The organism is Candidatus Accumulibacter cognatus (genome assembly GCF_000584975.1).
Taxonomy (GTDB): domain Bacteria; phylum Pseudomonadota; class Gammaproteobacteria; order Burkholderiales; family Rhodocyclaceae; genus Accumulibacter; species Accumulibacter cognatus.
In genome coordinates, this window is record NZ_JDST02000078.1 from 1 (window position 1) to 50,539 (window position 50,539).

General features: G+C 61.4%; 48 protein-coding genes. 24 read left to right on the forward strand and 24 right to left on the reverse strand.

The window, feature by feature from the left end:
- Positions 1–388: 388 nt before the first annotated feature.
- Both AW06_RS20800 and AW06_RS20805 read right to left on the reverse strand, forming a co-directional pair.
- Positions 389–730, reverse strand: a complete 342-nt coding sequence (locus AW06_RS20800; protein WP_273704746.1) for a hypothetical protein — start codon at positions 728–730, stop codon at positions 389–391.
- 54 nt (positions 731–784) lie between these two features.
- Entirely contained in the window at positions 785–1,471 is a 687-nt protein-coding gene (locus AW06_RS20805) for a transposase (protein ID WP_273704732.1), read from the reverse strand.
- A gap of 35 nt (positions 1,472–1,506) precedes the next feature.
- Between AW06_RS20805 and AW06_RS14530 the strand changes: the two genes are divergently transcribed.
- Positions 1,507–1,824, forward strand: coding sequence for a hypothetical protein (locus AW06_RS14530; RefSeq protein ID WP_034951501.1), 318 nt, complete (start codon positions 1,507–1,509; stop codon positions 1,822–1,824).
- A gap of 388 nt (positions 1,825–2,212) precedes the next feature.
- Here the strand turns inward: AW06_RS14530 and AW06_RS14535 are convergent, their stop codons facing one another.
- Complete coding sequence (locus tag AW06_RS14535; protein ID WP_273704733.1) at positions 2,213–3,304, reverse strand: ABC transporter substrate-binding protein; 1,092 nt, start codon at positions 3,302–3,304, stop codon at positions 2,213–2,215.
- Positions 3,305–3,667: 363 nt separating this feature from the next.
- Between AW06_RS14535 and AW06_RS14540 the strand changes: the two genes are divergently transcribed.
- Genes AW06_RS14540 through AW06_RS14550 form a run of 3 tightly spaced genes read left to right on the forward strand, consistent with a single transcriptional unit; the run spans position 3,668 to position 10,071 of the window.
- Entirely contained in the window at positions 3,668–4,777 is a 1,110-nt protein-coding gene (locus AW06_RS14540) for an ABC transporter substrate-binding protein (RefSeq protein WP_273704734.1), read from the forward strand.
- Between the two features lie 12 nt (positions 4,778–4,789).
- Positions 4,790–7,792 carry a PAS domain S-box protein gene (locus AW06_RS20810; protein WP_273704735.1) on the forward strand — a complete coding sequence of 1,001 codons (3,003 nt, stop codon included), beginning with the start codon at positions 4,790–4,792 and terminating at the stop codon, positions 7,790–7,792.
- A gap of 23 nt (positions 7,793–7,815) precedes the next feature.
- Positions 7,816–10,071 carry an EAL domain-containing protein gene (locus AW06_RS14550; RefSeq protein WP_273704736.1) on the forward strand — a complete coding sequence of 752 codons (2,256 nt, stop codon included), beginning with the start codon at positions 7,816–7,818 and terminating at the stop codon, positions 10,069–10,071.
- A 438-nt stretch (positions 10,072–10,509) separates the two neighbouring features.
- Here the strand turns inward: AW06_RS14550 and AW06_RS20815 are convergent, their stop codons facing one another.
- The 4 genes from AW06_RS20815 to AW06_RS20830 form a co-directional block, all read right to left on the reverse strand.
- Entirely contained in the window at positions 10,510–11,121 is a 612-nt protein-coding gene (locus AW06_RS20815; protein WP_273704737.1) for a hypothetical protein, read from the reverse strand.
- Positions 11,111–11,344, reverse strand: coding sequence for a hypothetical protein (locus AW06_RS20820; RefSeq protein ID WP_273704738.1), 234 nt, complete (start codon positions 11,342–11,344; stop codon positions 11,111–11,113). The genes AW06_RS20815 and AW06_RS20820 overlap by 11 nt, the downstream gene beginning before the upstream one ends.
- Positions 11,328–11,915, reverse strand: a complete 588-nt coding sequence (locus tag AW06_RS20825; RefSeq protein ID WP_273704739.1) for a hypothetical protein — start codon at positions 11,913–11,915, stop codon at positions 11,328–11,330. The genes AW06_RS20820 and AW06_RS20825 overlap by 17 nt, the downstream gene beginning before the upstream one ends.
- Before the next feature lie 69 nt (positions 11,916–11,984).
- Entirely contained in the window at positions 11,985–12,110 is a 126-nt protein-coding gene (locus tag AW06_RS20830) for a hypothetical protein (RefSeq protein ID WP_273704740.1), read from the reverse strand.
- Positions 12,111–12,365: 255 nt separating this feature from the next.
- Here AW06_RS20830 and AW06_RS20835 point away from each other — a divergent pair, with 255 nt between their 5' ends.
- On the forward strand, positions 12,366–12,815 hold the full coding sequence (locus AW06_RS20835) for a hypothetical protein (protein ID WP_273704741.1): 450 nt from the start codon (positions 12,366–12,368) through the stop codon (positions 12,813–12,815).
- Between the two features lie 27 nt (positions 12,816–12,842).
- A complete protein-coding gene (locus AW06_RS14565) occupies positions 12,843–13,922 on the forward strand; it encodes a DUF2914 domain-containing protein (protein ID WP_273704742.1) in 1,080 nt (359 codons plus the stop codon).
- 21 nt (positions 13,923–13,943) lie between these two features.
- Here AW06_RS14565 and AW06_RS20840 read toward each other — a convergent pair whose 3' ends face one another.
- The 10 genes from AW06_RS20840 to glnA form a co-directional block, all read right to left on the reverse strand.
- Entirely contained in the window at positions 13,944–14,087 is a 144-nt protein-coding gene (locus tag AW06_RS20840) for a hypothetical protein (RefSeq protein ID WP_273704743.1), read from the reverse strand.
- Between the two features lie 12 nt (positions 14,088–14,099).
- A complete protein-coding gene (locus tag AW06_RS14570) occupies positions 14,100–16,004 on the reverse strand; it encodes a DUF4178 domain-containing protein (protein ID WP_034951502.1) in 1,905 nt (634 codons plus the stop codon).
- Positions 16,005–16,043: 39 nt separating this feature from the next.
- Positions 16,044–17,072 carry an SPFH domain-containing protein gene (locus AW06_RS14575; protein ID WP_034951503.1) on the reverse strand — a complete coding sequence of 343 codons (1,029 nt, stop codon included), beginning with the start codon at positions 17,070–17,072 and terminating at the stop codon, positions 16,044–16,046.
- Positions 17,073–17,138: 66 nt separating this feature from the next.
- Positions 17,139–17,543, reverse strand: coding sequence for a DUF350 domain-containing protein (locus AW06_RS14580; protein ID WP_034951504.1), 405 nt, complete (start codon positions 17,541–17,543; stop codon positions 17,139–17,141).
- A gap of 30 nt (positions 17,544–17,573) precedes the next feature.
- The gene (locus AW06_RS14585; protein ID WP_034951505.1) at positions 17,574–18,293 is read right to left on the reverse strand and encodes a type III pantothenate kinase; all 720 of its coding nucleotides are present in this window, start codon (positions 18,291–18,293) and stop codon (positions 17,574–17,576) included.
- Entirely contained in the window at positions 18,290–19,105 is an 816-nt protein-coding gene (locus AW06_RS14590; RefSeq protein ID WP_034951506.1) for a biotin--[acetyl-CoA-carboxylase] ligase, read from the reverse strand. The genes AW06_RS14585 and AW06_RS14590 overlap by 4 nt, the downstream gene beginning before the upstream one ends.
- Positions 19,106–19,143: 38 nt before the next feature.
- A complete protein-coding gene (ntrC, locus tag AW06_RS14595; protein ID WP_034951507.1) occupies positions 19,144–20,574 on the reverse strand; it encodes a nitrogen regulation protein NR(I) in 1,431 nt (476 codons plus the stop codon).
- Between the two features lie 60 nt (positions 20,575–20,634).
- Positions 20,635–21,708 carry a nitrogen regulation protein NR(II) gene (glnL, locus tag AW06_RS14600; RefSeq protein ID WP_034951508.1) on the reverse strand — a complete coding sequence of 358 codons (1,074 nt, stop codon included), beginning with the start codon at positions 21,706–21,708 and terminating at the stop codon, positions 20,635–20,637.
- A 38-nt stretch (positions 21,709–21,746) separates the two neighbouring features.
- Positions 21,747–22,232: a DUF4124 domain-containing protein gene (locus AW06_RS14605; protein WP_034951509.1), complete on the reverse strand. Its 486-nt coding sequence runs from the start codon at positions 22,230–22,232 to the stop codon at positions 21,747–21,749.
- Between the two features lie 178 nt (positions 22,233–22,410).
- Entirely contained in the window at positions 22,411–23,826 is a 1,416-nt protein-coding gene (gene glnA, locus AW06_RS14610; protein WP_034951510.1) for a type I glutamate--ammonia ligase, read from the reverse strand.
- Positions 23,827–24,128: 302 nt separating this feature from the next.
- Here glnA and AW06_RS14615 point away from each other — a divergent pair, with 302 nt between their 5' ends.
- The 3 genes from AW06_RS14615 to AW06_RS14625 are packed head-to-tail and all read left to right on the forward strand — an operon-like array spanning position 24,129 to position 26,633.
- Complete coding sequence (locus AW06_RS14615) at positions 24,129–24,578, forward strand: rhodanese-like domain-containing protein (protein ID WP_034951511.1); 450 nt, start codon at positions 24,129–24,131, stop codon at positions 24,576–24,578.
- Positions 24,579–24,629: 51 nt separating this feature from the next.
- A complete protein-coding gene (gene nadA / locus AW06_RS14620; RefSeq protein WP_034951512.1) occupies positions 24,630–25,727 on the forward strand; it encodes a quinolinate synthase NadA in 1,098 nt (365 codons plus the stop codon).
- A 36-nt stretch (positions 25,728–25,763) separates the two neighbouring features.
- A complete protein-coding gene (locus tag AW06_RS14625; RefSeq protein WP_034951513.1) occupies positions 25,764–26,633 on the forward strand; it encodes an Hsp33 family molecular chaperone HslO in 870 nt (289 codons plus the stop codon).
- Positions 26,634–26,643: 10 nt separating this feature from the next.
- On the opposite strand, the gene AW06_RS14630 is transcribed toward AW06_RS14625, so the two are convergent.
- Complete coding sequence (locus tag AW06_RS14630) at positions 26,644–28,053, reverse strand: FAD-binding oxidoreductase (protein ID WP_034951514.1); 1,410 nt, start codon at positions 28,051–28,053, stop codon at positions 26,644–26,646.
- A gap of 408 nt (positions 28,054–28,461) precedes the next feature.
- Here AW06_RS14630 and glk point away from each other — a divergent pair, with 408 nt between their 5' ends.
- The 4 genes from glk (at position 28,462) to glgX (ending at position 36,269) form a co-directional block, all read left to right on the forward strand.
- Positions 28,462–29,427 carry a glucokinase gene (gene glk, locus AW06_RS14635; protein ID WP_034951515.1) on the forward strand — a complete coding sequence of 322 codons (966 nt, stop codon included), beginning with the start codon at positions 28,462–28,464 and terminating at the stop codon, positions 29,425–29,427.
- A 22-nt stretch (positions 29,428–29,449) separates the two neighbouring features.
- Positions 29,450–31,897 (forward strand): glycogen/starch/alpha-glucan phosphorylase, encoded by a 2,448-nt coding sequence (locus AW06_RS14640; RefSeq protein ID WP_034951516.1) that lies wholly within the window; start codon positions 29,450–29,452, stop codon positions 31,895–31,897.
- Positions 31,898–32,049: 152 nt separating this feature from the next.
- On the forward strand, positions 32,050–34,233 hold the full coding sequence (gene glgB / locus AW06_RS14645; protein ID WP_034951517.1) for a 1,4-alpha-glucan branching protein GlgB: 2,184 nt from the start codon (positions 32,050–32,052) through the stop codon (positions 34,231–34,233).
- Positions 34,221–36,269, forward strand: a complete 2,049-nt coding sequence (gene glgX / locus AW06_RS14650; protein WP_034951518.1) for a glycogen debranching protein GlgX — start codon at positions 34,221–34,223, stop codon at positions 36,267–36,269. The genes glgB and glgX overlap by 13 nt, the downstream gene beginning before the upstream one ends.
- A 35-nt stretch (positions 36,270–36,304) precedes the next feature.
- Here glgX and AW06_RS14655 read toward each other — a convergent pair whose 3' ends face one another.
- Complete coding sequence (locus AW06_RS14655) at positions 36,305–37,252, reverse strand: Nudix family hydrolase (protein WP_034951519.1); 948 nt, start codon at positions 37,250–37,252, stop codon at positions 36,305–36,307.
- Positions 37,253–37,279: 27 nt separating this feature from the next.
- Positions 37,280–38,236 (reverse strand): ATP-binding protein, encoded by a 957-nt coding sequence (locus AW06_RS14660; protein WP_034951537.1) that lies wholly within the window; start codon positions 38,234–38,236, stop codon positions 37,280–37,282.
- A 55-nt stretch (positions 38,237–38,291) separates the two neighbouring features.
- Between AW06_RS14660 and AW06_RS14665 the strand changes: the two genes are divergently transcribed.
- The 7 genes from AW06_RS14665 (at position 38,292) to AW06_RS14695 (ending at position 44,940) form a co-directional block, all read left to right on the forward strand.
- Positions 38,292–39,521, forward strand: coding sequence for a murein transglycosylase A (locus tag AW06_RS14665; RefSeq protein ID WP_034951520.1), 1,230 nt, complete (start codon positions 38,292–38,294; stop codon positions 39,519–39,521).
- A 178-nt stretch (positions 39,522–39,699) separates the two neighbouring features.
- Positions 39,700–40,902 (forward strand): ammonium transporter, encoded by a 1,203-nt coding sequence (locus AW06_RS14670; RefSeq protein ID WP_034951521.1) that lies wholly within the window; start codon positions 39,700–39,702, stop codon positions 40,900–40,902.
- Between the two features lie 194 nt (positions 40,903–41,096).
- The gene (locus AW06_RS14675; protein WP_034951522.1) at positions 41,097–41,657 is read left to right on the forward strand and encodes a YqgE/AlgH family protein; all 561 of its coding nucleotides are present in this window, start codon (positions 41,097–41,099) and stop codon (positions 41,655–41,657) included.
- Positions 41,650–42,102, forward strand: coding sequence for a Holliday junction resolvase RuvX (gene ruvX, locus AW06_RS14680; protein ID WP_034951538.1), 453 nt, complete (start codon positions 41,650–41,652; stop codon positions 42,100–42,102). The genes AW06_RS14675 and ruvX overlap by 8 nt, the downstream gene beginning before the upstream one ends.
- A 98-nt stretch (positions 42,103–42,200) precedes the next feature.
- Complete coding sequence (pyrR, locus tag AW06_RS14685) at positions 42,201–42,728, forward strand: bifunctional pyr operon transcriptional regulator/uracil phosphoribosyltransferase PyrR (protein WP_246149032.1); 528 nt, start codon at positions 42,201–42,203, stop codon at positions 42,726–42,728.
- A complete protein-coding gene (locus tag AW06_RS14690) occupies positions 42,721–43,680 on the forward strand; it encodes an aspartate carbamoyltransferase catalytic subunit (protein ID WP_034951541.1) in 960 nt (319 codons plus the stop codon). The genes pyrR and AW06_RS14690 overlap by 8 nt, the downstream gene beginning before the upstream one ends.
- A gap of 3 nt (positions 43,681–43,683) precedes the next feature.
- Positions 43,684–44,940, forward strand: coding sequence for a dihydroorotase (locus AW06_RS14695; protein WP_034951523.1), 1,257 nt, complete (start codon positions 43,684–43,686; stop codon positions 44,938–44,940).
- Between the two features lie 148 nt (positions 44,941–45,088).
- Here the strand turns inward: AW06_RS14695 and AW06_RS14700 are convergent, their stop codons facing one another.
- Genes AW06_RS14700 through AW06_RS14715 form a run of 4 tightly spaced genes read right to left on the reverse strand, consistent with a single transcriptional unit; the run spans position 45,089 to position 47,426 of the window.
- The gene (locus AW06_RS14700; protein ID WP_034951524.1) at positions 45,089–45,382 is read right to left on the reverse strand and encodes a DUF167 domain-containing protein; all 294 of its coding nucleotides are present in this window, start codon (positions 45,380–45,382) and stop codon (positions 45,089–45,091) included.
- A gap of 3 nt (positions 45,383–45,385) precedes the next feature.
- Entirely contained in the window at positions 45,386–45,925 is a 540-nt protein-coding gene (locus AW06_RS14705) for a YggT family protein (protein ID WP_034951525.1), read from the reverse strand.
- Complete coding sequence (gene proC, locus AW06_RS14710) at positions 45,925–46,740, reverse strand: pyrroline-5-carboxylate reductase (protein WP_034951526.1); 816 nt, start codon at positions 46,738–46,740, stop codon at positions 45,925–45,927. The genes AW06_RS14705 and proC overlap by 1 nt, the downstream gene beginning before the upstream one ends.
- Positions 46,737–47,426, reverse strand: a complete 690-nt coding sequence (locus AW06_RS14715) for a YggS family pyridoxal phosphate-dependent enzyme (RefSeq protein ID WP_034951527.1) — start codon at positions 47,424–47,426, stop codon at positions 46,737–46,739. Before AW06_RS14715 ends, proC begins: the two co-directional genes overlap by 4 nt.
- Before the next feature lie 69 nt (positions 47,427–47,495).
- Here AW06_RS14715 and AW06_RS14720 point away from each other — a divergent pair, with 69 nt between their 5' ends.
- The 4 genes from AW06_RS14720 (at position 47,496) to AW06_RS20845 (ending at position 50,475) form a co-directional block, all read left to right on the forward strand.
- Positions 47,496–48,542, forward strand: a complete 1,047-nt coding sequence (locus AW06_RS14720; RefSeq protein ID WP_034951528.1) for a type IV pilus twitching motility protein PilT — start codon at positions 47,496–47,498, stop codon at positions 48,540–48,542.
- Positions 48,543–48,569: 27 nt separating this feature from the next.
- Positions 48,570–49,706, forward strand: coding sequence for a PilT/PilU family type 4a pilus ATPase (locus AW06_RS14725; protein WP_034951529.1), 1,137 nt, complete (start codon positions 48,570–48,572; stop codon positions 49,704–49,706).
- Between the two features lie 206 nt (positions 49,707–49,912).
- Complete coding sequence (locus AW06_RS14730) at positions 49,913–50,182, forward strand: YiaA/YiaB family inner membrane protein (protein WP_273704744.1); 270 nt, start codon at positions 49,913–49,915, stop codon at positions 50,180–50,182.
- A gap of 38 nt (positions 50,183–50,220) precedes the next feature.
- The gene (locus tag AW06_RS20845) at positions 50,221–50,475 is read left to right on the forward strand and encodes a hypothetical protein (protein ID WP_273704745.1); all 255 of its coding nucleotides are present in this window, start codon (positions 50,221–50,223) and stop codon (positions 50,473–50,475) included.
- Positions 50,476–50,539 lie beyond the last annotated feature (64 nt).

Sequence of the window (50,539 nt, forward strand, 5' to 3'; positions counted from 1 at the left end):
CCTATGCAATTAAACACTAGCGCTATTTCTCCAACCGACTCGACAAGTTGGACTACCCCCGCGCACTTGCGCTGAATCCACCCGTCGGTTCTGGCGAGGTCGAGAGTCCTCATCGCGACCTCGTGCAGACCCACCTCAAGCGCCCAGGGGCTTGGTGGCGTGCGGACAGGACTCAAGCCATGATCATCCTGCGGGTCATGTGACATAACCCGCTGTGGGAAACCTATTGGGAAAAGCGCTGGGCGGAGCCTCTACGCAGAGCGGCTTAAAAACAAGACTCCCCGTCCAACACTTTCGTTCGCACCCATGTCGCTAACGGTCATTGCAGGACTGGTAGCCACCCCGTATCATGAAACATTCAAAGGCACGGTCTGCTCGCCAGCCAAAGTTAGAGGCACCTGGGGTGGTGCTTGACCGAGGCGCCTGGGGTGGTGCTTGACCGAGGCATCTGAGCGATCCTGCCATGCTCTTTTCTTGGCATCGCGACGTCATTATCGGCGATGCTTTTTTGCGCCCGAAAGCCGGGTTGTTTCACATTAACATAGGCAGCGGCCTGCGCATCGAGGCTGATGAAGTAGCTGAAAATTCCTTGCCGGTCGAGTTCGCCGACTGCTTGATGCGCGTCGGTGATCGGCAGGCGCTCGTCCGATACGTCGATGTCCGACGGCTGGCCGTCGGTCAGGACCAGCGACAGTGAATGCCGACGTCGAGTCGGCCGCGAGCGCTGCAAGGCGGTCCTTGGCGGGAGTTATCGCGGTCACGCGGGCCGTTCATCGGCTGATCCTCATCCGGCGTATTCATGGTGGGCCAATTTCTCGAGGTTGTGGGTCCGGCAATAGAGCTTCCAGTGCCCATCCACCTTCTTTCGCCCCCCGCAGGGTGAAGCGGTCCAGCCGCTGTTTGCCCAAAGATTGCCGAACACCGGTTCCACCCTGGCAAAACGCCGGTCGTCACAGCGCCGGCCCTCTTCGCGATCGATGGCGCGCTTCCTCCGGTCGGTGTGGCTTTCCTCGGCAGCTGGGTACTTGCCCCGGAAGTAAACCTGTCGGACCCGTGTCTTCTCCGGGGTTCTCAGGCATCGAGCCCGCAGCCCACAGGGCACGCCATCCCGCTGGCTGCCGGTGAATCTGGTGGCCAGGTGGCCGTTGTGGAGACCGTTCGACCCTTTCTGGTACAGGGCCTTGCCGGCCGGACCGATGCAGGTGCCGGCTTCACGATCGTCGTCGAAGTCGGCCGGCCGGAAGCGCCTGGCTTCTTTCGGGGGCTTGCCCTTGTCGTCGAGCAGGTCCGGCTTCGCCTGGTGGCGGCCCTGGTCCTGGAAGCGTTCGTCATGTCCTCGCATGGCGGTATCGGCAATGAGTGCGGGGATCGCGGCCGACGCCAGGGCCTTCAGGTTGGCTTCTCGGTAGTCGCCGGCATCGGCCGTGATGAGCGTTTCGTGGCGGCGCAAGAGTGCGATGGCCTCGACCACCAGCGCAGGAGCACTTCCTGTTCGGAACCCATGCCGTGGGCCTAGGCCGTGACGATGGCCTGGGCTTGGTGAGCGACGGCGGCTACCCTGGTGTCGCCCGGGATGACTCCCTTGCCGGTAGCCATGCTGGCCTAGTCGTTGTCGGTACGGTTGGAGAGCCCGACGCCGCCCCGGGCGCCGGCCCGATCCTGCGAATGCTTCTCCAGCCAAGTCCGCAGTGGCCTCGCTGCGAACTGCGGGCGCCCTTGTGGGAATGTTCGACCGTCAATCGCGACGACATCGATCCGCAATTTCAACCGATTCCGGAAGTCGAGTCCGATCCGCGGATCGCGTGTTACCCGGACGCAAACTGACCGGTGCAAATCACCCGCCTCAGGCACGATAAAGCAAGTTCCCGGACACAGAGCTCAGTAGTCGCGCTTGATAACTCGGCGGATGTCCAAGATCCCATGTCCTCCGATTGTTGCCAAAAGGGGTATAAGACTCCTATTCTTAGTCAGAATGCGCACGCTACGCGATTCGTGCACGAGCATAGTCCTTTGTGATCACCGGCGACGCCTCGGCGGCATGAGGCACAGCGCTGCTGCTCCGCACACCTAGTCACGGACGCTTCGACGGAAGCCACAGCCCCGGCGCGCTCGCACTTTTCCCACGCGAACTCGGTCGTAACCGGACCCTTCCCGTAGACGATGACGTCGACCTTGCCGGCGGCTTCCTTGAGCGACCCCCGCTATGGCGCCGTCAGTCCACCGGCATTTCGTAGTCGAACGTGTCGATCCGGTAGCGCTTACGGTTGGAGAGCACCTCGCTCATGACGCCAAAATCGAAGCTCTGATGTACGGAATTCCACTCCGCGCTCGCCGGCAGGCGCCCGTGCTCCTTCAAGAAACGAAAGTTGCGCGCGATCAAGGAATTGCTCTCGGCATCGGGGCGTGCCATTTGCGGCACTTCGCGCAACTCAAGCAAGCTGCTCCGGGTCATCTGCATGATCTCCTTGACCGTCAGTTGCGGTCCCTTGAACGTTGCTATCGCCTGCGCTGCCCACTCGCTCGCCCGCTGTAGATTGTTTCGGTCGCGCCGCAACCAGTTCACTGCACGTGCCAACGCCGCCGCAAGCTGCGTCACGGCCTCGGGATTTTCCTTTCGGATCTTGCGGGTGACGATCAGATACCCCGGTGAGCGGTGACGGTAGATTGCCGCGTATCGATCGCCGTGTTTGAGCAGAACGGTGCTTGGCGCCGGCTCGAACGCTGAGAATGCGTCGATCCGACCCGCGAGCAGCGCCGCCGGCATGTCGCGAACCTCCATGCGCACAGGCACGATGTCGGCATCGCGCAAGCCGGCTTGGTCGAGCGCCTGCAACAGCGTGAAATGACCTGCACCGCCGCCCGGCGTGCCGACTCGCTTGCCGCGCAATTCGGCGATTGCCTGTCCTTTGCGTGCGACCACCACGCCGAAATTTTCCTTGAACAGCGCAACATTGGTAATCTCCATCGCCGCCGCCAGTTCCAGCATCGTGATGTCGGATTGCAAGGTTGCGTCGAGTTTGCCATCCAGCATCAGGGCAACCGCGTCGGGGCCTTTATCGAGCGGATGGTAACGCAGCGTGTTGCGTCCCAGTCCCTCGCGGAGGATGCGGTCCCGGCGGATGACCTCGGCGACGACCGCATTCGGCACGGCAGTAATCACCGGGCCGAAATCGATTTCCGCTGCGGAACTGCCGTACTTATATTTCGCGTAATACGGTGAATCTTCGGCGCCGGCCCGAACAGCACCAAGCACAAGGACGAGCAGCAGAAAACGACCCGAGATAGAACGACCCAAGATAGTCATCGGCTCGTGCTCTGACGAGGCGGTGAGAATAGGAATCCCTCCGTGCGCGCAAAGAATAGCGCAACCCGAAACCCCGACCGTATGCTATCCCAAGTAGTCCGATCGCACCGGCGGCGGGTCCAAACTTTGCAACGCGGCCACTGCCGGGTTAGGGTCGACGGGAGGCCCGTCGATCGCCGGGTCCACGGTCTCGACATTGTCTTCACTCCAGTACGATGGCTCATGGAAAAGCGGAACACGCAACTTCGATGAAGGCGATTCTACGATCTCTGCAATATTACTTTATGATCCAGTATACTATTACTAACTAGATAATAGCCAGCACTGAAGAATTCGCTTTGGCGACTCAGGATAACAACCGTATTGGAAGGCAATAATCCTTTGACGAAACGTCCGGCAAGACTTGCATTGGCGGTAAGAACGATGCTCGTCGCGGCTGGTATCGTGCTGTCGGCGAATCATGCGTCGGCAGCGCCGAACTACGAGTTCGGCACCCACGAGAGGATTATCGACATCGGCTATGGAGTCTTCGCAACGCCGATGTCGGTGCTTGGCGAAGTCATGCGCCGTGACAGGATCCTGCAGCAACAGGCAGAAAGTGCCGGCCTGGAGTTCCGCTGGCATCCGTATGAAAAAGGTGTCGATTCGCTGAAGGACATAGTTGCTGGAAAACTTGACGCCAGCATGCCCACAGATGTCGTCGCGATTAGTGCCGTAGCCCAGACTGATGTCATGTTGGTCGGGTATGTCCGACAATCTTTTGCTACCGTCGTCGGACCGAAAAGCTGGCGCATGGTGGACCTTAGAGGCAAACGGATCGGCAATGCCGCTGGAACCTCAGGACATAACGCTTTGCTGCACGGCCTTGACAGCGCCGGTTTGACCGAGAGCGATGTCACGCTCGTGCAGATGAACGTCAGCGACATGCCTTCCGCGTTACTCGCCGGCCGCATCGACGCCTTTTCGGCGTTCGAACCGACGCCGTCGAGCGTCCTCCGGCAACATCCCATCCGCTTCGGTGCCCTGCATAAGCAAATCAGCCCAGCGTATTTCATCCTCCAACGCTCGCTTTCCATTCGAAACCCGGAAGGCGCCCGTCTGCTGGTCGCCAGCCTGCATCGGGCAGTGCGCTGGCTCGGCCGGGGACGTGACAACCTGACCCACGCCAGCCAGTGGACCTTGACTGCGATGCGCGAGTTCTCAGGTCGTGAACCGACGATTAGTGAAGGCGAGATCATCCGTTTCACACGCCAGGATCTGCTCGAGATTGCCGGCGCGCCAAGAATTCCGGCCAACGAGTCGGAAAGCGGATCGGCTCTGTCACGCAACTTCGAATTCTTCAAGAAATCTGGGATGCTTCCGGCCCAATTAAGCTGGGCAAAAATACAGTCATCTATCGACCGTAATATCGCCGGGCAGGTGCTCAAAGACTCCCGCCGCTACCGTCTCGACGAGTTCGATTACCGTCCCTAGAACCTCCGGCCCATGGACCCCCTCCGGCCAAATCCGTTTCGCGCGAAGGACAAGACGGCGTGGTGGCGAACGATCTCGGCGCGAATCGTACTGCTGTTCGCCAGCCTGTTTCTCATCGTAATGATCCTGATCCAGAGCGTAGGGCTCTACGGCTTGCAACCGGCGGGTGTCCACGGGTGGATCCACCAGCTCACCGAGGAAGAACTTCATAAATTGTCGGCGGCCGCCGACGCGAGCAAGGCTGGGATCGAGACCTGGATCCGCGAGCGGCGTAATGATCTCCTTGTCTTCGCCAAACAGCCGGGGATCGTCGAGCACCTCCGGCAGTTCCGGACTCGCGACCGAACTCCCGCTACTCTTCGAAAAGCCAACGAAGACGACTCGGTCGCCGAGTATCTGGCACTGATCCATGACACCTTCGGCGGATACGAATCGATCCTACTGATCGATGCGCGCTCGGGCATAGTCGTTGCTGCTTCGGAAAGTGAGAGGATCGGAACCACCGCTTTCGACGCAGCGACCTTGCCCATACTGACCGCCAGCGGTGCAGAGGAGACGCTCGCAATCAACGCCAGCGAAGGCCGTTCACGCACTATACTTAGAATTTTTCGCCAAGTGATCGACCCTCGGAGTGATGCCGTTCTCGGTCTCTTCGTTGTGGCGATTGACCTCGAAGGCGAACTGCGCAATCACATTGATGGTATGCTCAGCGAGTTGCGCGGTACCAGCGGCGAAGTTCTCCTGTACGACGCTAGCGGACGCTTCGTGTTGCAACCGCGGTACCCGCTGGCCGACGGAAACGGCGCCGCTGGGGCTGCCAATATCGACGAGTCGAGGATCGCCAGTCTGGCAGTGCGCGGTGGGGAGGGACAGATCGCCGCGCCGGATTACCGTGGTGAGCCGGTTCTGGCCGCGTACCGCTACGTGCGGATGTCGCCCGAGGTTGGCTGGGGCCTGGTGGTCAAGAAGGACGAGAGTGAAGTTCTGGAGGCGCTCCGCGAACACAACCGGACGACGATCCTGCTCACGGTAGCCGGGATCGTTGCCTTCTTGGCCACGGCAATCTTCAGCGCGCGCGGGATTACACGTCCGATCCGCCGCCTGATCTGGGCCGCGCGGCGGATCGAGGCAGGTGATCTGAGTACTCGGGCAGGAGTCCGGGGCAACAGCGAAATCGCCGATCTTGCCCAAACCTTCAACGCGATGGTCGAGCGCGTCAGTGAATGGCACGAAGCGCTGGACACCCAAGTCCGCCAGCAGACCCGCCGCATACTCGAACAGGAAGGGACCCTCGTCGCCTACAGCCAGGCCACCAACGACGCGATCATCACCATCGACGAAAATGGGCAAATCGTGACCTGGAACCCGGCCGCGGAACGCACATTCGGCTATAGCGCAGACGAGGCGATTGGCCGCGACCTGCATCGCTTGCTCGCCCCGTCCCAACTCGTCTCCAAGGCTGAATCCAGTTTCCGGAACTACATCGCCACCGGAACCGGCCCAACGCTGAACAGGGTGCGCGAACTCCCCGCCCTCACCCGCTCGGGCAAGACGATTGCCGTCGAACTCACCGTCTCGCCGATCCAAGTCGATGGGAAGCGCAGGGCCATCGGGACCTTGCGCGATATTACCGAGCGCAAGCGATTCGACAATTCGATGCGCGTACTCGGTGAGCGCCTCGCGGTAAGTGCCGGCGAGGACTATTTCCGCAGTCTCGCCGCTGCGCTTGCCGAAGCCGTCGGCGCCGATTCTGCGATGGTTGGAGAGTTGCTCCAGGACCAACCACCTCAAATCAGTACACTCGGCCGGATGACGCAGACGGGCCTCGCCGAGAATTGCAAAATGAAGCTCATCGGAACACCCGGCGAGCAGACTCTGGTCGACGGGTATCTTTGTTTTCGCGACCGGGTCAGAGAGGTGTTCCCGCAAGACCACGACCTCACAGAAGGAATCAGCGCCTGGGCCGGTCAACCGCTGGTCGACCAGACCGGGCGCCCGATCGGACTGATCAGCGCCCAGTGGCGGGAATCGCTCGCCGATGGATTCCAGCCGGCGGCGATGCTGAAGCTGTTTGCCAGCCGCGCCGGCGCCGAGCTCGAACGTCTACTGGCGCAGCGCGAGCTCGCCCACACTCTGGGGATGCTGGAGCAACGCGTGGCCGAGCGGACCCAGGAGTTGACCCGTACCAACAGCGATTTGGAAACGACTGTTGCGATCCTGACCGAAGCAAAGCGCGAGTTGGTTGAATCCGAGAAGCTGGCCTCGCTCGGGCGTCTGGTCGCCGGCGTCGCCCACGAACTCAATACACCGATCGGCAATAGCCTGACCGTGTCGACCTCGCTCAGCGAGAAGATCGACCAATTCCGCCGCGCGATCGCCGGTGGCACCGTGCGCCGGTCGACCCTCAACGAACTCGCCGACGACCTCGACCACGGCGCGCGACTGCTTGCCTCGGGGTTGGGGCAGGCGGCCGAATTGATCCACGGTTTCAAGCAGGTGGCCGTCGACCAGACCAGTTCCCAGCGACGCAGCTTCGACCTACGCACGGTGATCGATGAGGTGATGGCGACGCTGCATCCGCGCCTCAAGAAAACGACACATCGCATCGTTATCGTAGTCGACGGGGAAATCACCCTCGACAGCTATCCCGGACCTTTTGGCCAGATCGTCACCAATCTCGTGGAGAACGCTTTGGTCCATGCCTTCGATGGCCTCGACAATCGGACGATGCGCATCGCCGCCCGACAGCGAGGAACCACGACGGTTGAGATCGAAGTCAGCGACGATGGCTGCGGCATGTCTGCAGAAGTCCGGGAACGCGTCTTCGACCCCTTCTTCACGACCAGGTTGGGCCGGGGGGGAAGTGGTTTGGGAATGAACATCGTATATAACATCGTGACCGGGATTCTCGGCGGGAAGATCGCGCTGCAAAGCGTGCCGGGGGCCGGAACGACGTACCTGCTGACCCTGCCGTTGACGGCACCGAGCAACGCGGTACCTGCGGAGAAGCCATGATGCCCCCCGATGATTCGGACTTAATGTTAATTGAGGAAGACGGTCCCGACGAGGCGCCGCTGCGTGGCGATGCCTGGAGGATCCTGATTGTCGATGACGATCCCGAGGTTCATGAAGGAACCGTTTTTGCGCTCAAGGACGAGGTCATGCTTGGCCGCGGCCTTGCGTTCCTGCATGCCTATTCCGCTGCCGAAGCTCGGCAGGTCTTGGTAACCGAACGTGATATTGCGGTGATTCTTCTTGATGTTGTAATGGAACGAGTAGACACCGGCCTCGACCTCGTGCGGATCATCCGCACCGAGATCGGTCTGCTCGAGCCGCGCATCATTCTGCGCACCGGGCAGCCCGGGTACGCACCGGAAACGGAAGCAATCCGGCTTTTCGACATCAACGACTATCGCACCAAGTCGGAACTGACCCACACGCGGTTGCTCACCTCGGTGATGGCCGCCGTACGGGCCTACGTGCAGATCCTGTCGCTGTCGCGACAGCGCCACGGCCTGCAGAAGATCATCGATGCCTCGCCCGGACTTTACGAAAAACCGGCGATTGACCTGTTCGCAGAGGGAGTCATCCTGCAGATCGGCAACCTGCTCCATATCGAACCGGAAGGCATCCTTTGCGTCGAAAAATGCGGCACTGACGAGAAGTCCAGCGAAAAATCGGTATCGCTGAGGCTGATCGGCGCCACCGGACGCTATCGCGGCTTCGTCGGTTCGGCACTCAATCAAGTTCCGGAAAAGCGCGCCATCGACGCGCTGGTCGAGTGTGTCGCCCGTCGGGATCACACCTTCGGAAACGGTTGGACGGCGCTCTACATTCGACCTGCGCCGGATCGCGACGGAGCCGTCTTCCTCGACACACCGACCGTGCTCCCCGATGCCGACCGCCAACTCCTTTCGGTGTTCTGCACGAATATCGTCGGCGGCTTGCGCAACGTCAAGCTGCTCGAAGAATTGCGCAATCTCGCCTACTTCGACCGGCTAAGTGGATTGCCCAACCGCAGTTGTTTCCTGACGCGACTCGACGAGCATATCGCCAGTGGGCATCTTGATTTCACTGTAGCGATCGTCGACATCGATCATTTCTCCGATCTCAACGATGCGATCGGTCATGCCAACGGTGACCGAGTGCTGCATGCGGTTGGCCTACGGCTACGCGCGGGGCTCGACGACGACTGCCTTGTGGCGCGGGTCGCGAGCGACAACTTCGCCATTTTCGGACCTCCGGCCAAAGTCAATCCAGCGATGATCGGTCGACTGTTCGAAAAGCCTTTCGCGATGCCCGACTTCGAACTCCCGGTGTCGGTGACGATGGGTCTGGCGACGCTCTCCGAATCCGCAACCTGCGGCCCCGACGCGCTGAAGGCCGCGTCGATCGCGCTTAAGCGAGCCAAGATCGCCAATCGCGGCCACCACGAATACTACACCCGCGAGATGGAAGACATCATCCGCGCGCGCATCGAGATTCACCGCGATCTGCGGCAAGTCCTCCAGAAGCGAGGGCTTGCCGTCTTCTACCAACCGCAGATCGAGCTTGCCACGGGACGCTTGGTCGGCACCGAGGCGCTGGTGCGATGGAGACGCAATGACGGCGAATTCGTCCCACCGGACCAGTTTATCCAGGTCGCAGAAAATACCGGCCTCATCATCGATCTCGGGGAGTTCATCATCACCGAATCGTGCCGCCAAGTCGCCAAGTGGCGGGATGAAGGGCTCGGAGATATCCGCATGGCGATCAACGTCTCGATCGCCCAGTTCAGAAGCCGCCATTTCCTCCCCTTCGTTGCCGACGCGCTCGCGACCGCCGGAATTTCGGGATCGAGCGTCGAAATCGAGATCACTGAAAGTATGGTCATGAACGAAGTTGAAAGCGTCATCGAGACGCTTAGCGCGCTACGGCAATTGGGAATATCAGTTGCCGTCGACGATTTTGGAACCGGGTTTTCATCGCTAAACTACCTGCAGCGCCTTCCGATCGACCGACTTAAGGTTGATCGTGCCTTTGTCCGCGACATCGGTAGCGGCGGCCGCGGCGAGATCATCGCGCAATTGATCGTACAGCTTGGCAAGATGCTGGGCTTGCAGATCATCGGCGAAGGCATCGAAAGCGAGATCCAGGCGGCGGTGCTACGCAGTTGGGGCTGCCACGAGGGACAAGGATTTCTTTACTCGCAGGCGGTCGACCCGATCGCGCTCGCCGACTGGATCAATCGTCACGGACGCAACTCGCCGCTGCCTCGTCGTGGCGGAGCAGCAGGGGGACAGAAGCCAGTCTGAAGATAGGAGAAAGGCCGCCTACCCCGATGGCGAAACCGCTAGGCTGACGATTGCACCGGCCGACCAGGCGGCGACTTGTCGATCTCCATCCGTCCTCCGCACGCATTCAACAAACGCAGCATACCCATAGACGGATTATTTTGGGTACACCCTCTGAGATGTTGTGAATACATCTACCGCGCGGCCGATCCACGGCGTTGCCTACTCGCTCACTTATCGCCTATCGAGGCTGTAGAAAACCCCGTTGTCCCATTCCCGGCCCTGATTCGCGGAAAATTTTTTCGACCGCGCGCCCGGGGGCCGGAAACGGGATGGGAGGGGCTGGAATGTCGACGTCGAGTCGGCCGCGGGCTTTGCAAGGCAGTCCTTGGCGGGAGTTGTCGCGGTCATGCTAGATCCCTTGGGTGAGAGATCTTGAAGCGGTTGAGTCAAATTGTGTTATGCGGCAATTTTGGCGTTGTCACACCATGAATGGACGGCTTTCTCGGCGGCCTGGAAAGTGCGATGCAGAGGGGCTGCTGATGCCTTCTCGTCGTGTGTAGGGAGGATGGCGAGACCTGGACGCAGTACGCGCGAGTATACGCGGGTGTAGAACATGGCCGTTCGCAGCCCGAGTGAGGTGAGGCGATAGCGATGCGATTTCGGTATCCTCTCGATCAAGCCGTGCACGCGCAAGCGGCAAAGCTCATAGCTCATGCAACCGGGCATGATCTCACCGGAATGTTTCCCGAGAAGCACAGCGAATACCTGGCGGAGTTCCTTGTTCGTGAACCCCTGGGGGAGAAAGACGAACATCAACAGGGCATGAAGGAGAGCTTGCACCTGTGGATCGGCGAAACGCAGTGCCGGCACACGCTGGCCAGCTCTCTGGCGAGGATGTTGCAGGTCCTGAAAAGCCTCCTCGCCCAATGCGCAATCATGGCTGACCCGCTCCACTTCCAACAACCTCCGGTTGGCGGCGAAGCCCATGCGACGTAGTGCGGGCAGGTTATGCAGGAGGCGACCAATGCCGAAGTCGCGGGTGTCGTTGATAGTGGTTTCAGTGCGCAAGGCCTGACTTTCCTTGTGATACTGTTTGATCCGTGAACGCTTGTAGTCCAGGGGTGACCCCTTCGGTGAACACTCGGGTACGAAACCTCCCGGGCGTCCGCCGGGTGACACGGCGATTGAAGATCAGTTGCACTTGATCCGGACGGCCAATATCGAGATTTTCACGAATGACCTGCTCGAAGAACACCCGGCCGGTCACCGGATGATCAAGGACTTGGGTCAAGGCAAACTCGGCTTGCAGGATCGACAGTTCGTAGCGATAGCCGGCGGCGCGATCTTTGTCGTCGAACGGATGCGGCAAACGGTCCAGCCATTTGCGCAGCAGCGCCGTCGATCTTCGTGGCGTCCAGTTCATCGCAGAGGCGTTGGAGCGCTTTGGGGTCCGCGCACGATAAGATGCCATTGTCCAGCGCCTGGAAGGCGATGTCCTGTTTGCGCAATTGGCACTTGGCGTACTCGTTCCCGTTGAGGCATCGCTTGGCGTTGTACGGAAAGTACGAGCAGAACTTCAGGAAGAACGGACCAAAGTCCTCGTCCACACAGTAAAAGTAGTAGTAATTGACGAACGCGCTGCCATCTACCACCCACGGGTAGGTGGCTCCCGTGATCGCGTTGCGCCGCCTCTCGGTGCGCACCACTCGCGCCTTCTCTTGCGCCCGTCCGATGTACACCACGCCTTCCTTGGCCTCGAACTTCACCAGATATTCCCGTGTGACGTCGTCTTTGCGCTGATCTTTCTTGAAACTCACGACATCGACACCGTGGCGTTTTGCAAACTTCTCGATCGCCGCCACGAACTGCTCGGTCTTTGGCGCTACACCGACCGTCGAGGCAAAGCGCTGCCCCAAATGCCCCCGCAGATATCACACCACGCCGCCGATCCGCTGCAATTGTGGAACGTAGACGTTCAGGTACATCCGGTCGATGCTCTCGCTCTCAAGCACCACATGCTCCTGCAGGACTTCGCCAACACTTTGTGGTAGTTTCAACTTCGGCTCCGGTCGTCCACGGGTCTTCTGACCCATTGAGGCTTCGACCTCCGATTTGTCTGGGCTTATCCCAGCCGGCTCGACCGGGGCCACTTCATACCTATCGTCCGACAACTCCCAAATACCACTTGTCGGTCTGAGGCGGAGCCTCGCTAGAACTCTGACGGCAGATCGCCCCGAGCTTCTCGAACGGGCCCGCGGACGTCGCCGACAAACCCGCCCCATCGCAAGGTCGCGCGCTACGTCCGGGCGCTCTTGCTGGCGCGCATCTACAAGGTGCTGCCGCTCGTCGTCCAATGCGGCGGCGTGATGCGGATCATCGCCTTCATCACCGAAGGCCCGGTGATCCGCGAGAGTCTCGGCCACCTGGGCGAGCCGACCTCGCCCCTGACCTTGGCACCCACACGCGGCCCGCCGTGGTGGAAGTTTCCGGTGGCCGGACAAGCCGAGCGTGAAATTGATCCGCAAGCCCAACCGGCACCGGACTACGAGTTCGACCAGCGCATTGCCTGGTCGGCGCAGAAAAGACAACGGTTTGCGGTTTGTCGCAGGACGACTCGTCTGCCAGCAGGCTACAGACTGGCTGAATTCCGCCGGCCTTGCGCCTGCTGGTGTTGGTTCTGCCGTTGGTTCTGCTTAGGCGAGAGAGGTTTCCAGGACCAATTCTCGTTTGACATGGTACGCAAGACGCGGCGATACTTCTAGCAAGGTCATTGAATTTCCTATTCTTTCATGAATTCAATCCAGCTCTGGACTCTTCTGCGGCAACTCTATCCGGTGGCCGCCTTTCTCGGCGGTTTCGTCTGGGATGCGCTCACCATCGGCCAGCGCATCCGGGTCGTCGATTTCTGGCGCCTGGGAGCTTTCCTGCTCGGTGCCGCACTGCTGACACTCTGGCTGGCGCGCCGGGGCGCGCGCGGGGTCGCGGCGCCGGTGACCGATCAGTCGCTACGCAGCCGCTGCCGCTCGCTCGTCTGGCAGGCACCTTATCTCCTGCTGCAGTTCTTTTTCGGGGGGATTTTCTCGGCACTTTTCATTCTCTACTTCAAGAGTTCCGGACATCTCGGCACCTGGCTTACCGCGGCCTTTCTCGGTGCCCTTCTGATCGGCAACGAATTTGCCGGCGACCACTATGGGCAGCGCTTCACGCTGACCTGGGCCTTGTTTGCGCTGAATGCGATCCTGCTCTTCAATTTCGCGCTGCCGCATGCCCTGGGCAGCCTGAATCCCCTCTGGTTCTACGCATCGACGGCCGCCGGCCTGATCCTGACGCTGCTCCTGCGCTGGCTGGCGCCGGGACGACCGGGGCGCAGCGGCCCGGCCTGGAGCCTGGCCGGGCTGTTGACGCTGGCCTTCAGCTTCGACATGATCGCGCCGGTGCCGCTGGTCAAGCGGCAGATGGCAGTCGGACAGGAGTTCGTGCAGGCGGACGGTAATTACACGCTGCAAATCGAGCGGGCGGCGTGGTGGCAATGGTGGCGCGATCAGGCGAGCACCGTTCATGTGCCGGAAGGCGGCCGTCTGTACGGCGTATCGGCGGTATTCGCGCCACTCGGGGTGACCGCGTCCCTCGAACACCGTTGGGAAACCCATGCCGCCACGGGCTGGCGGCTGGTCTACCGCCGGCCTTTCCAGAGCACTGGCGGCCGCGATCGCGGCTTTCGAGGCTACTCATGGGTACTTAATCCTCCGCCTGGCGACTGGCGTTTCATCGTTGCCACCCAGGATGGCCGGACGATCGACGTTCTACGCGTGAAGGTCGAGCGCGGAGCGCCGCCTCGCGAAGAAGTGCGTATCCAGGATTTCAACTGAACCTTCGCCAAGCGCTTGTCCTTATTTGTGATAGCCGCGTCCGCCGCCGGCGACGCGTGCGGTCTGAGTGGCGGCGTCCTGGGCAAAGAGACTCCAGCCCTGATACTGGGCATACGAGAAAAAAAGCAATGCCAGCAGGCCGGCGATCCAGTTGGTCCTGATCATGGCAATCGCACCTCAGTCTGCCTCGCCACCCAGGTCGCTCTCGTTCCAGCGCCGTGCCTCGAAAGCTCCCCTCCGCCAGCGCGACCACAAGGGGAAGATCACCAGGAAGATCAGCAGCAGCACATAGTTCGACCAGCCCACCGGGTCACGGATGACCTCCAGGGTGTCGACCACTGCCGACACATTGTCCTTCCCGAGTTCGTACTCGATGACCAGGTAGTAGGTGCCTGCCGGCACGGCCCTGAACACCATTTCATCGGACGCCGAACCCTCGGACCAGCTCTCGCCGTCATCGACGCCCTGGTAATAGCTGATTTCCTGCATTCCCAGGTAAGCCTCACCGCTGTTCTTCTCGACCAGGGTGGTATTCACCGATAGCCAGTTATTGGCTACATCGGTGCTGTGGCGGACCTGCAGCGCGCGTGCGCGACTCTTGAGGACGAATTCCTGGCTGCTCAGCGTCGCCTCTTCGTTCTGTGGCGAAAGCACGATGCGCTGCTTGAGTACCGACTGCGACGCGAAGAACAGCGCAAAAACGAGCTGCACGACGGTCGCTGCCAGCGCCAGTTGCCAGAACAGTCGGCAAGCGCGGCGATGCCTTTCCAGCAGCGGGTTCGGCTGGTTGGCATAGACTCCGATCTGGCAGGGCGGCGGCGCCTTGACGCCGAAAGCGGTACGTATCTCATCGGCCGGCCGATACTCGGCCTGCGACCAGTTCGCTTCCTTCGCCGTCACCTCGCGCGACAACATCCGCGGCGGACAGACATAATCGTCAATGGCACAGGTCTCGCCGACGGCAACCCGCCAGTAGAACTCGCCGACGACATAGATCACCTCGGCCGAGCCATGGTTGTAGAGCCTGAACTCGTTCCCTTGATACTTGAACTTCTTCTGCCCACGACCGACCGACGGCGGATTGGAAAGCGTGCGCGCATGATTCCAGTGGCCCTGGTATTCGATCAGCCAGGCGAAACCCTGCTGCCCGTTGAACAACAGATATTCCGACCACGCCTCATCGCTGCCCTGCGAGCCGCTGCTGCGGCGCATGAAACCGATCACTTCCCAGTCGATGCCATCCAGCCTGCCCTGGCTGCCGAGCGGCAGCCAGGGCACTTCGCGCAATGCCTGTGCGGCCCTGGCCAGGAGTTTGATGTTTTCGTTGTCGATCCCGATGATCGATCCACAACTTTCGCAGGCGACGCTCTCGATGGCCGGCGAATGAATGCTCAGCGTCGCCGCACAGTGCGGGCAATTGAAGGCACGCGCCGTGACCTGCGGCGCCGCGGCGGGCGAGTGATCGTCCGGACTTCTGAGATTGCTGAGCCGGAGTTCGGCAAAGGCGATGGCCTGGCCGACGAAGACCAACGGTGGCGTCTCGCTGTAATCGATGGTCAGGAAGCGATTGTTCCCGCGCAGGTCGGCGCTCTGGACATCGTAGCCGGCAGCGACCTTGAACGGCAGTTCGCCCTGCCCGGAAATGCAGCGGGCAGTGACGAGATTGCTGACCGTGAAGGTGCGCCCGTCGAGGATCACCGGCATCTCCAGTGCCAGCGCCGCGAAGGCGGGCAGCGGGTCGCTGACTGCGACCTGCGCGCTGACCAGCCACTCGCCAGCGGCTTCGGCGAGCCATGCCGTGCGCCCGTCCTCGAAGAGGACATGCCACTCGTTCCAGAGCCCGGCTTCATATTGCATCTGGATGCGGCCGATGACCGTGAACGGGTGTTTGCGGAAAGTGCCGGTGCTGCCGATCTGGACCGGCGAACGATCTTCGAGCAGTTCGGCCATACGACCGAGGTTCTGCAGATCCTCGCCGCTGCGCAGCAGGGTGCTGCGACAGAACTCGCAGACGACATAGATCGAGGTTGCCGACCGGAAAGCGACCGGCGCGCCGCACGACGGGCAACGGGCAGTCTTCACGAGCGGGCGGCCGGCACCTTCACTGCTCTGGCCGGTGATCTATACCAGCTTGCCGAGCAATTCGGTCTTCTTGGCGTCGAATTCGGCTTGCGAGAGGATTCCCTTGGCCACCAGGCCATGCAGCTTTTCGAGCGTCGCGATGACCTCGTCGGCGTTGCCGGCAGGACCTGTCGATGTCGCTGACTGCGCCGGCGCACCGCCGCCCGGCATTGCTTGCGCCATCGCCGCCGCCATCGTCTGGCCGATGCCCAGTCCGGCGCCGAGACCGGCACCGAGGCCGGCGATGCCGCCCTCGTTCTGTGCCGCCAGCGGAATGCTGCTGGCGACCTGGTATTGCGTGTAGCGTCCGAGGTCACCGAGCATGTTCATGCCGATGCGGCTGTCGAGGATCTTCTGCAGTTCTTCGGGCAGCGATACGTTCTGCACGACGAAGCTGTCGAGCGCCAGTCCGTAGCGCTCGAAGACCCTGGCCAGCTTGTCCTCAAGGGTCCGGCTCAGTTCGTCGAGGTTGGCCGCCATGTCGATGAAAGGCACCCCCGATTCGCCGAACAGGTCGGTCATCGAGCTGATCACCAGGTTGCGCAACTGGCCATCGAGTTCGGCGACGGTGTATTGCTCACGAGTACCGGAAATCTCGCTGTGGAACTTGCGCACATCGGTCAGCTTGTACGAATAGATCCCGAAAGCGCGCATCCGCACCATGCCGAAATCCTTGTCGCGAATGGTGATCGGGTTCGGCGTTCCCCATTTGCAGTCGAGCTGCAGGCGAGTCGAGAAGAAATAGACATCAGATTTGAAGGGTGATTCGAAGAGCTTGTCCCAGTGCCTGAGGTTGGTCAGCAGCGGCAGGGTACTGGTCGTCAATCGGTAGCGGCCTGGCCCGAAAACATCGCCGATCTGCCCCTCATTGACGAAGATGGCCATTTGCGACTCGCGCACCGTCAGTTGCGCCCCGTACTGGATCTCGAAATCCTGCATCGGGTAGCGCATGGCAAGGACGCCGTCGCCTTCTTCTGTCCAGTGAATGACATCGACGAACTGTTTCTTGATGAAGTCCATGAGCGCCATGGCAATCTCCTGATCACAAGGTTGGCAGGCCGGCGCCGCGCTGTCGGGCGCCGGGAGAGAAATCGGTCAGTAGGTCATGCAGGCGGCGTTGATCAGGCCGATGCAGAACGAAATGGCGGCCAGGAATATCGCCGGTGCGATCCGTCCGGCCGGGATGTCCTGATTGAGCTGAGGCAGCGTCAAACGGGCCGCCAGATAGGCCAGGATCTGGATGACGCCGGCGATCGCCCCCCAGGAAGCGAGATCAATCAGGGTATCGCTATGAGCGATGACGTTGGCCACCGGCATCGCAAAACCGAGCAGCGCCCCCGCCAGGCTGACCGCTGCCGCGGCGTTGCCGGCGCGAATCAGCGCGACCTCGTGGTAAGGGGTGACGTTCAGGTAGACCAGCAAGAAAAGCACCAGCAACCCCATTGCCACGGCGAAGTAGGCGAGGAAGGCGGGCAAGGCCGTCAAGAGGTGGGTCGGCATGCGGCATCTCCTGTCCACAGGAAGAGCGGTTCAAAGGGATTCGGCATAACGCACCAGACCGCTGAGGATGAGATTGTCCGTCAACTGGAAAGGGATGCGCAGATGTGCCGCCAGTGGCGCGGCGCCACCACCGGTCAAAAGGCAGCAGGCGCCGGGTTCGGTGGCGATTGCCGCAAACATCCGCTCGACGGCACCGAGCTGAGCTTGCAGGCAGCCGCTGACGATGGCGTCCATGGTGTTGCGCGGCTCGCTACGAAAAACGCCTTCGGCGAAGGGCAACTGCGCCGTGTTGCTCGCTAGTGCCGCCCGCATCAGGTCGTACCCCGGCAGGATCAAGCCGCCGCGAAACAAGCCCGAGGCATCGAGCCGATCGATCGTGGTCGCCGTACCGGCACAGACCACCAGGCAGGTACTGCCGAGCAAGGCGCGCGCGCCGATCAGCGCCGCCCAGCGGTCGGCGCCCAGTTGCCAAGGACGTTCATAAGCATTACGTATGCCGCAGGCCTCGGCGCTGGCGTGCAGGAACGAGACCTGGGCATGCCGCCTGGCGAGAAGATCCGCAATGCTTGCGGCAACCTCGCGGCCGGCGACGTTGCAGATCGCCACCCGCGCCGCCGCCGGCCATTCGTCGGCGGCCTCGCTCAACCAGGCGACATCGGCAGTCGCCAACACGCCGCTATCCAGCCACCGGTTGCCGTCATGGACGCCCCATTTGATGCGGCTATTGCCCGCGTCGATGGCGATGTTCATGCCACCCGCAGCGACAGATCGCCGCACAGGCAGCGTTCGACCCCGCTCGATGTCAAGAGCAGGAGCGCACCGTCGGTGTCGGCGCCGAGACAGATCCCCTGACGGTCGAGCTGCCCGTCGTTGAGCAGACGCACCTGACGATCCTGCCAGACATGACGCGCCTGCCATTCGTTGCGCACGGCGCCAAACCCGTCCGCCGAAAACTCGTCGAGAACAGCGGCGAGATCGAGCAGCAGTTGCGCCAGCAGGTGGTGGCGATCGGGTACTGCTGACAGCGCCTGCGCCAATGCCGCCGGGCGATGCAGGAATTCCTGCAGCTCCTCGGCGGCAACGGCGGGCAGCTGCAGATTGAGGCCGATACCGATCACCGCCAGCATGCCACCCGGCACGGTCTCCAGTTCGATCAGAATGCCGCCAACCTTGCCGCCGTCAAGGAGGATGTCGTTGGGCCATTTGAGTCCGATGCCGGCAACGCCGCAGGCCTCGAGCGAACGTGCGACGGCAACGCCAACCGCCAGCGACAGTCCCGCCAGCCGCGCCATGTCGCCGCTGAAGCGCCAGGCAAGCGAGAAGGTCAGGCTGGCTTCGGGGGACGATTGCCAACTGCGACCGCGGCGGCCGCGTCCAGCCGTCTGCCGGTCGGCAACCAGCAGTGCACCGCTCGTCGCCCCTTGCCGGGAACGTTCGAGCAGCAGGGTACTGGTCGAGCTGCATTCGCTCAGCGCCTCGATCGTGAAGCGACCCTGCGCCGGTTCGAGCAGCCGGGTAAGGCGAGCAGGATCAATCTGGCAAGAGCTACGCGAAGGGTCCATGGCTTCGTCATCACAAGCAACACCGCCATTATCGCCGATTATCTCGCGGATGAAGCCTCCCTCTCGTCGCTGACACCGCTGCCGTCGAGGCCAAGTTCCTGGATCTTGCGGGTGATGGTATTCCTGCCGATGCCGAGAGCCTGCGCGGCCTCGATTCGCCGCCCGCCGGTATGGGCCAGCGCACGGTTGATCAGAACGCGTTCGAAAGCCTGCGTCAACTTCGCATGCACCTGCCCAGGGTCGCTTCCCAACAGACGCTCGACCTCGTTCGCCAGCGCACTTTGCCAGTCGTTGGCCGGCGTCACCGGCCTGGCCTCACGCAGTTCCGGCGGCAGGTCGGCGACTTCCAGGAGTTGTCCCGGCGCCATCACCGTCAGCCAGTGACAGAGATTTTCGAGCTGCCGCACGTTCCCCGAAAATTCGAGCGAACACAGATGTTTCAGGGCAGCATCGGAAAAGCGCTTGCCCTCGACACCGAGTTCCTGGGCACTCTTGAGCAGAAAGTGACGCGCCAGGATCGGGATGTCCTCAGGTCGTTCGCGCAAGCTCGGCAGGCGCACGCGGATCACGTTCAGACGGTGAAAAAGATCCTCGCGAAAAAGTCCCTGGCCGACTCGCGCTTCGAGGTCCTGGTGAGTCGCGGCAATGATGCGAACCCGAGTTTTCAGCGGCGAATGACCGCCGACCCGATAGTAATGGCCGTCCGACAGCACGCGCAACAACCGTGTCTGCAGCTCTGCCGGCATGTCGCCGATTTCATCGAGGAACAGCGTGCCCCCTTCGGCCTGCTCGAAACGGCCCTGTCTCTGCGCCGCCGCGCCGGTAAAGGCGCCCCGTTCATGACCGAAGAGTTCGGATTCGAGCAGGTCGCGAGGAATCGCCGCGGTGTTGATGGCGATGAACGGCTTGTCGGCACGCGAACTGTGGCGATGCACGGCGCGCGCCACGAGCTCCTTGCCGGAGCCCGACTCGCCAGTAATCAGAACGGTCGCGCTCGATTGACTCAGGCGACCAATGGCGCGGAAGACTTCCTGCATCGCTGGGGCCTGACCGAGAATCTCCGGCGTCAATCCTTCATCGTTCGGCGCACCACTCTGGTGCAGACTCTCGCCAATCGCCCGCCGGATCAGTTCCAACGCCTGATCAACGTCGAAGGGTTTCGGGAGATACTCGAATGCCCCCCCCTGAAATGCCGACACCGCACTCTCCAGGTCGGAATAGGCGGTCATGATGATTACCGGCAGCGTCGGGAAGCGTTCCTTGAATACCTGTAATAACTCCAGTCCCGACTGACCCGGCATGCGGATGTCGGAAACCAGCACCTGTGGCGCTTCGCCGCCGGCGTCGAGTTGCGCCAGCGCCTCAGTTGCCGAAGCAAAACTCTGGAAAGAGATCTTTTCGCGCGACAGTGTTTTTTCGAGAACCCAGCGGATTGATTTGTCATCGTCAACGATCCAGACCGGTTTCATCGATTCCTCAGGCGGTTTGTCAAGTATCATCGATTGCTAGCAAGAAGCCTGCCAGCCGGATCAGACGAGCGGCAGGCGAATCGTGAAACAGGTCTGACCCGGCTGGCTTTCACAATCAATCGTCCCCTGGTGTTGTTGCACGAAACTCTGTGCCAGCGTCAGCCCAAGGCCGCTACCGCCCTCGCGACCGGAAACCAGCGGATAGAACATGCGTTCGCGAATATCCTCCGGAATGCCCGGGCCATCATCGATGACCTTGACTTCGAGTGCCAGCCGGTAGCGGCGCTTGAACAAGGTCACCTGACGCGCGGCCCGGGTACGCAGCGTGATCAGCCCGGGCACGGTGACGCTTCCGTCAGCCTGCCGGTAAATCGCCTGCGCGGCATTCCTTGCGATGTTCAGAAAGACCTGGATCAATTGTTCGCGATCACCGACCAGCTCCGGTAGGCTGGTATCGTAGTCGCGACAAATGCTCAGGATGGTCGGAAACTCGGCCGTCAGCAGGCTGCGCACACGTTCCAGGATCTCGTGAATGTTCACCGGCCCCGGCTGCATCGGCCGATGCGGCGACAGCAGGCGGCGCATCAGATCCTGCAGGCGGTCGGTCTCCTTGATGATTACCTGCGTGTACTCGCGCAGACCCGGCTGATTGAGCTCGCGCTCCAGCAATTGCGCCGCACCACGAATACCGCCGAGCGGGTTCTTGATTTCGTGCACCAGGTTGCGGATCAACTCGCGACTGGCCTGCTGCTGCTCCACCAGACGCTCTTCTCGAGTTGCCCGCAATTGTTGATCGATCGGCCATAATTCGACCAGCAGGCTGGCCTCGGGGGAATCAACCGGGTTGACCGTGCAGTTCAGTTGCAAGACCTCGCCACCGACGAGCCGTAAACCGATTTTCTGCCCGGTATAGCCCCAGCCCTGGTTGAGAACGCTGTCGAGTGCCGCCAGCAATCTCGGCGGACACTCCATGACGCCCTCCAGGGGGCAACCGGTAAAAACCTTGTTGCTGATCTCCAGGAGGTTCTCGGCTGCCGGATTCAGGTAGCGGATGACTAGGCGCGCGTCGAGCAACACCACCGCCGATGACAGCAGATCAAGACCGGCGAAGGGATTTGCAGAATGTTCAGGCATTGGCTTTGCAGAGCGGCAGGCCCTGACGATCATGTCGATCAGCGCAGATTGGCGAGTTCTTTCTGGATGGCTTCGACATTACGTTGATGCAGGGCAACCTTGTCCTTGTAAGTCTGGATCCGCTCCTGCACCTTGCCGCCACTGATCGCCCCACCCTGCATGCGTTCACTTGGCAGAATGATGCCTTCCTGTTCGGCAAGGTCCTTCTTCGCCTGTTCGGCATTCCTCTGTTCAGCTGCCAGTTCGTTCTCGAGGATGCGTCTACGATCGCCGTCACGCGACTTCTGCGTCTGATCATCCACCTTCGGAAAATTGCCGGGCGTCGGCGTTTTCGTTGCCGCAGCCGGTGGCTTGGCCGCCGGCGCCAGGTTGACCGGATCAAGGATAAGTTTCCGGCAACTCTTGCTCGGCACATTCGAGTAGGTCACCCGCCCGTCGGGGTCGGCACATTTGTAGATATCCTGCGCGTGCGCCGATACTGCAGCGAGCAGTCCAATCGAAAGACACAGGCCTGGCAGTTTCATCGTCGTCGTATTCCTTTGTCGCAGCCAGTCGCCGCAGAGGGAAACCGGCGAACCTCCTCCCGAACGTCAGGCGACGCCAGGAGAGGGATCGGATTAATAGTAACGCGGCAGGAAGTCGATCGGTAGACAAAAAAAGGACGGGCAAGCCCGTCCTCTATCTTAGCCTGTGTCTGCCCGATCAGCAGCTGTAGTACAGATCGAACTCGACCGGGTGAGTGGTCATGCGCACCTTGTTGACCTCGTCCATCTTGAGTTCGATGAAGGCATCGATCCAGTCATCGGAAAAGACTCCGCCACGGGTCAGGAAGTCGCGATCCTTGTCCAGCGATTCAAGCGCTTCTTCGAGGCTGGCGCAAACCGTCGGGATCTTGGCATCTTCTTCGGGGGGCAGGTCATAGAGGTTCTTGTCTGCCGGATCGCCCGGATGAATGCGGTTCTGAATGCCGTCAAGACCGGCCATCAACAAGGCCGAAAAGCACAGATAGGGATTGGCGATCGGGTCTGGAAAGCGGGTTTCGATACGTCTGGCTTTGTCGGAAGCGACATGCGGCACGCGGATCGAAGCCGAACGGTTCTTGGCCGAGTAAGCCAGCTTGACTGGTGCTTCATAGTGCGGCACCAGGCGCTTGTACGAATTCGTGCCGGGGTTGGTGATCGCGTTCAGTGCCTTGGCGTGCTTGACGATACCGCCGATGTAGAACAGCGCCAATTCCGAAAGACCGGCGTAGCCATTGCCGGCAAACAGGTTCTTGCCATCCTTCCAGATCGACTGATGGACGTGCATGCCCGAACCATTGTCGCCAACAATCGGCTTCGGCATGAAGGTCGCGGTCTTACCGTACTGATGAGCAACGTTATGGACCACGTACTTGAGCACTTGTGTCCAGTCGGCGCGCCTGACCAGCGTGTTGAACAGGGTGCCGATCTCGCACTGACCGGCGGTCGCGACTTCGTGGTGATGCACTTCAACCGGCACCCCGACCGATTCCAGCGTCAGCACCATGGCCGAGCGGATGTCGTGCAGGCTATCGACTGGCGGTACCGGGAAGTACCCCCCCTTGATCCCCGGACGGTGGCCCGAACCGCCCTCATTGTCGCCCTTTTCGCCACTCGTCCAGGCTGCTTCCTGCGAGAAGATCTTAAGGGTGCAGCCCGACATGTCGACACTCCACGACACCGAATCGAAAATGAAGAACTCGGGTTCCGGTCCGAAATAAGCAGTGTCACCAATACCGCTGGACTTGAGATAGGCTTCTGCACGCTTGGCAATCGAACGTGGATCGCGGTCATAGCCGCGACCGTCCGCCGGATCGACCACATCACAGGTGATGACCACGGTGGTCTCATCGAAGAAGGGATCGACATAAGCGGTGCTCGGATCGGGCATCAACTGCATGTCCGAAGCCTGAATCCCTTTCCAGCCTGCTATTGACGAACCATCGAAAGCGTGGCCGTTCTCGAACTTGTCCTCGCCAAAAGCGCTGACCGGAACCGTCACGTGCTGCTCCTTGCCACGCGTATCGGTGAAGCGGAAGTCAACGAACTTCGCCTCGTTTTCCTTGACCATGTTGATTACGTCTTGCGGGCTTGCCATTGCAAAATCTCCTGAAGAGGTGCCGGACTTGCCGGCGATAGTAGAAAAACAGGGGTTCGGGGGGAATTAGCAGAAAACGTGCCAATCACTGTCCCGGTGGATTTTCATTGTGCCACAAGGTTCTGGTGCGTTCTTGAGGTTTTTTGACGCACCCTATCGGTGCACCAAACCTGACAATGCACCAATACGGTGCCCAACAAAAAAAGCATCCTGCCCTGCGAACGATATAACTGATCTATACTCCGAGATTCATCAGACGCCTGATCGGGCGTCCTTCAACACCGGCACTCTAGCGGAACACCATGGGAAAATTGACCGATCTGCTGCAACTCGCCTGCGAACGCGGGCACGAACTTGGCCTCCCGTACACCGGCGCACTGACCCCGGAGGAGGCGTACAAAGTCTGGCAACTGGCGCCCGGCGCCAAACTGGTCGACGTGCGCACGCGTGCCGAATGGGACTGGGTCGGACGCATCCCCGGCGCCGTCGAGATCGAGTGGATCAGTTACCCCGAGAACCGGCCCAACAGTCATTTCCTGGCGCAACTGACACAGCAGACCGATCGCGAATCACTGCTGATGTTCATCTGCCGCAGCGGCGTGCGTTCGCATCAGGCGGCAGCACTGGTCAGCCAGGCCACGTCGCGCGACTGCTACAATGTGCTTGAGGGCTTCGAGGGCGACAAGGACGCCAGCGGCCAGCGCGGCAGGATCGGCGGCTGGCGGCACGCCGGCCTGCCCTGGCATAACTGAACGCTGCCAGCCCGGGCCGGTTTCCCGGACATTGATTCGAGTACCCCCACCATGCAAAGCACAACCATCCACTTCGCGCAATTCAACCAGTTGCAAGACGACGCCTGTCATCAGCGAATCCATGCCGCGCGCGCGCGCCTCGGCAAGGAAGCCGTGCTGCTCTGCCACCACTATCAGCGCGCCGACGTTTATCAATATGCCGACTTCACCGGCGACTCGCTGAAGCTCTCGCGCCTCGCATCGGGGACCGATTCCCGCTATATCGTTTTTTGCGGCGTGCATTTCATGGCCGAAGTCGCCGACATCATGTCGAAGCCCGAGCAGATCGCCATCCTGCCTGACCTGGCCGCTGGCTGCTCGATGGCCGACATGGCCAACCTGGCCAAGGTTGAACGCTGCTGGCGCGAACTCGGCGAAGTGCTCGACGTGGATCAACAGTTCACGCCGGTGACCTACATCAACTCGGCGGCCGATCTCAAGGCCTTCTGTGGCGCACGCGGCGGCATCGTGTGCACCTCGTCGAATGCCGGCACGATTGCCGCCTGGGCGTTTGCGCGTCGCGAGAAGATTCTCTTTTTTCCGGATCAGCACCTTGGACGCTGGACCGGCTTCCAGATGGGCATCGCACTCGACGAGATGATGGTCTGGGACCCCGACCTTGAGATGGGCGGCCTCACCGCCGAGCAGATCCGGCGGGCGAGACTGCTGCTCTGGAAAGGCCATTGTTCGGTCCATCAGATGTTCCAGCCGTCGCACATCCTGCGTTTTCGCAATCAGCACCCCAACGGCTTGGTCATCGCCCACCCGGAATGTAGCTTCGAAGTCTGCCGACAGGCGGATTTCGTCGGCTCCACCGAATACATCGTCAGAACAATCAAGGAAGCCCGGCCGAACACGCGCTGGCTGGTCGGTACCGAACTCAATCTGGTCAACCGTCTTGCCGAAGAAGTCAGGCACGAGGGCAAGATCGTGCAATTCATGGCGCCAACGGTGTGCATGTGCTCGACGATGCAGCGCATTGACCCGCAGCATCTGGCATGGACGCTGGAAAATCTGGCCGATGGGCAGGTGGTCAACCGGATCACGGTGCCCGAGCATGAGCGAGCACTCGCCAAGCTGGCGCTGGAAAGAATGCTCGCCGTCTCCTGAGGGCTGCGCCCACTGACCCACCATCATCCATCATATATGCTCGACGACTGCCTGAGCCGCTTTCTGCTCGACGACCTCGACATCCGGGGCGCCGTCGTTCGCCTCGGACCGGCGTGGCGGAAAATGCTCGCGAATCGCGACTACCCGGCACCGGTTGCCCAATTGCTCGGAGAAATGAGCGTCACCACCCTGTTGCTCGCCGACAACCTCAAACAGTCAGGTCGCTTGACGATCCAGATGCGCGGCAGCGGTCCGGTGTCGCTGCTGGTCATCGACTGCAACGAGCAGTTGCAGATTCGCGGCATGGCCAGATGCGCGGCACAACCGCAAGCCCATTCCGTTCCGGAACTGCTCGGCGATGGCCAGTTGCTGCTCACGCTCGACAGGCCATCGATGCGTGAACCCTATCAGAGCATCGTACCACTCGATGGCGAAAGCATCGCCGAGGTCTTCGAACACTACCTCGATCAGTCTGAACAATTGCCCGCGCGCTTTTTCCTGGCCGCATCGGCAAGCGCGGCATCCGGACTCTTGGTGCAGAAACTGCCCGCTGCCGATCAGTGCGACGCAGACGGCTGGACGCGCGTCGAGGCGCTGGCGGCTACCGTCAAGGCGGCCGAACTCTTGACGCTGAGCGCTGAAGAACTGCTGAGCCGCCTCTTTCCGGAAGAAACCGTTCGCCTTTTTCCGGCCCGGCCCGTCATTCATCACTGCCCCGAGAACTGGGAAAAAGTCCGTGCACTGCTACGTTCGCTCGGCCCCACCGAAGTCTACGCCACTCTGCGGGAACATGGTGAAGTGCTGATCAGGGACGACCTCTGCAACCTGGAATACCGTTTCGACGCAGCGGCCATCGATGCACTCTTCAGCGATACACTGCAAACGACGTCACCAACGCTCCATTGACCCAGGGAACTCAAAGCACCTTGCCGGGATTCATCAACCCCCGTGGATCGAGGGTGCGCTTGATCGCGCGCATCATCTCGATCTCGACCGGACTCTTGTAGCGCAGCAACTCCATACGCTTCAACTGGCCGATGCCGTGTTCGGCACTGATGCTGCCGCCCAGTTCATGCACCAGGTCATGGACGATCCGGTTGACTTCGGGCTGCGCAGCCAGGAAGGCAGCGTTCTCGCTGGCGGCCGATTTGGACTGGTTGTAGTGTAGATTGCCATCGCCGATGTGCCCGAAGGTGACGATGCGAATCTCCGGGAAGGCTTGTTCAAGCGCCCTGTCTGCGCGCTCGACAAACTCGGGAAGACGAGAAATCGGCAGCGAGACATCGTGCTTGATGCTCGGGCCTGCGCGCTTCTGCGCCTCGCCGATATTCTCGCGCAGAGCCCACAGACGCCTCGCCTGCTCGCCGCTTTGCGCCAGCAGCACGTCGCCGAGTACGTATTCGTCAAGTGCCGTTTCGAGAAACGCTGTCAGCGCATCGCGCTGCGCCGTATCGTCACTGCCACCAGAGAGTTCGATCAGGAGATACCATGGGCTTGCCGACAGTGTCGGATGCGCCCCCGGGATGTGCTTGCGGACCAGGGCAAGCGCCGCCTCGGAAACCAGTTCGCAGGCGGTCAGTGACGCACCGAAGCGCGCCTGCAAATCGGACAGCAGGCGTACTGCCAGTGTCGGGGAGGCGATCGCCAGCCAGGCGGTAGCAGTCGCGCGTGGCAGAGGGAAGAGTTTCAAGACCGCTGCAGTGATGATCCCCAGCGTCCCTTCGGCACCGATGAACAGGTGCTTCAGGTCGTAACCGGTATTGTCCTTGCGCAAGGCGCGCAGGCCATTCCAGATCTCGCCGCTCGGCAGCACCACTTCGAGGCCCAGCGTCAACTCGCGCATGTTGCCATAGCGCAGGACCTGCACACCCCCCGCGTTGGTAGACAGATTGCCGCCGATCTGACAACTGCCTTCGGCCGCCAGGGAGAGCGGAAACAGCCGCTCGGCCTGCGCGGCCCGCTCCTGCACCGCTTGCAGCACGCAGCCCGCTTCAACAGTGATGGTATTGTTGGCGGTGTCGAGCGCGCGCACGCGCTGCATTCGGGAAAGGCTGATCAGTACCGACCGGCCATCGAACGCAGGCGTCGCTGCGCCGCACAGGCTGGTATTGCCACCCTGCGGCACCATCGCCACGCCAGCCTCGGTACAGGCCCGAACCACCGCCGAGACCGCCGCGGTGGTCGCCGGCCGCACGACGCACAGCGCCACACCGCGATAACGACCCCGCCAATCGGCAAGGTATGCCGCCATGCAGTCGGTAGCAGTCAGCACATTCTCGAAGCCGAGCAGTTCTCTCAGTATTCTGATCAGATGCGCGTCATTCACATGTTGGCCTTCAATGGGTCCAGATCACAGGCGATAAGGAAAGCACGTACCCGTACCGATTGCAGGCTCATCAGGAAGGTACGTGGCGGCTAAGCATCAGGGGAAGCGAGGAGTCACAATAGCGATGGCGAGATGATTCGGCAAGTCCCGGCTTGACAGAACCCGCGTGGACCGGAGAGACTGCCGGACAACTGATGCTGGTGTCCGGGGGAGAATGTCAGATGCGTCGGGTCTTTGAAAAATACCGTATTTGGTGCGAAGATCCGGAAACATGTCCATCCTTACGGCGGGGCATTCATCTTTGACCTGCAGCGGCCTCTCGAACAAGACAACAGAGCTGCCGCGCCATCGATTGGCTTGACACATGAGAAACCCCGATCCACGCCCCGACACCGAGCAGGCACTGCCATGACGCCATACACCATGCTGGTCGCCGACATCGGTGGCACGCGTGCCCGTTTTGCGCTGCTCGACGAATCCGGGAAACCGGATCGGGTACGCATTCTCGCAGTGGCCGACTTTACCGGACCGGCGGCAGCGATTCGGGCCTACCTCACCGACGTTGGCGGCCCGAACCTGCAGGCAGCAGCGATCGCCCTGGCCGGTCCGGTACAGGATGAAGTAGTCCGGCTGACCAATGGTACCTGGACTTTCGTGCGCGCCGACCTGATGTCAGAACTCGGGTTGAGCCGCCTGCTTCTGCTCAACGACTTCACGGCCCTGGCCTTGTCGCTACCGCAGCTCACGGCCGCCGATCTGCGTCAGGTCGGCGGTGGCGTGCCAATCGAGCGATCTCCCAAGGCCGTGCTGGGACCAGGGACCGGCCTTGGCGTCTCGGGCGTGCTTTTCGCTCGCGGCCACTGGCTGGCACTGACCGGCGAAGGCGGTCATTGCTCGCTGGCCGCCGCCGACGCCCGCGAGTCGACGATCCTTGCCCTTGCCCGGCGAGAGTTTGAACATGTCTCTGCCGAACGCCTGCTTTCCGGCGGTGGTCTGCCCTTGCTACACCGACTGGTTGCCGAAGTGGACGGTCGTCGCGGCGACCCCTTGTCGACTGCCGAGATCGTTACGCGTGCGATCACCGGCGACGATTTCCAATGCCGGGCAGTAATCGACACTTTCTGCGCGATGCTCGGCTCGGTCGCTGGAAATCTAGCACTCACTCTCGGCGCCCAAGGTGGTGTTTATATCGGTGGTGGTATCATTCCAAGACTGGGAGATATCTTCGACCGCTCACCATTTCGCGCTCGTTTCGAGGCCAAGGGGCGCTTCGCTGCCTACCTGGCCGAAATTCCGACCTATCTCATGCTTTCTCCGACGCCGGCCCTGCTTGGCGCTGCCCATGCCCTGGCCGACAGCGAGGGTTGCCCATGAACTTTACTGGAGTATCCGCCTGATGTCCGATGCCGCTCAACCCGATTCCGAAAGCCCAGCACTGCGCTCCGAAATCGAGCACAAACTGCTCTCCATCGTTGCTGCCGAACCCACCAGAGCCAGCACGGCCGACCTCTATCAGGCACTTTCGCACGTGGCACGCGAGCAACTGGCGCAACGTTGGGTTGACACCCAGAATGCAGACCGCGACAACAAGGCACGACGCATCTATTACCTGTCGATGGAATTCCTGATCGGCCGTGCGATGAACAACGCCCTGGCAGCACTCGGCCTGCGAGACCAGGCCGCGGCCGCGTTCACCGCACCCGGTCCAGCGCTTGACGAGGTCATCGAATGCGAGCCTGACGCGGCGCTCGGCAACGGCGGTCTGGGCAGGCTGGCGGCCTGCTTTCTCGATTCAATGGCCACCCTCGGACTCCCCTCCTGGGGCTACGGCGTCCGCTATGAATACGGGATGTTTGCGCAGTCGATCCTCAATGGTCAGCAGGTCGAAAAACCGGAAGCCTGGCTGCAGAATCGTTCGCCCTGGGAGTTCCCACGTGCCAACAAGCACTATACAGTGCGCTTTGGCGGCCATGCCGAACATCACGGAGAATGGGCGGAATGGCATGCCGCCGATTCGGTCGAAGCCAAGGCGTTCGATTACGTGATCCCCGGGCACGGGACCGAACGGGTCAGCACCCTGCGCTTGTGGAAAGCCGCAGCGCCGTCACACATCGACCTCGGCGCCTTCAATACCGGCGACTACCAGCGCGCCGCCGAGTTCAAGAATCGTTTCGAGAACATCTCCTGGGTTCTCTACCCGAATGACAGCACTCCGGCCGGCCGTGAACTGCGTCTGCGCCAGGAATATTTTTTCGTTTCCGCCTCGTTACAGGACATCCTGTTTCGCCATCTGGCCGAGCATGGCAGCTTCTGCAATCTGGCCGAGCAAGTGGCGATCCATCTCAATGATACCCACCCGGCAATCAGCGTCGCCGAGTTGATGCGTCTCCTGGTCGACGAGCATGGGATGGCCTGGGCCACCGCCTGGGATCAGTGCCGGCGCATTTTCTCCTACACCAATCACACGCTGATGCCCGAGGCACTGGAAACCTGGAAGGTCACCCTGGTCCAGCGTGTGTTGCCCCGCCATATGTTGATCATCTACCGCATCAACCAGGAGTTTCTCGACGAAGTGGTTCGCCTCTACCCCGGAGACATTGACCTGATCCGGCGCGTCTCGATGATCGACGACGGCGGCGGCCACGACAAGGACAAACGCGTCCGCATGGCAAACCTGTGCATTGTCGGCAGTCACCGGATCAACGGCGTTTCGCAATTGCACTCGGACCTGATGGTGCAGACCATCTTTGCCGATTTTGCCCGCCTCTACCCCGAACGCTTCCATAACAAGACCAACGGTGTCACGCCACGCCGCTGGCTGGCCCAGGCCAATCCCGGCCTCTCTTCCCTGCTCGACGAACGCCTCGGCAGCCGGGACTGGCGCCTGCATCTGGAGCACCTGCACGAATTGCGGGCGAGCGCCGACGACGCCGGTTTCCGGAGTGCCTTCGCCGAAGCCAAACGCGGCAACAAGCAACGCCTTGCCAGTTACGTCGCCCGTGAAGTCGGCGTCACCCTGAACCCAGACAGCCTGTTCGACGTGCAGGTCAAACGCATCCACGAATACAAGCGGCAATTGCTCAACGTACTGCACGTGATCACCCGCTACAACGCGCTGCTGGAGGGATCGACCGATGGTGTGGCACCGCGCAGCGTGATCTTCGCCGGCAAGGCGGCATCGTCGTATCACATGGCCAAACAGGTGATCCGGCTGATTCACGACGTTGCCGCTGTGGTCAACAACGACCCACGCACCCGCGACCTGCTGCAGGTCGTCTTCATTCCTAACTACGGCGTTTCCGTTGCCGAACTGATCATGCCGGCAGCCAACCTCTCCGAACAGATTTCGACAGCCGGCACCGAAGCCTCGGGCACCGGCAACATGAAGCTCTCGCTCAACGGTGCATTGACCATCGGCACCGAAGATGGCGCCAATATCGAGATTCGCGACAACGTCGGCGCCGAAAACATCTTCATTTTCGGCAACAATACCGCACAGGTCAGCGCCATCCGCCAGTCCGGCTATCAGCCGCACGATCTGTACCTCAACGATCCCCGTCTCAAGGAGGTGCTTGACAAGATCGATAGCGGCGTCTTCTCGCCAGGCGAACGTTCTCGCTATCACGATATCTTCAATTGCCTGGTGCATTACGGCGACCACTACCTGCTGCTTGCCGACTACTCGGACTATCTCGCCACCCAGGCGCGTGTCGACGCGCTCTATCTGACGCCCGCCGAGTGGCAGCGCAAAGCCATTCTCAACGTCGCCGGGATGGGTCCATTCTCGGCTGACCGAACGATCGCTGACTATGCCAACGACACCTGGAAAATTCGCACATTTTAAGTAATGGTCATGACTATTCCAGGCCACTCGATCATGACAGTCATGACTGTCATGATCGTACCCCTCTCCCCCCGACCCTTCCCCCGCCAGTGGGGAGGTGAGATTCGTGAGTCGCTGACGCGACTTTCATATTAAAGGTAAGGAAGTCCCAAATGCTTGATCATGCAGAGATCATCGCCCTTTGCCGGGCGGAACACGGCGACCCTTATGCGGTCCTTGGAATGCATACCGATGCCGACGGTGGACTATGGGTTCGTAGTCTGCAACCAGGTGCCCGGTCGGTTGCCGTCCTGGAGGCCAAAACCGGGAGGCAGATCGCCGAGCTGGCGCATATCGAGATCGAAGGAGTCGAAGGCTTCTTCGAGGGACTGATGCCTCGCCGCCGCAACAGGTTCCCCTACCGGCTGCGGATCGACTGGGAATACGGTGTCCAGGAAACCGATGACCCGTATCGTTTCCCGACCGTACTCGGTGAAATGGACGTCTGGCTGCTCGCTGAAGGCTCGCACCTTCGACCCTTTGAGCGCCTCGGTGCGCACCTGTGCGAGATCGATGGCGTGGCCGGAACGGTCTTCGCGGTCTGGGCACCGGACGCGCAACGGGTCAGCGTCGTCGGCGATTTCAATACCTGGGACGGCCGTCGCCACCCGATGCGCCTGCGCCGGGAATGCGGGGTCTGGGAAATCTTTCTGCCGGGAGTGGGCGCCGGCGCGCACTACAAATACGAAATTCGCGCGCGCGATGGCTATCTGCTGCCGCTCAAATCCGACCCGTACGGCTTTCAGGCCGAACTGCGGCCGTCGACGGCTTCAATCGTCTGCGCCCTGCCCAAACCCGTGGAACCTACGCCAGCGGCGGCCGGAGACGAGTTGGGCACCCCTTTGTCGGTCTACGAAGTGCATCTGGCCTCCTGGCGGCGGGCTGACGATGGCGGCTTTCCAGACTGGCAACGGTTGAGCGAAACCCTGATTCCTTATGTGGTCGACCTCGGCTTCACGCATCTCGAATTGCTGCCGGTTTCCGAGCACCCCTTCGACGGCTCCTGGGGCTATCAACCGTTGGGGCTTTACTCCCCAACGGCCCGTCATGGCAACCCGAACGGTTTCCGCGACTTTGTCCACGCCTGCCATGACGCCGGACTGCGCGTGATCGTCGACTGGGTGCCGGCGCATTTTCCGACCGACGAACACGGTCTCGGCCGCTTCGACGGCACCGCGCTATACGAGCATGCCGACCCGCGCGAGGGCATGCATCAGGACTGGGGCACCCTGATCTACAACTTCGGCCGCCGTGAAGTCAGCAACTACCTGATCGGCAACGCGCTGTTCTGGATCGAACGCTACGGCGTCGACGGCCTGCGCGTGGATGCCGTCGCCTCGATGCTCTACCGCGACTATAGCCGCGAAGACGGGCAATGGCTGCCGAACGTCTATGGCGGCCGCGAGAACCTTGAGGCCGTTGCCTTCCTGCGCCGCATGAACGAGGTCCTCGGCCAGGAGCACCCGAGCGCTTCTACCTACGCTGAAGAATCGACGGCCTGGCCGATGGTCAGTCGTCCCCCTTCGATGGGTGGACTCGGCTTCCACTACAAGTGGAACATGGGCTGGATGCACGACGTTCTCGACTACATGGCCAAGGACCCGGTGCATCGACGCTATCACCACAATCAGCTCAGCTTTGGCATGATGTACGCCTTCACCGAAAACTTCATCCTGCCGCTGTCGCATGACGAAGTGGTGCATGGCAAAGGCTCGCTGATCAGCAAGATGGCCGGCGACTACTGGCAGAAGTTCGCCAATTTGCGCGCATTGTATGGCTACATGTGGGCGCATCCGGGCAAGAAACTGCTGTTCATGGGCGGCGAGATCGGCCAGTGGAACGAGTGGAATCATGATCATTCGCTCGACTGGGGGCTGCTCGACTTTCCGCTTCACGCCGGCGTGCGCTCCCTCATCCGCGATCTCAACAGCATCTACCGCAGCAATCCGGCACTGCACCAGGTCGATTTCGAGCCAGCCGGTTTCGAATGGGTGGCCCCCGACGATGCCGAGTGTTCGGTGGTCGCCTTCGTTCGCTGGTCGCGCGATCATTCCCGCGCCATCCTCTACGTCGGCAACTTCACGCCAGTCGTTCGGCATGGCTACCGGATCGGCGTACCGATGCCGGGAAGGTATCGCGAACGGATCAACACCGACTCCGAGTATTACGGCGGCAGCAACGTCGGCAATGGCTTCGAGCCGGTATATGCCGATCAGGTGCCGGCGCACGGCCGCGAATGGTCGCTGAATCTGACGCTGCCGCCACTCGCCGCTCTGTACCTCGAATGGATCCCGTGAGCGACCGCGCCGATCTTGAAGCCGGGCGGCCGTGGCCGCTCGGCGCCAGTTGGGACGGACACGGCGTCAACTTCGCGCTCTTTTCGGCGCACGCCGCGCGCGTCGAGTTGTGTGTCTTCGACGCAGACGGCATGCGTACACTGCCGCTGCGCGAATGCAGCGACGAAATCTGGCATGGCTACCTGGCCGGTGCCGGGCCGGGATTGCGCTACGCTTACCGGGTGCATGGCCCCGAGGCACCCGACCCCAACGGCCACGGCCACCATGGCCATCGGCAAGGCCACCGCTTCGATTCCCGGCGTTTCCTGCTCGATCCCTACGCGCGCGAAGTGGCCGGCCGTTTTTCGTGGCGGACGCAGAGCGACCAGGGAAATTGCCTGACCGCCTGCGTGGTTGACGAAGCATTCGACTGGGAAGGTGACGTCCCACCCGCAACAGCGCTGGCTGATACGGTGCTCTACGAGGCGCATGTCAAGGGCTGCAGCCGGCAACATCCTGGCATACCCGAAGTGCTGCGCGGAACCTACGCCGGTCTCGCTACACCGGCAATGATCGAACATTTCCAGCGGCTCGGGGTCACCGCTATCAACCTGCTGCCGGTGTGCCATTTTCTCGACGAAAAGCATCTGGCAAACAAGGGCCTGGTCAATTACTGGGGCTACAACTCGCTCGCCTTCTTCGCCCCGGAACCGCGCTATGCAGCACGAATCGGCGGGCAGTCGGTGATTGCAGAGTTCAAGACGATGGTCCGCTCGTTGCACACCGCCGGCCTCGAGGTCATTCTCGACGTGGTCTTCAACCATACCGCCGAAACCGACGAGGCGGGTCCGACCCTCTCGTTTCGCGGCATCGACAACCTGAGCTACTACCTGTTGCCCCCCGGCCATCTGAACCACTACGAAAACTTCACCGGCTGCGGAAATACCCTGAATCTTGCCCATCCGCGGGTTCTACAAATGGTCATGGATGCGCTGCGCTACTGGGTGGGTATCATGCACGTCGATGGTTTCCGCTTCGACCTCGCGGCCACGCTGACACGCGACAGCGCCTTTCTCGCCGCCGTGCGGCAAGACCCCTTGCTGCAGCGTGTCAAGCTGATCGCCGAGCCCTGGGACATCGGCCCCGACGGCTACCGTCTGGGGCGTTTCCTGCCGGGCTGGAGCGAATGGAACGACCGCTTCCGCGACGACGTGCGTGCCTTCTGGCTGACCCACCAGGCCGGTGTCGGACAACTGGCGCAACGGCTCGCTGGTTCACGCGAAGTGTTCGGTGTCAACGGACGCGCGCCCCAGGCGGGAACCAACTTCATCACCGCGCACGACGGTTTCACCTTGCGCGATCTCGTCAGCTATCAGAAGAAGCACAACGAATTGAATGGCGAAGACAATCGTGACGGGCACGGCCATAACCACTCGTCGAACTGCGGTGAGGAAGGAGTCAGCACGGATCCGGCCGTACTCGAAAGGCGCCGTCGCCTGCAGCGCGCGCTCCTCGCCACACTGATGCTGTCCCAGGGCGTGCCGATGCTGCAGAGTGGCGACGAAATCGGACGCACACAGGCCGGCAACAACAACGCCTATTGCCAGGACAATGCCATGACCTGGCTCGACTGGAAGAACGCCGATGCCGAGTTGACCGACTTTGTCGCCGGGCTGATCGGCTTGCGCCGACGTTTCCCGCAACTGCGGCAGCGCCGTTGGCTGACCGGCGAGATGACTGTCGAGGGACAACCCGATGTGCTCTGGTGGCATCCCGCAGGCAGACCGATGGACTACGCCGACTGGGAGTCGAAGAAACTGGGCACCTTTGGTCTGCAACTCGCTCCCGACCGGACAGATTTGGGCCATTCACAGGATCGTGAAACCTTCTTGCTATGCCTGATCAACCGCGACGACAACCAGACTTCCTTCCTGCTGCCGGCAGGGGTCTGGCAACAGATCTGCGACAGCAGCGCGCAGGCCCCCTTTGCCCCCCACACGCGTACGATCAGCACCCCGGTGGCAGCGCGCAGCGTGCAGATACTTAGCCGCTCGTGAACGTCGTCGCTAGCGCGACGACGTTCACAACTAATCTAATGCCAGCCGCGCATCAGCGCGATGCCGTGTCCTCCGCAGTTCCTAGCGGTGTCGAGCATCTCCGGCTGCAAACCGCCGAGCGCATAGACCGGCAACGGCGAGCGTTCGACGAGCTGTGCGAACGCTGTCCAGCCGATGCCTGCTACCCCGGGGTGGCTGGCCGTCGGCAGCAAGGGGCCGAGGACGACGAAGTCCAGTCCCAGTTCGGCGGCGCGCTCCAGGTCGGCAGCGCCGTGACACGAGGCGGCAACGCGGGCGAAATCCGGACGCCGTTCGATCTGCCAGAGCTGCCGCGACGAGAGGTGCACTCCCCCTGCGCCAACCCTGCGGGCGAGTTCCTGGTCGTCGTTGATCAGCACCACCACCTGTTCATGCCTGGCCGCCAGTGCCATGACCTGGCGCGCAAAAGCGTGGCGCTGCTTTGGCGGCAGCGTTTTGTCGCGCACCTGGAACAGGCGCAATCCGTTGGCCAGGGCGTTCTGCAGTCGTTCCAGTTCGGCCGCCACGCCAGACTTCTCGGCATTGCTCAGTGCGTATAGCGACGGCAGTGCCAGCGCACGCAGGATCGGATCGTTGGCCGGCAGAATCGGTGCAACGCTCGCCGTTGCGCCGGCCGGCAACCAGATCAGGCTGCTGTGCTCGATCGGCGCCAGTTCGCCGTGCCATGCGTTGACGCGAAAGAAGCGCAGGCGAACCGTCGCGTGCGGATAGCTGAATTCACAACAGACCCACGGCCAGGCTTGCTCGACGGTGATGCCGAGTTCTTCTTGCAGTTCACGAACCAGCGCCGCGCGCGCCGTCTCGCCAGGCTCGACCTTGCCGCCCGGGAATTCCCAGTAACCGGCATAAACCTTGCCGGGTGGGCGTTGCGCGAGCAGAAATTCGGGCGCCGACGGATCGCCGCGCAGCATCACTGCCGCCGCTACTTCGGTCACCGGAGTCATCGGGCGCCTGATCGTTCCTTTGCTGGCTCAGGCAACATTCCGCGAGCGCTTGCGCGTGGTCGTCGGCGAAGCAGCCGGAACGCGGCGCGGCCGTTTCTGGCCATCGAGCGCAGCGAGTTGCCGGCCGGCCCAGTCCCTGGCGAACTGCCAGGCGACGCGCCCACTGCGCGAACCGCGTTCGAGCGCCCAGTTGAGCGCGTCGCGCTCGGCACGGACGATCTCGTCGCGGGGGCAGCCAAAGGACTGCAGCCAATGCGCCACGATGTCGAGATAAGCCTCCTGGTCGAAAGGATAGAAGGAAATCCACAGGCCGAAGCGCTCGGACAGCGAAATCTTTTCCTCGACCGCTTCGCCGGGATGGATTTCCTCACCGACACGCCGGCTCTCGAGGTTCTCGGAGAAATACTCGGGCATCAGATGCCGCCGGTTCGACGTGGCGTAGATCAGCACATTCTCGGGCGCCGCAGCGATCGAACCGTCGAGAACGACCTTCAGTGCCTTGTAGCGTGCATCGCCGGTGTCAAAGGAAAGATCGTCGCAGAAGATGATGAAGCGTTCCGGGCGTCCATCGATCAGTTCGACGATGTCCGGCAAGTCGGTCAGGTCGCCCTTTTCCACCTCAATCACGCGCAGTCCTTGCGGGGCGTATTCGTTGAGCAGCGCCTTGATCAGCGACGACTTGCCCGATCCGCGCGCACCCGTGAGCAGCACATTGTTGGCCGGCTGGCCGGCGACGAAGTGGCGCGTGTTGGCGTCGATGCGCGCTTTCTGCTCGTCAATGTCCTGCAGGTCGCCAAGCCTGATCACGGGCAGGCGCATGATCGGTTGCAGATAACCTACGCCACGGCGGATTTGCCAGCGGAAAGCGCAGGCCGCAGCCCAGTCCGGAAATGGTGAGGCCGGCGGCAGCAAAGGCTCGAGACGATCGAGAAACTGCTCGGCGCGAACGAGGAAGCGCGCAATTTGTCGAAAAGAGTCGATCATCGGGCGGCGGACAGTATACTTCGAAAGTTGACGAACTCGATACTTTAGCCAAACCATGCACAAAAGCCAATCCCGCTCTTTCCTGGTCGTCGTCGCTGCCCTGCTTGCGGGGTTGCTCAGCGCCTGTGGGACGCCTGCGCCGAGCAGCGCCTGTGCCGCGCCCCCTAGCTGCCCAGCCTGTCCAGCCTGCGCCGTGGCTGGGTCAGCGCCCTCCCCCCAGCCGGCTGCCAGGCCGCTACAGGCCGCGCGCTGGAGCGACCTGCCGGGCTGGAACGACGATGACCTCGCTGCCGCCTGGCCAGCTTTCCTGCAATCTTGCCGCGCCCTCGCCAAGCGGCCGCAGTGGCCGCAATGGCAGGCGGTCTGTGACGAGGCACGGAGTCTGAACGAACCGGTAACGGCGGGCATCCGCCGCTTTTTCGAGTCGCGTTTCCAGCCCTGGCTATTGACCAATCCCGACGCCACGACGAATGGGCTGATCACCGGCTACTACGAACCGCTGCTACACGGCGCGCGGACGCGTGCCAAGCCCTTTCTGCAACCGGTGCTCGGCGTACCGCCCGATCTGCTGAACATCGACCTCGGCGCGGTCCTGCCGGATCTGAAGAACCTGCGCCTGCGCGGCCGTCTGCAAGGCAACAAGGTGGTTCCCTATTTTTCACGTGCGGAAATCACCGCTCATGAGAAGGACTACCTCGACCGCGTTTTACTTTACGTCGACGACCCCGTCGAACTGTTCTTTCTGCAGGTGCAGGGCTCCGGGCGCGTCAGGCTACCCGATGGCCAAACGGTACGCCTGGCTTACGCCGACCAGAATGGCCACCCCTATCAGTCGATCGGACGAGTACTCGTCGACCGCGGCGAGTTGACCCTTGAACAGGCTTCGATGGCAGGCATCAAGCAATGGGCACGCGCCAATCCGGGCCGGGTCAACGACCTCTTGAACACCAACCCGAGCTATGTGTTCTTTCGCGAACAACCCGCCACTGGCCATGACGGCCCGAACGGTGCACTCGGTGTCGCGCTGACCCCGGAGCGCAGCATCGCCGTCGACCCCCGCTACACGCCACTCGGCGCCCCCGTCTTCCTGGCCACCAGCCAGCCCGATTCGCCGACACCGCTGCGCCGTCTCGTACTGGCGCAGGATACCGGCGGCGCGATTCGCGGCGTCGTACGCGCCGATCTGTTCTGGGGCTTCGGTACGCAAGCCGGCCATCAGGCCGGTCGAATGAAACAGCCAGGGCAGATGTGGGTTCTCCTGCCGCCAGGCGCTGCACCAAAATAGGCCGGATAGGGTGCAAGCCGGTGCATAGACTCCTTGTATTGGTGCGCGAATGAGCCATATTGCACCATAATGGTGCATCAAGAAGCCCAAGAATGAGCGCAAGTCATTGAATCCAGAGATGGCTTGACCCTGGAACAGAAATTGCTTGAAGGCTTCGACCCGATATTCCGGAGGAGCCATGGAAGTACTCAAGTCTGGTAGTGACGTTCTCTTCATCTTGCTCGGTGGCATCATGGTACTGGCGATGCACTCGGGCTTTGCCTTTCTCGAACTGGGAACGGTACGCAAGAAGAGCCAGGTGAACGCGCTGGTCAAGATCCTGACCGATTTCTCGGTGTCGACGATCGCCTATTTTTTCATCGGCTTCAGCATCGCCTACGGCATCCACTTTTTCGCCGGCGCCGAAACGCTGCTGCAGAAGAATGGCTTCGAGCTGACGCGCTTCTTCTTCCTGCTGACCTTCGCGGCCGCGATCCCGGCGATCATTTCGGGCGGCATCGCCGAGCGTGCCAGGTTCTACCCGCAACTGGCCGCGACCTTTCTGATCGTCGGCTTCATCTATCCCTTCTTCGAAGGCATTGCCTGGAACCAGGCCTTCGGCCTCCAGGCCTGGCTGAAAGCCCGCTATGGTGAGGAATTCCACGACTTCGCGGGGTCCGTCGTGGTGCATGCGATGGGCGGCTGGATCGCCCTGCCAGCGGTGTTGCTGCTCGGCGCACGCTACGGACGCTACACCAAGGAGGGGCGGATTTCCGCGCACCCGCCGTCTTCGATCCCGTTCCTGGCGCTTGGCGCCTGGATTCTGACCGTAGGCTGGTTCGGCTTCAACGTCATGAGCGCGCAGACGATCGACAAGATCTCCGGCCTGGTGGCGATGAACTCGCTGATGGCGATGGTCGGCGGCACGCTGGTAGCCATGGTCGCGGGCAGGAACGATCCCGGCTTCGTCCATAACGGTCCGCTCGCTGGTCTGGTCGCGGTCTGCGCCGGCTCCGACGTGATGCATCCGATCGGCGCACTATTCGTCGGCAGTGTCGCCGGCGGCTTGTTCGTGCTGATGTTCACGCTGACCCAGAACCGCTGGAAGATCGACGATGTCCTCGGCGTCTGGCCGCTGCATGGTCTTTGCGGCGCCTGGGGCGGCCTCGCCGCCGGCATCTTCGGCAGCCGGACACTCGGCGGCGTCGGCGGCGTCGCCTTCATGCCGCAACTGCTGATGACCGGTCTGGCAATTGTCATTGCGCTGGCCGGTAGCTGTCTGGTGTATGGCCTGCTGAAAGCCACCGTCGGCCTGCGTCTCGACCAGGAACAGGAATACAACGGCGCCGATCTATCGATCCACAAGATCACCGCAACCCCCGAACGCGAAACCAACTGGTAATCACACTCGCCACTCGCGAGGGCCAAAGGCGGGCTTTCGCGGAGCACCGCTCCTCCGCAACCGGCCCCGGTTGGACAGATCCCTCACGATGGCGAGGTAGCGCCACCAGCCTTCGTCGGCCCAGCGGCAGGTGATGTCGGACGTCTGCACCTATTACCTTTGTGTCAGGCGCCGCAGCCTATTAGAATAGGGCCATGCACAGCATCAATCTCACGGACCATTTTCTCATTGCCATGCCGGCGCTGATGGACTCTTTTTTCTCCAAGACCTTAGTCTATATCGCCGAACACAACAATCGCGGTGCGCTTGGCGTGATCGTCAATCGGCCGATCGACATGAGTCTGGGAACACTTCTCGACAGAATCGACATTCCCCTGCAGGCCGAAGGCTTCGCCCAGTTGCCGGTTTTCTTCGGTGGGCCGGTACAGACCGACCGTGGCTTTGTCCTGCATCGGCCGGTCGGGAAATGGCAGTCCACGCTGGTGATCAACGAGCACATCGGTCTCACTAGCTCGCGCGACATCTTGCAGGCCGTCGCCTGTAGCGGTCAGCCGGTGGATGTGCTGGTGACGCTGGGCTACGCCGGTTGGGCTGCCGGCCAACTTGAACACGAGTTGGCACAGAACGCCTGGCTGACCGTGCGCGCCAAGCTCGACATCCTTTTTCAATCCCCCTACGAGGAAAGACTCGCGTCCGCACTCGAGCTGCTTGGCGTCAATCTCGCCAACCTCGCCGATGCCGCCGGCCATGCCTGAACCAGTCGCCACGGGCACGGTACTCGCTTTCGACTTTGGCGAAAAACGCATCGGCGTTGCCGTTGGCGAATGGCAACTGTTGCAGGCGCATCCCCTGACCACCCTGCACGGCGAAGCCAACGCCGAGCGATTCGCCGCCATCGCCGCCCTGATCCGGGAATGGCAACCGACCAGTCTGGTCGTTGGCCGGCCGCTCGCACTCGACGGCACGCCACACGCCATGACTGCTCGCTGTACTCGCTTCGCCAACCAGTTGCGTGGCCGTTTCGGACTGCGCGTCGATTATGCCGAGGAACGGCTTTCCTCATGTGCTGCGCAAGAATGCCTGCATGCCGCCGGGCATGACACCCGCAGGGCCAAACGGCATCTCGACGCCGTGGCTGCCCAGATAATTCTGCAGGGCTATTTTGACGGCATGGCCGAAGCAGGCCACGGACACTTGTAGTGAACGCCTGACACCAATGAACGATTTCTTCCTCCGTCCCATCTCCCGAACCCAGGGGAGATTCACGAATCGCCGACGAGACTTTCAGGATTATTCTGATGACCGCCCAACCGATGCTTGCAATTGACCTCCCCGACGCCGAAGCGCAGTGCGCCCAACTGGCCGAACTGATCCGACACCGCTTGCGACCGGACACGGTCCTGGTCGGCATCCACAGCGGCGGAGCCTGGGTGGCCAGGCGCCTGCGCGAACTCCTCGGGCTGAACAATGAAATCGGCCTGATCGACGTCTCGTTCTATCGTGACGATTACGGCGCAAGGGGCCTGCACGCACGCGTCCGGCCGAGTTCGATTCCTTTCGATGTCGAAGGCCGGCCACTGATCCTCGTCGATGATGTGCTGTACACCGGCCGTACGACGCGCGCGGCGATCAACGAACTTTTCGATTATGGACGCCCGGCCAGCATCCAGCTGGCGGTTCTCGCCGACCGCGGCCGCCGTCAACTCCCGATCTGCGCCGATTTCTGCCCCTGGCAGGTCGATCTCGATCCAGCCCAGGAGCTGGTGCTCTCGACCGACGCCAACGGTCGCCTGCGGTGGAGCCTGGCCGAGGATGCGCATGCGTAATCCACAACTCAACGCCAATGGCGAGTTGACGCATCTGTTGTCAACCGAGGGCCTGCCTCGCGAGGTGATCAATCACATTCTCGACACCGCATCGAGTTTTCTCAAGGTCTCGCACCGCGACGTCAAGAAGGTTCCCTTGCTGCGCGGCAAGAGTGTCTTCAATGTGTTCTTCGAGAATTCGACGCGCACGCGCACCACTTTCGAAATTGCCGCCAAACGCCTATCCGCCGACGTCATCAACCTCGACGTAACGCGCTCCTCGACCGCCAAGGGCGAAACCTTGCTCGACACGGTGGACAACCTGGTGGCCATGCACGCCGACATGTTCGTTGTCCGACACGCCGCCAGTGGGGCCCCACACCTGATCGCCGACCACCTGCGCCGCCTCGGGCGAAAAGACGTGCATGTGGTCAATGCCGGCGACGGGCGCCACGCCCACCCGACGCAGGGCTTGCTCGACATGTACACCATCCGTCACTACAAGCAGGATTTCAACAACCTGGTGGTGGCCATTGTCGGCGACATCCTGCATTCCCGTGTAGCGCGTTCGGATATCCACGCGCTGACCACGCTCGGTGCTGCCGAAGTGCGCGCCGTCGGCCCGCAAACCCTGTTGCCAACGGCCATGGACAAGATGGGACTGCGGGTCTGCCATGACCTGCGAACAGGACTCCGCGATTGCGATGTGGTGATTATGCTCCGCCTGCAGAACGAACGCATGAATGGTGCGCTACTGCCGTCGGGGCGCGAATACTTCCATTGCTATGGGCTGACGCCGGCGATGCTGGCGCTGGCCAAACCCGATGCCATCGTGATGCATCCGGGGCCCATGAATCGTGGCGTCGAAATTGACTCCGATGTCGCCGATGGCCCACAGGCAGTGATCCTGCCGCAGGTTACCTTCGGTATAGCGGTGCGCATGGCGGTCATGGGCATTCTGGCGGGAAACTGAACGATGAACGAGCAACCCCTCCACATCCGGAATGCCCTTCTGATCGACCCGAAAAACGGTCTGGATGCCTGTCTCGATCTTTTCATTGCCAACGGACGTATTGCTGCGATCGGCCAGCCGCCGGCAGGCTTCCCTGCCGCACGTCAGATCGACGCCGAGGGGCTGATCGCCTGCCCTGGTCTGGTCGACCTGTCAGCGCGCCTGGGCAGCATCGAACCTGAACTTGCCGCGGCGGTCGCCGGTGGCGTGACCTCTCTTGCCTGCCCGCCCGACACCAAACCGCCACTCGATGAACCAGGTCTCGTTGAGCGCCTCGTCCGGCGCAGCGAAACGCTTGGTCTGGCGCGGGTCTATCCGATCGGCGCGCTGACTCAGCAACTGGCAGGCGAAAGACTCGCCGAGATGAACAGTCTGTCACGTGCGGGCTGTATTGGCTTCTCACAGGCCAAACATCCGATCGTCGACACGCAGTTGCTGATGCGGGCCATGCAATACGCCGCCACCTTTGGCTACCACGTGCGTCTGTGGCCGCAGGACCAGTTTCTCGCGCGCGAAGGCGTCGCCCACGATGGCGAGGTCGCATCCCGGCTAGGACTGACCGGCATTCCGGTATCGGCTGAAACCGTCGCCATCTCCACGGCACTGCAACTAGCAGAACAAACCGGTGTTCGCCTGCACCTTTCGCGGCTGTCGTCGGCTGCCGGCGTGGCCCTGATCCAGGCCGCGAAACGTAACGGTATGCAGGTTTCCTGCGATGTCTCGATCCATCACCTGCATCTGTCGGAAATGGACATCGGTTACTTCGACAGCAATGCACGCTTCGACCCGCCACTACGTGCGTCAAGCGACCGTGACGCGCTGCGCGTCGCCGTCAGGGATGGACTGGCGGCAATCTGTTCGGATCACACACCGATCGACGCAGATGGCAAGCAACTGCCCTTTGCCGAAGCATTGCCCGGGGCCACCGGACTTGAACTGTTGCTGCCCCTGACCCTGCGCTGGGCGAAACATGCAAAGCTGCCGCTGGTGCTGGCGCTGGCCCGCATCACCTGTGATCCTGCGGCCATTCTCGGCATCGAGGCCGGCTCACTGGCCATGGGCAGTGCCGCCGACATTTGCCTTTTCGACCCCGCAGAATCCTGGATCGTCACCCCGGAAGCACTGCGCAGCCAAGGGAAAAATACGCCCTTCCTAGGTTACGAGGTAAGCGGTCGAACACGCATGACGTTGGTTGGCGGGCGCATCGTTTTCGAGGCCTGAGCATCGGTGCAGGCCTCCCGCCAGCGTTGTCCGACGGTAAGCGGTCCTAGAAAAGTCTTCCGGCATTCCAGCAGCGATCCGAGGAAGAATTCAGCCCTGTGATTGTCGGAGAACTTATCCGAGACCGCTTACAGGCAGGCGCCCCTGCTCACGGCCCGAGCAGGCAGCGTACCACCATATCGGCACGCGCACCCAGCACCCAGAGCACCTTGCGCCGCGTGGTCTGGCCACTTTTCAGTTCGACTGCCGACTTGGCCAGACCCAAGCGCTGCGCGACAAAGGCCAGCAGCGCAGCGTTCGCCCGACCGTCAATCGCGGGTGCAGCGAGGCGGATCTTCAGCGCATCGCCGTGCAGGCCGGCGACTTCGCTGCGCTTCGCGCCGGGCTGGACATGAACGGCCAGCATGATCACGCCATCGACTTCGCGTAGCCAGTCGACCACCGCTTACAGAAAGATCAGCAGCAACTGCGCGAGGACAATGGCCACCAGTGGTGACAGGTCGATGGCGCCAATGGGTGGTACGAAACGCTGGATTGGACGCAGGACGGGGCGCGTCAGTTGCGATACCGGCAGGCTCAGAGGCGAGTACGGACTGACCCATGACAGGACGGCTTGCACCAGCAGCGCGCCAATCAGCAGGTAGATGCTGAAACGCAAGGTCGCCAGCAGGCCTCGCCAGAGCAGCAGCGGCAGCAGAATCTCCGGCGCCAGGCGTTCACTGCCGACATGCAGCAGGATCAGCGCGCCGGCAAAAATCACCTGCAGCAGATAGGCCGGCAGGAAACTCGCCAGATCCAGGCCATACCAGCCCGGCAGAATCTTGCGCAAGGGCCTGACCAGCCAGTTGGTCAACTCGACGACGAACGTGCCGATCTGATTGTTGAAGGAAACGCGGCAAGCCTGCATGTAGAAACGTAGCAGCAGCGCAAAGGTCAGGAAACCGGTCAGCGTTTCGAGCAAGAACAATCCGGCCTGCGTGATCATCAACTATCCTTGCCCAGCAATTCGCCCAATTCACGGCCGCGGAGGTTGGCGGCCAGCACGCCGGCGACGAAACCTTCCTTGACGCCCCGCTCGGCCATGGTGCGCAATGCCGCCTCGGTGGTCCCGCCTTTCGAAGTCACGCGCTCGCGCAGCACACATGCTGTTTCATCCGACTGTGCGGCAAGCTTGGCAGCGCCGAGCACGGTATCGATCGAGAGCTGGCGAGCCTGCGCTGGCGACAGGCCCAGTTCGCTTGCCGCCTGCTGCAGTGCTTCAATGAACAGGAACACATAAGCCGGACCACTGCCGGAGATGGCGGTCACCGCGTCCATGTGATATTCATCGGCGATCCACAAGGTGCTGCCGACCGCCTGCAGGATGCGCTCGGCACCGAGCCGCTCGGCCATCGACACCGCTGGCAGCGCACACAGTCCGGTAATGCCGGCGCCAACCAGCGCCGGCGTGTTGGGCATCGCGCGTACGATCTTGCCATAGCCCCCCAACCATCGCGAAACATCGGCCAGGCGCAGACCGGCTGCGATACTGATCACTAGTTGCTGCTTGAGATATTTGAGTAGCGGCGTACAAGCTTCGCGCATCTGTTGTGGTTTCACCGACAGCATGAGGGCGTCACAGTCCAGCGCAACGGCGCTGACCGCCTCATAACACCGAACCCCGTAGGCCAGCCGCAGCTTGGCGCGCCCCTGCGCACCCAATTCGATGACGGCGATGTCGCTTGCCGAAAAGCCGGTTTTCACCAGGCCACCGATCATCGCGTTGGCCATATTGCCACCGCCCAGAAAAGTGATTCTCATGCTCTGTGTCTCTCACCAAAAATTGCGGTGCCAACACGCACCAGCGTCGACCCTTCGGCAATGGCCGCTTCAAGGTCATCCGACATGCCCATCGAAAGTGTATCAAGGCACAGGCCATCTGCCTGTAATTGTTCAGAAAGTTCCCGCAGGAGACGGAATGGGCGACGCTGCTCGAGGCAGTCATGGTGCGGCGCCGGAATGGCCATTAGACCACGCAGACGAAGTTTCGGCAGCACCGCCAACGCATGCGCCAGTGCCGGCGCAGCGGTCAGCGGGACACCGCCCTTCGATGCCTCGCCACTGACATTGACCTGCAGGCAGATCGACAAGGGAGGCAGCGACGCCGGACGCTGATCCGAAAGGCGTTGCGCGATCTCCAGACGGTCAACCGAATGCACCCAGTCAAAGGCTTCGGCCACCATGCGCGTCTTGTTGGCCTGCAGCGCACCGATGAAATGCCATTCAAGTTCCAGCACACGCAGTTCGATGATCTTCGCCACGCCTTCCTGCACATAGCTTTCGCCAAAAGCCCGCTGGCCAGCGGCTGCCAGCTCGCGTATCTGGGCAGCAGGGCAGGTCTTGCTAACCGCGAGCAGCTGGATCGTATCGTCAGAACGGCCGCACTGCCCAGCGGCGCTGGCGATTCGCACGCGAACGGCTTGCAGCTTGGCGGAAAGTATGGTCATAATCGGGTGCTACGCAGATTGTTCGAAGTATAACACCGCACCCTGCCCACCGTCCGAGGACCGAAGCGAATGGACATCACCGAACTGCTGGCCTTCAGCGTCAAGAACAAGGCTTCCGACCTCCACCTGTCGTCCGGCCTGCCGCCGATCATCCGGGTGAACGGCGATGTACGGCGAATCAACCTGCCCGCCATGGAGCACAAGGACGTGCATGCGATGGTGTACGACATCATGAGCGACGTTCAGCGCAAACAGTACGAAGACACCCGTGAATGCGACTTCTCGTTCGAGATTCCCAACCTGGCGCGTTTTCGCGTCAACGCCTTCATCCAGAATCGCGGTGCTGCTGCGGTCTTTCGGACCATTCCGTCGAAGGTGCTGACGCTTGAAGACCTTAACTGTCCAAAGATTTTCAAGGACATTGCGGACTATCCACGCGGCATCGTACTGGTCACCGGACCGACCGGTTCAGGCAAGTCGACCACTCTGGCGGCAATGATCAATCACGTCAATGAAACAGCTTATAGCCACATTCTCACCGTCGAAGATCCGATCGAGTTTGTTCACCAGCCTAAAAAATGCCTGATCAACCAACGCGAAGTCGGTCCACATACCCTATCCTTCCAGAACGCCCTGCGCTCCGCTCTGCGTGAAGACCCGGACGTGATTCTGGTCGGCGAGATGCGCGATCTCGAAACCATCCGTCTGGCGCTCACCGGTGCGGAAACCGGCCACCTGGTTTTTGCCACCCTGCATACCTCCAGCGCCGCCAAGACCATCGACCGGATCATCGACGTGTTCCCGGCCGCTGAAAAGGAAATGGTCCGATCCATGCTTTCCGAATCGCTGCGGGCGGTGATTTCCCAGTCTCTGCTCAAGACCAAGGACGGTCAGGGGCGGGTTGCGGCCCACGAGATCCTGATCGGCACCCCGGCGATTCGTAATCTCATCCGCGAAAACAAGGTTGCCCAGATGTATTCCGTCCTGCAGACAGGACAGCAGTATGGCATGCAAACCCTTGACCAATGTCTGGCCGAACTCGTCAAACGGAATATCGTTTCAATGATCGAGGCTCGCAACAAGGCGGCCAACAAAGATAACTTCATGGGCATGTAAGCCGTCCTTGCGGGCAGGAGAGAAACCATGGAACACGACCAGGCACTGAAATTCATGCACGAGCTGTTGCGCCTGATGGCCCAGAAGAACGGCTCCGACCTCTTCATCACGGCCAATTATCCTCCGGCGATCAAGATCGATGGCAAGGTGGTGCCGGTATCCAACCAGCCACTATTGCCGCAGCACTCTGCAGAACTCGCCCGCTCGATCATGAACGACCGGCAGGCTTCCGAATTTGAGGCGACCAAGGAATGCAACTTCGCCATATCGCCTGCCGGAATCGGCCGCTTTCGCGTCAATGCGCTGGTGCAACAGGGGCGTGTCGCGGTGATCTGCCGCACCATCAACCTGAACGTTCCGACTCTCGAGGAACTCGGTCTGCCGCTGGTGCTGAAGGATATCGCGATGACCTTGCGCGGCCTGGTCATCTTTGTCGGTGGCACTGGTACCGGCAAGACCACCTCCCTGGCAGCACTCGTCGACCACCGCAACCGCCATAGCCAGGGCCACATCATCACCATCGAAGACCCGATCGAGTTCGTTCACGAGCACAAGAAGTGCATCGTCACCCAACGCGAGATCGGCGTCGATACGGACAGTTGGGAAGTCGCGCTGAAGAACACCCTGCGGCAGGCACCGAACGTGATCATGATGGGGGAAATCCGGGATCGCGCGACCATGGACTACGCCATCGCCTTTGCCGAAACCGGACACCTTTGCCTCGCCACGCTGCACGCCAACAGTACCAACCAGGCAATCGACCGGATCATCAACTTCTTCCCCGAGGAACGCCGCCACCAACTGCTGATGGACCTTTCGCTCAACCTGCGTGCTCTCGTCTCGCAGCGCCTGCTGGCCAAGAAGGACGGCAAGGGACGCGCCCCGGCGATCGAGATCTTGCTCAATTCTCCACTGATTTCCGACCTGATCTTCAAGGGCCAGGTGCACGAAATCAAGGAGGCGATGAAAAGATCTCGAGAACTCGGCATGCAGACCTTCGATCAGGCCCTGTTCGACCTCTACGAGGCCGGTCAGATCAGCTACGCCGACGCACTGCGTAATGCCGACTCTCTCAACGACCTGCGCCTGCAGATCAAGCTGCATGGCAAGGAATCGAAAGACCGGGATCTGACGGCAGGCATCGGTCATCTGGACATCGTTTAGTTTTTAAGTTCAGTAGAGACTGCTCTGCGACTGACGCTGCAGACCTTCAGCGACACAATGAATCTGCCTCCCCCGAGGTTCATCATCTCCTGAGCACCGGCACCTGGACATCCTTGACCGACCGCCCAGGCCGACCACCAAACCCCTTGCATCGCACTCTATGTTGCGGTGTACGCAGCACGGCCATCCGGAAAGGAGAATTCACCATGCCGCAGAAGTATCTGATCCGACGCGACACCCCGTCCTGGAGCGTGCAGGTGTGGTTGTCGTTCGGCCTTGCCGTGACCGCCTGCACGATCGGCATCTGGCACATGCCGAGCCAGAAACTCGACCGTGCATTTTTGGCAGTCGGTTTCTGCTTCTGCCTGTTTGCATCGTTTACGCTGGCCAAGATGATCCGTGACAACCGCGACGAGCGGATCGATACCAGCGCCTGGGTGATCACCGTCTGGGCAGGATTCGCGATGGCCGTATAGCTGACCGCCTGGGGCCTCTTCCGGATGGCGATTGGCGAATGGGAAAAGGCTTAGGCGATTTCTTGGAATCAAGATACCGCAAAGATACGGGAATGACTACCGAAGAGCCTTGTATTGCTGTATTGCTGGCCCTGAGTCCGTTCTACCATCATGACTATTGGTATGGCGTATTACGGAAATCACCTTACATGATCGTCGCCTGGCTTTTTCTGCTCAACACCGTGTTTAGCGTGGCGAAACTAGTTCGTGACAAGCAGGAAGCGGATTTGCTGGAGGGAATTGCAGATACCTAGCAGCCTGTCGGACTTTACCCTTGCCGCCCGCTGAATATGCTATAATCATAGCCGTTCCAGGAAC

Excerpts from the sequence above, each read along its gene's own strand:
- AW06_RS14670 (WP_034951521.1), top strand. The coding sequence starts at position 39,700 with ATGGAAGTACTCAAGTCTGGTAGTGACGTTCTCTTCATCTTGCTCGGT.
- pyrR (WP_246149032.1), top strand. The coding sequence starts at position 42,201 with ATGACCGCCCAACCGATGCTTGCAATTGACCTCCCCGACGCCGAAGCG.
- AW06_RS14725 (WP_034951529.1), top strand. The coding sequence starts at position 48,570 with ATGGAACACGACCAGGCACTGAAATTCATGCACGAGCTGTTGCGCCTG.
- AW06_RS14605 (WP_034951509.1), bottom strand. The coding sequence starts at position 22,232 with ATGAAACTGCCAGGCCTGTGTCTTTCGATTGGACTGCTCGCTGCAGTA.
- AW06_RS14580 (WP_034951504.1), bottom strand. The coding sequence starts at position 17,543 with ATGCCGACCCACCTCTTGACGGCCTTGCCCGCCTTCCTCGCCTACTTC.
- AW06_RS14690 (WP_034951541.1), top strand. The coding sequence starts at position 42,721 with ATGCGTAATCCACAACTCAACGCCAATGGCGAGTTGACGCATCTGTTG.
- AW06_RS14720 (WP_034951528.1), top strand. The coding sequence starts at position 47,496 with ATGGACATCACCGAACTGCTGGCCTTCAGCGTCAAGAACAAGGCTTCC.
- AW06_RS14655 (WP_034951519.1), bottom strand. The coding sequence starts at position 37,252 with ATGACTCCGGTGACCGAAGTAGCGGCGGCAGTGATGCTGCGCGGCGAT.
- glnA (WP_034951510.1), bottom strand. The coding sequence starts at position 23,826 with ATGGCAAGCCCGCAAGACGTAATCAACATGGTCAAGGAAAACGAGGCG.
- ruvX (WP_034951538.1), top strand. The coding sequence starts at position 41,650 with ATGCCTGAACCAGTCGCCACGGGCACGGTACTCGCTTTCGACTTTGGC.
- AW06_RS14665 (WP_034951520.1), top strand. The coding sequence starts at position 38,292 with ATGCACAAAAGCCAATCCCGCTCTTTCCTGGTCGTCGTCGCTGCCCTG.
- AW06_RS14575 (WP_034951503.1), bottom strand. The coding sequence starts at position 17,072 with ATGGCGCTCATGGACTTCATCAAGAAACAGTTCGTCGATGTCATTCAC.
- AW06_RS14625 (WP_034951513.1), top strand. The coding sequence starts at position 25,764 with ATGCTCGACGACTGCCTGAGCCGCTTTCTGCTCGACGACCTCGACATC.
- ntrC (WP_034951507.1), bottom strand. The coding sequence starts at position 20,574 with ATGAAACCGGTCTGGATCGTTGACGATGACAAATCAATCCGCTGGGTT.
- AW06_RS14705 (WP_034951525.1), bottom strand. The coding sequence starts at position 45,925 with ATGATCACGCAGGCCGGATTGTTCTTGCTCGAAACGCTGACCGGTTTC.
- AW06_RS20840 (WP_273704743.1), bottom strand. The coding sequence starts at position 14,087 with ATGATCAGGACCAACTGGATCGCCGGCCTGCTGGCATTGCTTTTTTTC.
- nadA (WP_034951512.1), top strand. The coding sequence starts at position 24,630 with ATGCAAAGCACAACCATCCACTTCGCGCAATTCAACCAGTTGCAAGAC.
- AW06_RS14715 (WP_034951527.1), bottom strand. The coding sequence starts at position 47,426 with ATGACCATACTTTCCGCCAAGCTGCAAGCCGTTCGCGTGCGAATCGCC.
- AW06_RS14565 (WP_273704742.1), top strand. The coding sequence starts at position 12,843 with ATGAATTCAATCCAGCTCTGGACTCTTCTGCGGCAACTCTATCCGGTG.
- AW06_RS14675 (WP_034951522.1), top strand. The coding sequence starts at position 41,097 with ATGCACAGCATCAATCTCACGGACCATTTTCTCATTGCCATGCCGGCG.
- AW06_RS14615 (WP_034951511.1), top strand. The coding sequence starts at position 24,129 with ATGGGAAAATTGACCGATCTGCTGCAACTCGCCTGCGAACGCGGGCAC.
- AW06_RS14585 (WP_034951505.1), bottom strand. The coding sequence starts at position 18,293 with ATGAACATCGCCATCGACGCGGGCAATAGCCGCATCAAATGGGGCGTC.
- glnL (WP_034951508.1), bottom strand. The coding sequence starts at position 21,708 with ATGCCTGAACATTCTGCAAATCCCTTCGCCGGTCTTGATCTGCTGTCA.
- AW06_RS14640 (WP_034951516.1), top strand. The coding sequence starts at position 29,450 with ATGTCCGATGCCGCTCAACCCGATTCCGAAAGCCCAGCACTGCGCTCC.
- AW06_RS14535 (WP_273704733.1), bottom strand. The coding sequence starts at position 3,304 with ATGACTATCTTGGGTCGTTCTATCTCGGGTCGTTTTCTGCTGCTCGTC.
- AW06_RS20845 (WP_273704745.1), top strand. The coding sequence starts at position 50,221 with ATGGGAAAAGGCTTAGGCGATTTCTTGGAATCAAGATACCGCAAAGAT.
- AW06_RS14660 (WP_034951537.1), bottom strand. The coding sequence starts at position 38,236 with ATGATCGACTCTTTTCGACAAATTGCGCGCTTCCTCGTTCGCGCCGAG.
- glgB (WP_034951517.1), top strand. The coding sequence starts at position 32,050 with ATGCTTGATCATGCAGAGATCATCGCCCTTTGCCGGGCGGAACACGGC.
- proC (WP_034951526.1), bottom strand. The coding sequence starts at position 46,740 with ATGAGAATCACTTTTCTGGGCGGTGGCAATATGGCCAACGCGATGATC.
- AW06_RS14590 (WP_034951506.1), bottom strand. The coding sequence starts at position 19,105 with ATGGACCCTTCGCGTAGCTCTTGCCAGATTGATCCTGCTCGCCTTACC.
- AW06_RS20810 (WP_273704735.1), top strand. The coding sequence starts at position 4,790 with ATGGACCCCCTCCGGCCAAATCCGTTTCGCGCGAAGGACAAGACGGCG.
- glk (WP_034951515.1), top strand. The coding sequence starts at position 28,462 with ATGACGCCATACACCATGCTGGTCGCCGACATCGGTGGCACGCGTGCC.
- glgX (WP_034951518.1), top strand. The coding sequence starts at position 34,221 with ATGGATCCCGTGAGCGACCGCGCCGATCTTGAAGCCGGGCGGCCGTGG.
- AW06_RS14730 (WP_273704744.1), top strand. The coding sequence starts at position 49,913 with ATGCCGCAGAAGTATCTGATCCGACGCGACACCCCGTCCTGGAGCGTG.
- AW06_RS14550 (WP_273704736.1), top strand. The coding sequence starts at position 7,816 with ATGTTAATTGAGGAAGACGGTCCCGACGAGGCGCCGCTGCGTGGCGAT.
- AW06_RS14695 (WP_034951523.1), top strand. The coding sequence starts at position 43,684 with ATGAACGAGCAACCCCTCCACATCCGGAATGCCCTTCTGATCGACCCG.